The sequence below is a fragment of the Cupriavidus sp. FW305-27 genome, assembly GCF_058787995.1.
This window is the reverse complement of record NZ_JBYTAG010000039.1, coordinates 1-57671: the sequence shown is the minus strand read 5'-3', so window position 1 is coordinate 57671 and position 57671 is coordinate 1. Positions and strand designations below refer to the sequence as shown.

The window sequence follows — 57671 nt, the reverse complement described above, 5'->3', positions numbered from 1 at the left end:
CCATGACCGGTAATTCCGGTCTGACGTTCACCAAAAGTCCAAGAACAGTCCCGGCCACGCCCCGCCGCGCCGGACAGGAGACAAGCACCGGCACTGCGCCTTTCGCGCAGTCCGCCAGGCTGTCTTCCCGTCCCCCGCAACGCAGTGGCAGCCGGAACGCCCGGGTCGGATCGCGGCTGCCAGCAGGCTGGCATGGCGCATCCCCGGTAACACCAGGAGACCGCTATGCGCCGTACCTATTCCCGCCTGGCCCATGCCGTGATGGCATCGGCCGCCGTTGCCGCCACCTTCGCCGCCGCGCCGGCCTTTGCGCTCGATAGCGTCAAGGTCATGATCGGCGCCAACCCCGGCGGCGGCTTTGACCAGACCGGCCGCTCGCTGGGCGCCGCGATGATTGCCGCGGGCCAGGCCAAGACCGCTTCATACGACAACAAGGGCGGCGCCGGCGGCACCATCGCGCTGACCCAGTTCGTCAATACCGACAAGGGCAACCCCAATGCGCTGATGGTGGTGGGCGCGGTGATGGTGGGCGCGATCGAGACCAACAAGCCGCCGGTCACGCTGAAGAACGCCACCCCGATCGCGCGCCTGTTCGCCGACACCATGGTCATCACCGTGCCGGCCAGCTCGCCGATCAAGTCGGTCAAGGACCTGACCACGCAGCTCAAGGCCAACCCGGGCAGCGTCAGCTGGGGCGGCGGCTCCAAGGGTTCGATCGACCACATCCTGGCCGGCCTGATCGCCAAGGAATCGGGCGTCGATCCCAAGAAGATCAACTACGTGCCGTTCCAGGGCGGCGGCGAAGCCTCGGCCTCGATCATGGGCGGCCACGTGACGGTGGGCATCGCCGGCGTGTCGGAATTCCTGCCCTTCATCAAGAGCGGCAAGATGCGCGCGCTGGCGGTGACCTCCAAGGACCGCACCGCCGATATCCCGACGCTCAAGGAGCAAGGCGTGAACGTCGAGATCTATAACTGGCGCGGCGTGTACGGCGCGCCCGGCATCAGCGCCGAGCAGCGCAAGGCCATGATCGACGCCGTGGTCAAGGCCACCGAGAGCCAGGCCTGGAAGGACACGCTGCAGAAGAATGACTGGACCCCGTTCCTGCTGACTGGCGACGAGTTCGGCAAGTTCGTCGACAGCGAATCGGCCCGCCTGGGCGGCTCGCTGCGTGAACTGGGCGTGGCCAAGTAAGAACTGCCGGCAGCACCCAAACCGGCAGTACCGCATCAACCTGCTTTACCTGTCGTGCCTGCCAATCCCGCCGGTGAACCCGGCGGCAGGAAAACGGCGCAGGGCCCGGTGTCCACCTGCGATACCAGACAAATAATCATATGTCGCCGGGCCCTGCCGCCGCGCGGGCAGCACCTGCCAGCGTCGCGGACGCCAGCACCCATGCTGGCGACAAAGGCCAAGGAGTCTCCATGAAACCCTCGCACCTCGCCATCGGCATTGCCGTGCTGGCGCTCTCCCTGTTTTTCTTCCTCGGGCTGTCCGGCATTTCCGGCGACGAGGGCTACGCCGGCCTGTCGCCGCGCTTCGTGCCCACGCTGGTGGCCGTCGGCCTGGCCGTGTGCGGCGCGCTGCTGACCTGGCAGGGCGTGCGCGGCGGTTTCCGCAATATGCCGGAAGAAGATGCCGAGCTGCCCAACGCGCCGCACAACTTCGGCGGCTTCCTGTGGGTGGCCGCGGGCCTGGTGCTGAACATGGCGCTGATCGGCACGCTTGGCTTCGTGATCGCTTCCACGCTGCTGATGGTGTGCGTGGCGCGTGGCTACGGCAGCCGCCGCATCGTGCGCGACGCGCTGATGGGCCTGTGCATCACGGTGCCGATGTGGGCGCTGTTTGAGTTCCTGCTCGGCATCAACCTGCCGCTGCTGCCCATCGCCGGCTTCTGAGCCCGCCCGCCCGTCCAGCAAGGAGTCTTCGAATGGATACCCTGAACCAGCTGATGCACGGCTTTGCCGTGGCCATCACGCCGATCAACCTGATGTGGGCCCTGGTGGGCTGCTTCCTTGGCACCGCCATCGGCGTGCTGCCGGGCATCGGCCCCGCGCTGACGGTGGCGATGCTGCTGCCGCTGACCGCCAAGGTGGAACCGACCGCCGCGCTGATCATGTTCGCCGGCATCTACTACGGCGCGATGTACGGCGGCTCGACCACCTCGATCCTGATGAACACGCCGGGCGAGTCTTCCACCATGGTCACAGCCATGGAAGGCAACCTGATGGCCAAGAACGGGCGCGCCGGCCCGGCGCTGGCCACCGCGGCGATCGGCTCGTTCGTGGCGGGCACCATCGCCACGGTGATGCTGTCGATGTTCGCGCCGGTGGCGGCGGACGTTGCGCTGCAGTTCGGCCCGGGCGAGTACTTCATGATCATGCTGCTGGCCTTCACCACGGTCTCGGCCGTGCTGGGCTCGTCGCTGCTGCGCGGCATGACCGCACTGTTCCTGGGCCTGGGCATCGGCCTGATCGGCATGGATTCGCTGTCGGGCCAGACCCGCTATTCGATGAACGTGCAGGAGCTGTACGACGGCATCGACATCGTGGTGGTGGCGGTGGGCCTGTTCGCGGTGGGCGAGGCGCTGTTCAACGCGTTCTTCCCGCAGCCGGCGGGCACCTTCAACAAGCTCAGCTCGGTCCACATGAACAAGTCGGACTGGAAGCGCTCGATCCCGGCGTGGATCCGCGGCACCTTCATCGGCTTCCCGTTCGGGCTGATCCCCGCCGGCGGCGCCGAGATCCCGACCTTCCTGTCGTATGCCACCGAGAAGAAGCTGTCCGACCACAAGGAAGACTTCGGCAAGGTCGGCGCGATCGAAGGCGTGGCCGGCCCCGAAGCGGCCAACAACGCCGCAGTGACCGCGACGCTGGCCCCGCTGCTGACGCTGGGCATCCCCACCTCCAACACCACCGCGATCCTGCTGGCCGCGTTCCAGAACTACAACCTGCAGCCGGGCCCGATGCTGTTCCAGACCTCGGGCGACCTGGTGTGGGGCCTGCTGGCGTCGCTGTATATCGGCAACGTCATGCTGCTGGTGCTGAACCTGCCGGCGATCGGGCTGTGGGTGCGCATGCTGCGCGTGCCCACGCCGCTGCTGTACGGCGGCATCCTGATCTTCGCCGGGCTGGGCGCCTACGGCATCCGCCAGTCGTGGTTCGACCTGCTGCTGCTGTTCGTGGTCGGCCTGCTCGGCATGGTGATGCGCCGCTTCGACTTCCCCACCGCGCCGGTGATCGTGGGCATGATCCTGGGGCCGATGGCCGAGAAGCAGCTGCGCAATGCGCTGTCGATCGGCCAGGGCGACTGGACCCTGTTCCTGCGCCAGCCGATCTCGGCCACCATCCTGGCGCTGACCGTGGCGGTGGTGGTGATCCCGCGCCTGTTGCGCTGGCACGCGACCCGCACCTCGGCGCACGCGCAGGCCGACAACGCGGCCTGATGCGCGCGATCTTGCGGTAAGCTTTGCGAGGCCCGCACGCCAATGGTGTGCGGGCCTCTTGTCTTTCGTCTCTCGTTTTCCAAAACAACAAGGCGCCGGCGCTTCCGTGCCAGGCCGCTGAACCATGCGTCTCTTCTCCAACCCCTGGCTGTCCGCGCTGCCCACGCTGGCGCTCGGGCTGGCCGCCGCCCTGCTCTGCACCGCGCTGCATACCCCGCTGCCGTGGATGATCGGCCCGCTGCTGGCCGTGGCCGCCGCGCGCATGGCCGGGGCCGACCTGCGGGCGCCGTCGCAGGCCCGCAACGCGGGCCAGTGGGTGATTGGCGCGTCGCTCGGGCTCTACTTCACGCCGGACGTGGTGGCGCGGTTGGTGGAATACCTGCCCTACATCATTGCCGGCTCGCTGTTCGCGCTGGTGCTGGGCGCGGGCGGTGCCATCCTGCTGCGGCGGACCACCGGCGTGGCCTTCAAGACCGCGTTCTTCTCCACCGCCATCGGCGGTGCCTCGGAGATGGCCAACCTGGCCGAGCGCAACGGCGCGCGCATCGACCAGGTGGCGGCCGCGCATTCACTGCGGGTGCTGATGGTGGTGGTGACCGTGCCGGCCATCTTCCAGTACGGCGGCATCCACGGGCTCGACCCCTATATCCCCGGCCCGCGCGTGGTCAGCGCCCCGGGGCTGCTGGCGCTGGTCGCGATCACGCTGGGCGTGGCGCTGCTGGTGAAGCGGCTGAACATGCCCAACCCGTTCGTGATCGGCACGCTGCTGGCCGCGGCGGTGCTGACCGCGTCCGGGATCGAGCTGTCGGCCATCCCCACCTGGATGAGCCGTGCCGGCCAGCTGCTGATCGGGGTCTCGCTGGGGGTGCGCTTCTCGCGCGAGTTCCTGCATACCGCGCCGCGCTTCCTGTCGGGCGTGGCGCTCTACACCGTGCTGGCGCTGGTGGTATCGGCGCTGGTGGGCTGGGGGCTGTCGGCGCAGTCGGGCGCGCACCCGGCCACGGTGATCCTGGGCACCACGCCGGGCGGCATCGCCGAGATGTGCATCACGGCCAAGGTGCTGGAGGTGGGGGTGCCGCTGGTGACCGCGTTCCACGTGATCCGGATGGCCTTCGTGGTGCTGGCCACCGGCCCCCTGTATCATTGCCTCAAACATCGCGTCGCGCCGGAGGAGACAGAGTAGCGGTCCGTTACAGGACGGCTACGGTGCGGCCAGCCAGAACCAGGAGCGCCATGTCCGAAGCCGCACCGCAATTCAGCCTCAACGATATCGACGCCACGCTGGAGCGCGTGCTGGCGCCATGGGTGCGCCAGCTCGGCCTGCGTGCCGAAGCCGTCGATGCCCAGGGCGTCACGCTGCGCCTGCCGTTCAGCGAATCGTTCCGCCATGCGGGCGGCGTGGTCTGCGGCCAGGTGCTGATGTCCGCCGCCGATACCGCCATGATCGTCGCCGTGGCCAGCGCGCTGGGCGCCTTCCGCCCGATGACCACGGTCGCGCTCACCACCAATTTCATGCGCCCGGTGATCGACGGCGACGTGCTGGTGCGCGCCAACGTGCTGCGGCTGGGCAAGACCGTGGTGTTCGGCGAGATCGAGCTGACCGGCACCGACGGCAAGCTGGCGGTGCAGGCCACCACCACCTACGCCCTGCTCTGATCCCCTCGCAACGCCAGCGCCCATGACTTCCGGCCACGCCCATCCCTTCGACCAGGTCGTCTTTGCCGGCGGTGGCAACCGCTGCTGGTGGCAGGCGGGCTGGTGGGACGCGGTCGCGCCGGAACTGCAGTTGCGCCCGCGCGTGATCGCCGCGATCTCGGCCGGCGCGGCGACGGCGTGCATGGTCTATGCGCACGACTCGCATCAGACCATGGACTACTACCGCGAGGTCCTGTCCAACAACCGCCGCAATGCCTACTGGGGCAACCTGCTGCGCAATGAGCGCGTGTTCCCGCATTACGGCATCTACCGCACCGCGCTGCTGACGATCTTCGCCGACGGGCGCCTCTCGCACCTGCAGCAGGCGCCGGAGATCCGTATCGGCGTGGCCCATATCCCGCGCTGGAGCGGCCCGCGCCTGGCGGTGGCAGCGGGGCTGCTGGCGTACAACATCGACAAGCATGTGCTCAAGACGCTGCACCCGCGGCTGGGGCGCAAGCTGGGCTTCCGGCCGGAGTTCGTGCGCGCGCAGGACTGCGATTCGCCCGAGCAGCTGGCCGACCTGCTGCTGCAGTCGGCCTCCACGCCGCCGTTTACGCCGGTGCTGCGCCGCGGCGGCCGCCCGGTGCTGGACGGCGGGCTGGTCGACAACGTGCCCGTGGACGCGCTCGATGCCACCCCGGGCAATGTGCTGGTGCTGGTGACAAGGCTGTATCCGCGCCCGCGCCGTTTCGTGCTTGAGCAAGGCGGCCAGCGCCGCCTGTACCTGCAGCCCTCGCAGCGCGTGCCGATCTCGAGCTGGGACTACACCCGGCCCGATGCCATGACTCACGCCTACGAACTGGGCCGCCGCGACGGGGAAACTTTCCTGCGCGAGTGGCCGTCGATCCTGAATACCGAACTGCGGCCCGCTGCCTAGTTTCTTGTTTGCTGGCGCTGGCCTGATTGTTGTCGATGCGGCCCGTGTGCCGCGACAGGAGGCATGGATGACTAAGCGCCAGACAACCCCCGCCGGGGCCAGGGAACCGCGGCGCGCCCGCGAGGTCAGCGCGGCGCCGCCGGTGGAGCAGGTGCCGCGCGTGCGCGACGGCCGCACGCGGCGCAATGACAAGGTGCGCAAGGCAGACCTGGTGGTGATCGGCGGCGGCTCGGGCGGCGTGGCCTGCGCGCGGCGTGCCGCCGCGCACGGCGCACGCGTGATCCTGGTCGAGCGCGATGCCATCGGCGGCACCTGCGTCAACCGCGGCTGCGTGCCCAAGAAGATGCTGTCCTACGGCGCCGGCTGGTCGGCCATCCTGTCGGGCTGCCTGTCGCATACCGGTGGGCGTGAGGACTGGCGCGACGCCATCGTGCGCGTCAATGCCGAGGTTGCGCGGCTGAACGCGGGCTACACCCAGCGCCTGCACGAATCCGGCGTGGAAATCCTGCGCGGCGATGCGCTGGTTACCGGCAAGGACGAAGTGCGCGTCGGCGACGAGACCATTCACGCGCGCCGCATCCTGATCGCCACCGGCGCGCGCCCGCGCGCGCTCGAAGTCCCGGGCGGCGAACTGGCCGCCAGTTCAGACGATGTCTTCACCTGGCAGACCGTGCCGGGTTCGATTGCGGTCATCGGCGGCGGCTACATCGGCGTGGAGCAGGCCTCGATCCTGTCGCGCTACGGCGTCAAGGTAGACCTGATCGTTGCCGGCGACCGGCTGCTGCCCCACTTCGACCACGACATCTCCCGGTCGCTGGCCGAGGCACTGACCGCGCGCGGCGTGCGCCTGCACCTGAACGCCAGGGTGCACCTGCTGAGCCAGGCCAACGGCGCGGTTGAAGTGTGCTACCGCCCCACCGACCGCCCCGGCCAGACCGAGGCTGTGCGCGCGCAGGCCGCGCTGGCGGCGATCGGGCGCATTTCCAACGTGCAGGGCTTCGGGCTGGAGGCGGTTGGCGTGGACTTTGGCGACAAGGGCGGCATCCGCGTGGACCGCCAGTTCCGCAGCAACGTGCGCGGCATCTACGCGCTCGGCGACGCCATCGACGGCCTGCACCTGACCCCGGTGGCCACCGCGCAGGGCCGCTGGCTGGCCGACCGCCTGTACGGCCGGCGCGGCGAACGCGCCGATTTCGACTTCGTGCCGACCGCGGTGTTCTGCGAGCCCGCCATCGGCGCCGTGGGCCTGACCGAGGCCCAGGCGATCGCAGCCGCCGGCAGGCCCGAGCGCATCCGCACCGTGGTCAAGCGCTTTGTCTCGCTGGAAAACCGCTTTGCCGGCAACTCCCACCAGTCGATGTTCAAGCTGGTGCTGAACGCGCGCAGCGGGCGCGTGCTCGGTGCGCACCTGATGGACGACGCCGCGCCCGAGATCGTGCAGACGCTGGCGGTGGCATTGCGGCTGGGCGTGCGCGAATCGCACCTGCAGACCACGGTGCAGTTGCATCCGACGGTGGCGGAGGAGTTATATGGTTAGGGGTTATTCGCCGATGGGCAGCTTCAGCACCGCGCGCACGCCGGTGCCCTGCAAGCCGTCGCCAAGCTCCACCGTGCCGCCAAACCGCGCCGCCATCTCGCGCGAGATGGCCAGCCCCAGCCCGGAGCCCGGCTCCGCATTGCCAACGCGCCGGTAGAAGCGCGCGAAGACCTTTTCGCGCTCTTCGGCCGGAATGCCCGGCCCATCGTCTTCCACCACCAGGCACGCGGTCTGGTCGGCGCGCGTGGCCGACAGCGTGATGCGGCTGCCGCGTGGCGAGTACTGGATCGCGTTGTGGACCAGGTTGGCCAGCGCCTCGCGCAGCAGCGCGGGGTCGGCGCGCACCGGCAGCTTCAGCCCCGGCACCGGCTCCCAGCCGAAGTCCTGCTGCTTGCCGCGCGCCAGCGGCAGGTAGTCCAGCGCCACCTGCTCGGCCACGGTGACGGCGTCGATGATGTCGATGCCATCGGCTTCCTGGGCGGCTTCGCCGTGGTGCTGGCGTACCCGCGCCAGCGCCAGCAGCTGGTTGGTCAGGCGCGCGGCCTGTTCCAGCTGGGTGACGATGCCGCCCACGGCTTCGCCGGCGGCCTGGCGCGCGGTCTCGGGGTCAGGGGCGCGCAGCTGGCGCTGGGCGTATTCGGCCTGGGTCTTCAGGATGGCCAGCGGCGTGCGCAGCTGGTGCGCGGCGTCGGCGATGAACTGGGCCTGCGACTGCGCCATTGCCGCGGAGCGCGACACGTGCAGGTTGACCGCGTCGACCAGCGGGCGCACCTCGGCGGGCACGCGCTCGAACGTTAGCGGTGTCAGGTCATCCGGCGAGCGCGCTTCCACGTCGTCGCGCACGCGCGCCAGCGGGCGCAGCACGTAGGTGACGCCGCCCACCAGGATGCCGGCGCTTAGCAGGATCAGCAGCAGGTCGCGCGCCAGCGCGCTGCGCCAGACCGTGCCGATCAGCGTGGTGCGCGGCTCGGCGGTCTCGGCCACCTGGATGATCACGCGCATGCGCGCGTCCGGGCGGTATACCGGCCGCGCCATCGCGGCGATGCGCACGGACTCGCCCAGGTATTCGGCGTCGTAGAAGCGCGGCTGGTTGTTGACGAGGGTGCCGGCAGGAAGCGGCAGGTCGTCGTAGCCGGTGACGGTCTCGACCTGGCCGGCGCGCTCGGTCGACACGCGGTAGAACACATGGGTCTGCGCCGCCGTCTCGAACATCTCCATGGCGGCATCGGGCAGGGTCAGCTGGACGTTGTCGCCAGCCATGCCGATGGCACTGTCGATGGCGCGGATCGAGCCATAGAGCGAGCGGTCATAAGCCGTGTTGGCGGCGTCGCGCAGGGTGCCGTAGGTGAGCCAGGTGTCGATCGCCATCATCGCCGCCAGCGCCGGCACCAGCAGCAACAGCAGTTGCCGGCGCAGGCTGCCGCGGCGCCAGGACGGGACGCGATGGCGCCGCGCCATCTTCAGCGTCCGGCCTCGGGCTCCAGCAGGTAGCCGAAGCCGCGCAGGGTGACGATGGTGACGCCGTGCCCGGCCAGCTTCTTGCGCAGCCGGTAGACCAGCACCTCGATCGCGTCGGGCGAGACATCGGCGTCGAGCGAGAACACCTTGTCGAGCAGCTGCGCCTTGGTCAGCGGCTGGCCGCTGCGTGCCAGCAGCGCGCCCAGCAGGGTCGATTCGCGCGGGGTCAGCGCCAGCGGGGCGCCGTCCAGCGTGAAGCTGCGGGTCTCGCCGTCGAACACCAGCGTGCCGCACTGCAGGCGCGGATGCGCGCGCCCGCGGCTGCGGCGGATCAGCGCCAGCAGCCGCGCTTCCAGCTCGGCAATGGCAAAGGGCTTGGGCAGGTAGTCGTCGGCGCCCAGGTTCAGGCCGCGCACGCGTTCGTCCAGCGTGTCCTGCGCGGTCAGGATCAGCACCGGGGTGCGGTCGTCGCGCGCGCGCATGGACTTGAGCACGGCCAGCCCGTCCTTGCCGGGCAGGCGCAGGTCGAGCAGCACCGCGTCGTATTCCTCGGCCTGCAGGCGGGCCTCGGCCTGCAGCCCGTCGGCGACATGCTCGATCACAAAGCCGCCCTGCTCCAGCGCGCGGGCGACCCAGCGTGCCAGTTCGATTTCATCCTCCACCAGCAGGATGCGCATGCCGGTCTCCTCCTCTGCCGGTTTGGTCCATGTTTCGGTTGCGGCGGCGGAAACCGTCCGGAGAACAGGGGGCTGCACCGATGGAGCGCGCCCGCCGCGGGCGCCTATAATAACCCCGCCCCGCTGGTCCCGGCGCGTGTTGTCCGTGCGCCCGCTCCCTTCCACAGGCAGTTCTTCCGTTTCCGACCACCGTGCCCACGCGTCCACCCCCGCCGTCCCTGCCGTGCGCTTGCGAGCCGCCTGCCTCGGGGCAGCGCCGCCGCCTGCTGGGCGCATCGCTGCTGGCCGGCGCCACCTTGCCGGCCGCGTGGCCCCTTCATGCCCAGTCTAGGCCCCCGGCGCCGCCGCCGGGGTATCCGTCCGGGTATGACGCCACCATCGCCGGCGCCATGCGCGAAGGCATGGTCACGGTCTATGCATCGACCGACCTGAAAGTGGCGCAGCCGCTGATCGCCGCGTTCGAGGCGCGCTACCCGGGCATCCGCGTGCACTACCAGGATCTCAACACGATCGAGCTGAACCAGCGCTTCCTGGCCGAGACCGCGGCGCTGGGCGGCAAGCGGCCCGCGCCCGATGCGGCCTTCGCCGACGTGCTGTGGAGCACGGCGATGGACCTGCAGATCAAGCTGGTCAACGACGGCCATGCGCAGCGCTACGCCTCGCCCGAGCGCGCCGGCCTGCCCGGCTGGGCGGTGTGGCGCGACGAGGCCTGGGGCACCACCTTCGAGCCCGCGGTGATCGTCTACAACCGCCACCACCTGGCCGGCATGCGCCCGCCGCGCAGCCGCAGCGGGCTGGCGCGGCTGCTGCAGGAGCACGCGCCGCGCTGGCATGGCAAGGTGGTGACGTATGACGTGGAGCGCTCGGGCGTGGGCTACCTGCTGGCGCAGCAGGACGCGCGCATGGGCAGTGAGTTCTGGTATCTGGCGCAGGCGCTGGGGCGCGCCGGGGTGCAGCTGTCGGCGTCCACCGCCGAGATGATCGAGCGCATCGCCAGCGGCGAGCTGGTGATGGGCTACAACCTGCTGGGTTCGTACGCGCTGTCGCTGATGGAGCGTGGCGCGGCCATCGACGTGATCGCCCCGCGCGACTACACGCTGGTGATGTCGCGAGTAGCCTTTATTGCCCGGCGCGCGCCGCGGCCCAATGCGGCGCGGCTGTGGCTGGACTACCTGCTCTCGCGCGAGGGCCAGGCGCTGCTGGCCAAGTCCACCTCGCAGCTCTACACCATCCGCACCGATACCGACAGCGTGCACACCGCGGCGGCATTGTCGGAGCGGCTGGGCTACGCGCTCAAGCCGATCAGCGTCGGCCCGGGCCTGCTGGCCGCGCAGGACGCGATGCGCAAGCGCGCATTCCTGGCGCGCTGGCGCGAGGCCATGCGCGGATAAGCGCGGATAAGCGCGCCGCTCAGGGGACCAGGTCGCCGGTATCGAGCCCGCCCGGCTGGGCGTTCGGGCAGGCCTGCTGGCACAGCGTGGACAGTTCCCGGTCCAGCGCCGCCATCGGGCGCGGCACGTAGCCGTGGCGCAGCGCCGGCGAGAACTTCAGGGTATCGATGAAGGCGTCGGACATGCGCTCGGCGTTGGCGTCGAGGTCGAAGTCCTGGGGCGAGAACAGCCAGTGCGCCAGCACCCCGCCGATGGCGGCATGGAAGGCATTGACGGCCAGGTCCAGGTCCAGGTCGGCGGGCAGCTGGCCGCGCTCCAGGGCCAGGCGCAGGTGCTCGCGCATCTTGACCAGGCCTTCCTGGTGCGACTGGCGCTGGCGCTCGAAGATGGCGCCGTTGTCCTGCACCATCTCGCACTTGTGGAAGATGATCTCGAACACCCGGCGCCAGCGCGGGTTGACCACGGTCTGGCGCATCACATAGGCGCAGATGTCGCGGATGCCGCCCAGCGGGTCTTCCTGGCGCGCGAGCCGCTCGGGGTCGCACAGCGCTTCCACGGGCAGGTTGACGCGGTCGCACATGGCGGCGAACACATCGCTCTTGTTCTTGAAGTGCCAGTAGATCGCGCCGCGCGTGACACCCGCCGCCTCGGCGATGTCCGCCAGCGACGGGCGTGCCACGCCGCGGGCGTGGAACACGGCTTCGGCCGCGTCGAGAATCCGGTGGCGCGTTTCAAGCGCCTCTTCCTTGGTACGTCTGACCATTTTTGTCTCTGGTGCCGGCGGCATGACGCAATGGATCCGTCATGGCCAGCCTTGTTGGTTCTCCCTGGGTGCGGCCCCGCTGTGGCAGCCGCACGGCCGGCGCACGCGCCGGCGGGTCGTTGTCGTCACATGCCAATGTGCTTGCAGCCTGCGAGCCGATACGACGGCGCGCATCCTAACCCGAGCCGGCGATTTGCGCCGTGATTCCGAACGGGTGGGGAGCAATTTGGACCGGCCGGTTGGGTTTGACCGGGGGCGGGATCCGTATTGCCGCGGCCCTGCGGCGCAGGTTGTGCGCCGAAAGTCCCTTCTGCAACATCAACTTAACATACATGCTTGAATGTATATATAATACGCGCTTGTCCGGCATTCGGCCAGCCGCCTTCTGTGACATACCCAGCACAGTTGGCAATCCCTGCCGCAGGCCAGCCGGTCATGAATCCAGTCGTTACATAAAAGCCGCCGTTCGTCGCATTTGACACTGCGACGCCGCGATTTGTGGCTAGCATCACGCTTTTGTCCGCCGCAAACCGTGCGGCGGGCTGTGTCGTATCCGTTTGTCGGATGACAGGTCGGGACGATGCGGCAGATCTCAAATTGCCATCATGGGGTTATCGATGAGGAAGTCCCAACGTATCCGTTGCGTTGCTGCCTATGCACTAGCGGCACTGTCTGCCGTGGCGCTTGTTGCCTGCGGCGACAAGAAGGCCGAAGGCGGCGCCCCGCCGCCGCCGGAAGTGGGTGTGGTGACCGTGACGCCGTCGCCGGTCGCCGTCGTCAATGAACTGCCGGGCCGCCTGGAAGGCATACGCACGGCCGAAGTGCGTGCTCGCGTCGAAGGCATCGTGCTGTCGCGCAACTACACCGAAGGCGGCGAAGTGAAGGCCGGCCAGGTGATGTTCCGCATCGACCCGGCACCCTACCAGGCCACGCTGGCTTCGGCCCAGGCCGCGCTGCAGCGCGCCGAGGCCAACGCCGTGTCGGCGCGCCTGAAGGCCGATCGCTACAAGCCCCTGGTGGCCGTCAACGCGGTCAGCAAGCAGGAGTACGACGACGCCGTGGCCTCCGCCGGCCAGGCCAACGCCGACGTGGCCTCGGCCAAGGCGGCGGTGCGCACCGCCCAGATCAACCTGGGCTACACCACCGTGACCGCGCCGATCAGCGGCCGCGCCGGCCGTGCGCTGGTGACCGAGGGCGCGCTGGTGGGCAAGGGCGAGGCGACCAAGCTGGCGCTGGTGGAGCAGGTCGACCCGATGTGGGTCACCTTCACCCAGCCGGCTTCGGAAGTCACGCGCCTGCGCCGCGCCATCGAGTCCGGCGTGGTCAAGGGCGTCAACGGCGGCGCCAACGTGCGCCTGTTCGTGGAAGACGGCCGCGAGTACGAGCACACCGGCAAGCTGCTGTTCTCGGACATGACGGTCGACCCGACCACCGGCGCGATCACGCTGCGCGCGCAGTTCCCGAACCCGAAGCGCGAGCTGCTCTCGGGCACCTTCGTGCGCGTGAAGATCGAGCAGGGCGTGGACGAGAACGCACTGACCGTGCCGCAGCGGGCGCTGATCCGCGGCGCGCAGGGTGCCAGCGTGATGGTGGTGGGCACGGACGGCAATGTCGCGGCGGTGCCGGTCAAGGCGCCGCAGGCCATTGGCGACCGCTGGGTCGTGACCGAAGGCCTGAAGGGCGGCGAGAAGGTGATCGTCGAAGGCCTGCAGAAGGTCAAGGTCGGTGCGCCGGCCAGGGCGGTACCGTTCAAGCCGGCCGGGGCCTCGGCACCGGCCGCGGCGACGGCCTCCGCCCCGGCGGCGCCGGCCTCGGCCCCCAAGGCCGAGGGCCCGCAGCAAGCCAAGTCTGACGCCAAGCAAGGCTGAACCCTGCCGTACCACCAATACGGCAAATACGGCTAGACCGCTAGACCAAGAGGGAGCCAGTTTATGGCCAAGTTTTTTATCGACCGGCCGGTGTTCGCGTGGGTGCTCGCGCTGATCATCGTGCTGGGCGGCATATTGTCGATCCTGCAGTTGCCGATCGCGCAATATCCGAACATCGCCCCGCCGACGATCTCGGTCACCGCCACCTACCCGGGTGCGTCGGCCAAGACGCTGGAGGATTCCGTCACCTCGGTGATCGAGCAGGAGCTCAACGGCGCCCCTAACCTGCTCTACTACAACTCCACCAGCGAGTCGTCCGGCCTGGCGAGCATCACCATCGCCTTCGCGCCGGGTTCGAACGTCGACCTGAACTCGGTCGAAGTGCAGAACCGCCTCAAGCGCGTGGAAGCGCGCCTGCCGGCTGAAGTGCGCCAGCAGGGCGTGCGCGTGGACAAGGCCGGGAACAACTACATGATGTTCCTGACCGTGTCGTCCAAGTCCGGCACGGCCGACGCGATCCAGCTCGGCAACTATGTCTCGGCGCAGGTGATCGACTCGATCCGCCGGGTGCCGGGCGTGGGCCAGGCCGACCTGTTCGGCACCGAGTACGCCATGCGGATCTGGCTGGACCCGGCCAAGCTGACCGGCTACAACCTGACCCCGACCGACGTCACCGCCGCGGTGGGCGAGCAGAACATCCAGGTCGCCGTGGGCGAGCTGGGCGGCACGCCCTCGCCCAAGGGCACCGAGCTCAACGCCACCGTCACCACCGAAAGCCGCCTGACCACGCCTGAGCAGTTCGGCAACATCCTGCTGCGCACCAACCCGGACGGGTCTTCGGTGCGCATCAAGGACGTGGGCCGGGTGGAGCTGGGCGGTGCCGACTACTCGACGCTGGCCCGCACCAACGGCAAGCCGTCGGCGGCCATCGCCATCAAGCTGGCCCCGACCGGCAACGCGCTGGCCACGGCCACCGCGGTGCGCGCCAAGATGGAAGAGCTGTCCAAGAACTTCCCGGCGGACTACCAGTACTCGGTGCCTTACGACACCTCGGCCTTCGTCAAGATCTCGATCGAGGAAGTGATCAAGACCCTGCTCGAAGCCGTGGTGCTGGTGTTCCTGGTGATGTACCTGTTCCTGCAGAACTTCCGCGCCACGCTGATCCCGACGCTGGTGGTGCCGATCGCGCTGCTGGGCACCTTCGGCGCGCTGCTGGCGTTCGGCTTCTCGATCAACGTGCTGACCATGTTCGGCATGGTGCTGGCCATCGGTATCCTGGTGGACGATGCCATCGTGGTGGTCGAGAACGTCGAGCGGATTATGAGCGAGGAAGGACTCTCGCCACGTGAGGCCACGCGCAAGGCCATGGGCCAGATCACCGGCGCGATCGTCGGCATCACGCTGGTGCTGACCGCGGTGTTCATCCCGATGGCATTCTTCTCGGGCTCGGTGGGCAACATCTACCGCCAGTTCTCGCTGTCGCTGATCTCGTCGATGGCATTCTCGGCGCTGCTGGCGCTGACGCTGACCCCGGCACTGTGCGCGACGCTGCTCAAGCCCGTGGAAGCCGGCCATCACCATGAGAAGACGGGCTTCTTCGGCTGGTTCAACCGCACCTTCGCGCGTTCGGCCACCAGCTACCAGGGCGTGGTCGCGCGCATCCTCAAGCGCTCCGGCCGCTACCTGATCATCTACGCGGTCATCATCGTCGGCGTGGTGGTGCTGTTCAAGCGCCTGCCGTCGTCGTTCCTGCCCGATGAGGACCAGGGCTACATGATCACCGTGGTGCAGCTGCCCAATGGCGCCACCCAGGACCGTACCATCGGCGTGCTCAAGCAGATCGAGGACTACTACCTGCAGAAGGAAAGCAAGGTGGTTGACCAGATGATCACGGTGGCGGGCTTCTCCTTCTTCGGCCGCGGCCAGAACGGCGGTATCGCGTTCGTGCGCCTGAAGGACTGGAAGGAGCGCACCGGCGACGGCGAGACCGCGCAGGCCCTGGTCGGCCGTGCCTTCGGCGCGCTCTCGTTCATCAAGGACGCGATCATCTTCCCGCTCAACCCGCCGGCGATTTCCGAGCTGGGCAACTCCTCGGGCTTTGACTTCCGCCTGCAGGACCGCACCGGCCAGGGTCACGCCAAGCTGATGGAAGCGCGCAACATGATGCTCGGTATGGCCGCGCAGAGCCCGGTGCTGATGGGCGTACGCCCGGAAGGCCAGGAAGATGCGCCGCAGCTGCAGATCGACATCGACCGCGAGAAGGCCAAGGCGCTCGGCGTCACGGTGGCGAGCATCAACTCGACGCTGTCGATTGCGTTCGGCTCCAACTACGTCAACGACTTCATCTATGAAGGCCGGGTGCGCAAGGTGATCGTGCAGGCAGAAGGCTCAGACCGCCGCCTGCCGGACGACCTGACCAAGCTGCGCGTGCGCAACAACAACGGCGACATGGTGGCGTTTGCCGCGTTCGCGACCTCCAAGTGGGTAATGGGCTCGCCGCGCCTGGAGCGCTACAACGGCATGCCGGCGGTGAAGCTGGCGGGCCAGGCCGCGCCGGGCCGCAGTACCGGTGAAGCCATGCGCGTGATGGAAGAGAACTTCGCCAAGCTGCCGCCGGGCTTCGGCTTCGAGTGGTCCGGCCAGTCTTATGAAGAACGCCTGGCCGGCTCGCAGGAACCGATCCTGTACACGCTGTCGCTGATCATCGTGTTCCTGTGCCTGGCCGCGCTGTATGAAAGCTGGTCGATCCCGTTCTCGGTGCTGCTGGTGGTGCCGCTGGGCGTGCTCGGCGCGCTGCTCGGCGTGACGCTGCGCGGCATGCCCAACGACGTGTACTTCAAGGTGGGCCTGATCGCCACGATCGGCTTGTCGGCGAAGAACGCCATCCTGATCGTGGAATTCGCCAAGGACCTGCAGGCGCAGGGCAAGGGCCTGATCGAAGCCACGCTGGAAGCGGTGCACCTGCGTTTCCGCCCGATCCTGATGACGTCGATGGCGTTCATCCTGGGCGTGCTGCCGCTGGCGATCGCCACCGGTGCGGGTTCGGCCAGCCAGCGCGCCATCGGTACCGGCGTGATTGGCGGGATGATCACCGCCACGGTGCTGGCGATCTTCCTGGTGCCGGTCTTCTTCGTGGTGGTGCGCAAGCGCTTCAAGGGCAGCAAACGCCAGCGCATGCTGGACCAGAAGTGGCACGAGCCGAAAGAGGAAATCTGAACATGACCAAGACTCTGACCACACTGCTGCTGGTGGCCGGCGTTCTGACGGGGTGCACGCTCGCGCCCCACTATGACCGCCCTGCCCCGCCGGTGGCAGACAGCTTCCCGGTGGCGCCCGAGGGCTACGCCACCGCCGAGGCGAAGAGCGGCGAGACCCGCCGCGCTGTCGACATCGGCTGGCGCGAGTTCTTCCGCGACCCGCGCCTGCAGTCGCTGATCGCGACCTCGCTGGACAACAACCGCGACCTGCGCACCGCCGCGCTGCGCATCGAAGAAGCGCGCGCGCTGTACCAGGTGCAGCGCGCCGACCTGCTGCCCACGGTGAACGCGAACGCTGCTTACACCCGTGCCAGCACCAACGCCGCCGGGACCTCGACCGTGCTCGGCCAGCCCGGGGTGACGCAGGTCTACCAGGCCAACCTGGGCATCTCGTCCTACGAGCTCGACTTCTTCGGCCGCGTGCGCAGCCTGTCGAACGCGGCGCTGGCGCAGTACTTCTCCACCGAAGAGGCGCATCGTTCGGCGTATATCTCGCTGGTGTCGGAAGTGGCCAAGGCCTATCTGTCCGAGCGTTCCTTCGCCGAGCAGTACGAAATTGCGCGGGACACGCTCAAGGCGCGCGAGAGCACCTATGGGCTCGCCAAGCAGCGCTTCGACGTCGGCGCCACATCCGCGCTGGACCTGCGCGACAACGAGTCGCTGGTGGCCCAGGCGCGTGTCGCCGCCGCGCAGCTAGCACGCCAGCGCGCGCAGGCGCAGAACGCGCTTGAAGTGCTGGTGGGCAAGCCCATCGGCAGCATCGGGAACCTGCCTGAGCCGATGCGGCTGTCGGACGAACGCATCATCAGCGATATCCCCGCGGGCTTGCCGTCGGACCTGCTGGAGCAACGCCCGGACATCCGCCAGGCCGAACAGCAGTTGCTGTCGGCCAACGCGAATATCGGCGCGGCACGCGCGGCGTTCTTCCCGCGCATCACGCTGACCACCAGCGTTGGCACCATCAGCCCGACGTTCTCGAACCTGTTCGATGCCGGCACCAAGGCGTGGTCGTTCGCGCCGCAACTGACGCTGCCGATCTTCGACTATGGCCGCAACAAGTCCAACCTGGACCTGGCCAACGTGCGCAAGAACATCCAGATCGCCAACTACGAGAAGACCATCCAGACGGCCTTCGCGGAAGTGGCGGATGCGCTGGTAGCACGCGGCACGCTGGAAGACCAGGTCTCCGGCCAGGAAGAGGTGCGCAACGCCGAAGCCGCGCGCTACGAGCTGGCGCGCCTGCGGTTCCGCAGCGGCGTGGCCAGCTACCTGGACGAACTCGATGCGCAGCGCCAGCTGTTCACCGCCGAGCAGGCGCTGATCCAGGCGCGGCAGCTGCGGCTGAACAACGCGATCGACCTGTACCGGTCGCTGGGCGGTGGCTTGCAGGAGAACAGTCCGGTGGCGCAGCAGGCGACGCCTGCGCAACCGGGGACGGTGACGCAGTAAAGGTTGCCGCTTGCCGTTGCAGCAATAAAAAACGACGCGCTCAGGCGCGTCGTTTTTTTCTTTCAGCGTCAGAACTTGTACGAAGCCGCCAGGAAGAACACCAGCGGATTCGGCTCCAGCTTGGTCTTAGAGGTCGACAGCACGGTCCCGTCGGCCGCCTTGATCGTCATCGTCGACGTCGTCTTCAGCGGGATATAAGTCACCGCCGCCGTCAGCCCCCAATGCTCGTCGAAGTTGTAGGTGCCGCCGATATTGAACACGGGCGCCCATGACGACGACGCATCCGCACTCACCGAAGTCGGACCTGGGATGCCCGCCCCCGCCGCCAGGATCGCGCCGAGGTTGTTGTTGACCGAGCTCGCAAACGCCGGATTGACCTCGATGTTGGTAAAAAAGTTGTACGACACCCCCAACCCCAGGAACGGGCGGAAGCGCGTGCCCGGATCCAGGAAGTGGTACTGCACCATCGCCGCCGGGCTCCACTGGCGTGCCTTGGTGACGATGGGGTTCAGCGACGGATCGCCCAGGCTCTGGCGCCCGAGCGCTCCGGCCGGGCCGGGCGGGATCAGTTCGCCGTGGCCGTAGAGCTTGAACTCCGGCGGGATGCCGCCCACCGCGGTGATCGCGATATGGTCGGAGACGAAGTGGCTGAAGGTCAGCCCCAGCGTATTGGCGTTGGATGACGAGATGCTGCTGCCCGGTGCGGTGAAGCTGGACGGCAGCCCGAGCGGGTAGTTGATCGGCACGTCGAGCAAGGTGGTAGTCAGCGGAGCGCTCTGGCCGTGGGTCTGGATATGGAACCAGCCCGCGGATACCACGTTGTCGCCCTTCTTCTGGGCGTGGGCAGGCAGGGCGAAGCTGGCCAGCGCGGCCAGCATCAGTGTGAGCGTGAGGCGTATGGTTTTCATCTTGTGTCCCCGGCAGTGGATGTCTCTGTATGGTCGGATCGTGGCGCAGTGGCCCGGGCTGCAATGGCCCGGGCCTGGCAGCGTGCTTACTGCACGAATGCGCCGACGGTGAAGTACGGGCCGCTGTCGCGCTGTTCCAGGAAGCCGAACACGCCGCCGGTGAACATCAGCTTGCCGGTCGGCGCCGAGCCTGCAGGCGCATCGCGCCGCGACGTGCGGACCACGCCCGGCACCTGCTGCGAGAAATCCAGCCGGTACGGGATGGCGAGCGAGGCATCATGCGGCCGGAACGGATCCATCATGGTGGCCGCGGCGCCGACCAGTGCCGTCACGCGGTAGTTGAAGTTGCTGTCCACGCCGACGTATTCGCCGTTGACCGTGCCTTCAGTAAGCGCTACCGCCGGCGCCATCATGCCGATGCCGATCTCGTCGTCGGCACCAAGCGGGCCGTTGGCGAGCGTGTCATTGGCATAGCCCACGCGGATCATGACCGGCACCAGCTGGCCGCGCAGCTTGCCCACGATCAGGTAGGCCTTGCCCAGCGTGCCGCCCAGCGTGGGCGGCTGGCTCTCGGCCTTGTAGTTGGTCGACAGCAGCGCGCCGCTCGCCTGCGGCACGAAGTTGTTGCCCTTGCGCTCGCACGTGTTGGTGGCGTTGTCGCAGACGGTGAAGGAACCATCGGCAGCCAGCGCCATGCGGTAGTCCTGCGCTACCAGCTGGAACTGCTTGGACGGCACCTCGTGGAAGCCCGTGCCGTTGTACTGGCCGGCAATCTTCGACAGGTCGGTCTCGGTCTGCGCGAAGCCGATGAACTGGAAATACGGGAAGGTGGTGTCCGGCACCGCGCCGGCGCCCAGCACGCCGTTGAACTGGATGCGCGCGCCCGGGATGGTGCCGCCCACCACGCCTTCGCCGACGAAGAGCTTGGCCGGACGGTTCGGATCGAGGCTGGCGCCGCTCAGCTCGAACGCGCACTGGTTGAGCTTCTCGGTCGGCAACCCCGTCTCCGCCTTCAGCGTGCCGCGCATCACGTTCTGCCCGTTGGTGGGATCGCTGCGCGTGGGCTGCACGGTGCCGGTCTGGCGCGGCACCGACGAGTCCACGAAGGTCACCTGCCAGGTCTTTTTGGTGGTGTCGATCTGCACCTTCACCAGCTCGCCGGAGCCGGTGCCGCCGGTAAAGGTGGTGGAGTAGTCGAGCGCTGCCGGGCACAGCCGCGTCTGCACCGCGGCCGGCGTGGACGGCGCGTCGTCGCCGCCGCCGCCACCGCAGGCGGCGAGCATGGCGGTGGCGGCCACGGCCAGCGCACGCGCCGGCACCGTGGATGGGCGCGAGGCCCGCGGCAGGATCAGTCGAAGGGGTTGCATGGCGTGGTCTCCTCGGTTTTGTGTGTTCTTGGTGGACTCAGGGTGCTGCCAGCACGCCGACGCGGAAGGTCGGGCTGGCGCTGCCGGTGCCGGACAGGTGGCTGAACACGCGCCCGCTGGCAATCAGCGCACCGGTGGTGCCGCTGTTGTCGGTGGTGGCGATCATTCCCGGCGCGTTCTGCGTGAAGTCGAGCTGGAAGGCACCGGTCTGGTTCATCGTCATCGGGTCCAGCAGCTCCACGCGCGCGCCCTTGACCAGCGAGGCGGTGTAGACAAAGTCGCTGCCCGAGCCGATATAGCCGCCGTCAAGCTGGCCGCTGGCCAGTGCCTTCGCCGGCGCCATCAGTGCCAGCCCCGATTCGTCGTCGACATTGACCGTCAGTGGCAGCAGCGAGATCTGCGCGTAGCCGGTGCGCACCAGCAGCGGCACCAGCGCGCCGTTGAGCTTGCCCACCACCATCAGCCCCTTGGCGCGGCTGGCGTTGTTGCTGGTGATGGCTGCACTCTGGAACGACGGGTAACGGCGGCTGCCATCGGCATTGCTGCTTTCGAAGGCACCGTCGGCGCTGCGCAGCTTCCAGCTGTTGCCGGTGCTGAGGCAGCTGCCGGCCGCGGCCGTGCAGCTGCCGTCGGCGTTCAGCGTCTCGGTGGTCTGCGCGGTCGCGGGCGTGAAGTGGCTCGACGAAGTCAGCGAGCCGCCGGACGGCACCTGGTGGTAGCCCAGCAGGTTGTAGCTGCCGGCCACCCTGGTGAAGTCGGTCTCGGTCTGTGCGAATGCCAGCACCGGGTAGAACGGGAACGTGGTGGCCGGGATCGCACCCAGCCCGAGCACGCCCGGATAGGAGATGGTGGCACCGGGGATGCCGCCGCCGGCAACGCCATTGCCCAGGAAGATCACCGGCGGCCTGGCGCTGTCGATATTGGCCTGCGAGGTGCCGTCGGATGCGGTGGCCGTCTGCAGCGCGACTGCGCAGCGGTTCTGCTCGGCGGTCGGCAGCGAGGTCAGGTTGGCGAAGGTGCCGGTGAAAGTCACGCCCGCGCGCGTCGGGCTGACGCTGCCGGGTTGCTTGGGCACCGGCGACTCGATGATCTCAAGCTGGTAGGTGCGGGCCGCGGTGTCGAAGCGCAGCTTCACCAGTTCGCCCGCGCCGGAGCCGCCGGTGAAGGTGGTGCTGTAGTCCAGTGCCGCCGGGCACAACGACCCCGGCGGGCCGCCGATGGTGACCGGCCCCTGCGCGGGGCACGTGCCCGTGTCAGCGCATTGCGGTGCCTGCGTGCCGGCGCGCGGCGCCTCTTCATCGCCGCCGCCGCCACTGCAGCCGGCCAGCGCCGCGGCAAGGCTCACCCCTGTCAAAACCAAAGTGCTGCGTCGAAGCATCGACATGGTCATTGCCTGTCTCCTGATTTCTTCTTGGCGACCCCTGGTTCTGGATCTGGTGTCCGGCTCTGCGGCCGGATCCCTCCCGGGTGCGGCGACTCTCGCCGCTCACGTGTTTTTGCGTCAATAGAGCGGCCGTTCCAAACAGGCGCGCCTGGCGTGCATGCCGCACGTGGCGGTGGATTGCGGGTGTTGCACGGACTGCGCGGCAAAGCGGCGCAGCCACCGATTCAAACGCACGGTGCGCGCCGCTTTGCCGCATCTCAGAAGCGATAGTCAGGATTGGCCGGATCGAACGCCGAGGCCTCGAAGGTCTTGCGCACCAGCTTGTCGAACACGATCTTCTCGACCATGTTGCCGTCGGCATCCCAGGCGGTTTCCACGCGGATATACGGATGCTTCAGGTCCAGCATCAGCTGCACCTTCTTGGCGTAGTACTGCGGCGCGCCGGCCGGCAGGTCCCAGGTCAGCGCCACCATGCGCACGCCCTGCTCCTGCACGATCTCGGCCTTGCCGTACTTCTCGGACAGGCCGGCGGCACGCAGGGACCTGGCGTCGCGCTCCAGCATCGACAGCACGAACTGGAAGCCCAGGTCGCGCACGGTGTGGTTGGACTGCGAACGCGCCAGCGTGCCGTCCAGCGCAATCCACATCGAGGTAAAGCCCAGCACGCCGCCCAGGTGGCCGTACATCTCGTCCTTGCGGCGGGTCTCGTCGTAGATGATTTCCTGTCCCGACTGCGCGCCGCCGGGCAGCCACTTGGCATAGAGCTGGCGCGGCTGGTGGCGGTAGCGGATTTGCATCCTGGCGGGCTGGTCCTGCCACTGGTTGTTGAGCCGTTCCTGGCGCGACATCCAGTACTCGTACTCGGGATAGCGGTTCATCTCGGCACGGGCCCATTTCAGCAGCGCGTCCGGCTGCAGCGCGTGGAACACGGCCAGCACCTGCTCATCGGACAGCCGCGCGAGTTCGCCGCTGGCGACCTGGCGCGAGAACAGTGCGGCTTGCTGTGCGGATGTCTGGCCGTCATAGCCCGTGCCCGCGGCGGCGGTGGTTGTGGCCGTCTGGGCCATGGCCACCGGGGGCATGGCCAGTGGCGCAGCCAGCAGTCCGATGACGGCACCGGCGACGGCGGCAAGGTAAAGCGGTTGGATCGACATGGCAGCTTCCTCCTCAAGATGTCCGCCAGGAGGCGGAGCGCGGGCAGCGCAGGGCGAACGGGGCCACCGCCGCGCCCTTGGAAAATCCGATAAGGCGCACGGGGTCCGCGGGGCCTGTGCGTGGCCTCGCTGGATGGATCGACGGTTCAGTTTTTGCGTGAGGGCGGTGGCGCCGGCCCGGAGGTAACCGGGTGCGGCGCGCGCCGCTATGTCCTGGTGCGCATTCGCATCCAGTCATCCAGCGGGTTGCTGGGGAAGCTCACGGTTTGCTCGCGCGCGCGGACCGGCATGCTGGTCACGGCTGAGCGTTTGGTGCCCTCATTGCGCACGGTGCGTGCGCTGATGCAGGCCTTGCCGAGGGCGGCGGCGGTCTGGCTGGCCGCATCGCCCATGGTTGCCGCCATCGCGGCGCAACTGGCACTCAGTTCATCGGCAGACTGCGCCGCGGCCAGCCTGCTGGCGCGCTCCCTGGCCTGCTGCTGCTCGCCAAGCTCGAACACCGACTGCAGGGCCGAGAAGTCGTCCGCACTGGGTTGCGCCACGTTCAGCACGGCTTCCACCATGGCGGTGAGCTGGGCCAGCACGTGCGCATCGCTCATCTGCCGGCCCTGCGTGAACACCGGCAGCAGGCTGGTGAGCTCTTCGCCGGCCAGCACGCCGGCCAGTGCCTTGAGCGCAAACTGCAGGCGCCAGCCGAGCTCATGCCGCGGCAGCGCCGGAATGGCGCGCGAGAAGGCGTCGAAGAAGCGCCCGTACACCGGGGCGTAGTGCTCCAGCAGGTATTGCTGGATAAAGGGCGAGGTATCCGAATACACGCGCCCGAGCAGCCGCAGGAACGACGGCCCGCCCACCGACGGGTCGCGTGCCATTTGCAGCGCGGGCACGAACAGCGCGCCCATCACGTGCTCGCAGCGGATGCTGTTGCCGGGCCAGCGCGCTTCGCACGCATCAAGCAGCGCCAGGCGCCGCGCGTTGAGCGGATCCAGCCGCCGGCTCAGCACGGCGTGCATCATGATGTCTTTGCTGCGGAAGTGGTAGTTCACGGCGGCCAGGTTGACGATGGCGCGCGACGTGACCTGCCTGAGCGAGGTGGCTTCATAGCCGACCTCGGTAAACAACTTTTCCGTGGCGTCGAGAATCCGGGCCTTGGTGTCTCCTGCCGAGCTTTTGCCGGTCTTCATGGGGGCGTCTCTCTTCGTTGCTGCCTTAAACCCCTTAGCAATTTGCTACGCTGTTCCGCTCCCTGCTCTGACGGCATACGGATGCTTGAAACAGCTGTACGAAGCCTATCCACCGCTTCGAGCGTTTCACAAGACCTGAATTGGAGTGGACATTCTAATTGCGCCACTGGTGTGGGGAATCGCACAACAATGTCGCCGGCAACCTGCATGAAGCAGGCATGCCGGATGCCTGCAATGCAGGACATTGCAGGCTTGCGCGGCCAATACCTCATGACGTGAGGCTCCGTGCCAGCGCGTGCGCATTCTGCGCCGTCAGCGCGAACACCGACAATTGGGGATTGGCCCCCACGCTGGTCGGGAACACCGAGCCGTCGAACACCGACAGGTTGGCCAGCTGGTGGTGGTTGCCATGGCTGTCCACCACGCCGCCGCGCGCATCGTCGCTCATGCCGCAGCCGCCCATCAGGTGCGCGGTGAACAGTGCGGTGCGGAACGGCTTGAGCGGCAGCTGCGCGATGGCGTCGCGCGCCTCGGGCCAGCTGCGGTACTCGGCGGCGTCCAGGTGGGCGGGCCGCACCCGCTCCGCGCCGGCGGCAAACTGCGCCTGCGCCATGCTCAGCCACGCGCGCCGCACGCCGTCCCAGGCGTAGTCGCTCATCTCATAGTCCAGCAGCGGGCTGCCGTCGGGCGCCAGCCGCACGCGCCCGCCCGCGCTCGCTGGCACGAAGCCGTCGCGCAGCAGTGCCAGCATGGCGTTGGTATGGGGCAGTTGCGCCATGTCGCGGCGCAGCGCCTCGCCCACGCCGTTGACCACGCCCGCGCTGATGCCGGGGAACAGCGGCGGCACCTCCAGCTTGTAGCCCATCGGCCCGGTCGCACCGTCCTTCCACTGGAAGTGGTCGGAAGCGATCGACTGCGGTGCGCCATAATAAGGATCAATGCGCTCCGGCATTTTTGCGATGCTGATATTCACCGGATGGATAAACGTGCGTAGTCCCAGCCGCTCATGAGGGTCCGGCACGCGCGAGCGCAGCAGCAGCGCCGGCGTGTTGATGGCGCCGCCGGCGGCGATGAAGTGCCTGGCCCGCACGATCACGCCGACGCCGGTGGGCGTGTAGCCATCGGCGCCCAGCGCCTCGCCGGTGACCGACTGCACGCGCTTGCCGTCATGGTCCAGCGTGCGCACACGCACGCGGTGCACCAGCGTCGCACCGCTGGCCAGTGCCGCGGGGATGGTCGATACCAGCATCGACTGCTTGGCATTGACCGGGCAGCCCAGCCCGCAATAGCCGGAGTTCCAGCAGCCCTTCACATTGCGCGGGATCACGTGCCATTCCCAGCCCAGCGTCTCGCAGCCGCGCTTGAGCACGTCGTTGTTGGGATTGGGCGCCATCGCCCATGGCGCGATGCCCAGGCGCTCTTCCACTTTCCTGAACCACGGCGCCATGTCGGCCTCGCTGTGGCCGGTGACGGCGTGATGCGTGGCCCAGTGCGCCAGCGTCTGCGGCGGCGTGCGGAAGCTCGACGACCAGTTGACCGTGGTGCTGCCGCCGACGGAGCGGCCCTGCAGGATGGCGATGGCGCCGTCGGCCGTGGTGCGGGCCGCGGCCTCCTGGTACAGCTCGCGATAGGCGCGGTTCTCGTCCATGTCGCGGAAGCTGTCCGAGGTGCGCAGCGCCCCCTCTTCCAGCAGCACCACGCGCAGGCCCGCGCGGCTGAGCGCCTCGGCGCTGATGCCGCCGCCCGCGCCGCTGCCGACGATGACGACGTCGGCATCGAGCGTGCGCGTGGTGGTGAAGGTGGCAGCGTCCAGTACCTTCCAGCCGGCGGCGATGCCGGCGTCGTAGAGATTGTCGATGGCCATGTCGGGGATCAGGCGTGCAGCGCCTTGTAGACGGCCGCGTTCGGGCCGGGATAGCCGCTGCCCGCCCATGCGGCCGGCAACACGTAGTAGCTCACGCTGATGAGCTTGACCAGCACCACCGCGCCGGCATTGAGCGTGGCCAGGCGGCTGGCGCGCCAGCGCGCCAGGAAGGCCTGCACCTGCGTGGGCGTGGCCGCGCTCCAGTCCTGGCGGATGCCGGTCAGCGCCCAGCGCAGCGGCATGCTGGCAAGCAGTCCGAACAGCTTGCGCAGCTCGGCTTGCGCGCCCGCGCCCATCGCGGCGCAGGTCGCGTCGATATTGCGCAGCGCGTCCTGCTCCAGGGCCGCGCGCCGCGGCGGCGGCGCTTCGGCCAGCTCGGTGACGATGGCCGGCAGCAGCGCGCGCAACATCGCCACGTCTTCCGGTCGCAGCCAGGTCATGCCGGCCTGCGGCGCGGGATGGGCCGATGAGCAGCCGGCCAGCGACGGCACCAGCGCGGTACAGGCCAGCGCGGCCGAGAAGCCGAGGCCGACTTTCAGGAAGCCGCGCCGCGTCAGCGCGTGCAGCGCCTCGGCATCGGCATCCGCACGGCGGTGTGGATGATTGGGGGCCATGTTGTCTCCTTGCGTCGGTCTCTTGTATTCAGGCGGGGGCAGGCCCGCATTGACGCTACCCGGAGTATGGATAAAGATCGGTGCCCGGTCTTGATCCCGCACGACAGGTGAATTGATGCCACGCGCCAACCAGCCCGACGGCGGTGCCAGTGGTACGCAAGCGGGCACCGCATTGGGCACCGTCTCGCTCGCCTACCTCCGCGCCGTGCTCGACCACGGCGCGCGCCAGGGCATTGCCCCGGCCGAACAGCTGCGCGCCGTCGGCGTGCCGCCCGAGCTGCTGCATGCCACCGGTGCGCAGACCGCCACGCGCATTCCCGGTGCCGCCTACCTGGCCCTGCTCGACTGGCTGGAGCAGGTCACCGGCGATCCCGATGTCGGCCTGCGCGCCGGCGCCGCCTTCGCGCCGCGCCACTATGCCGAGATGGGCTACGTGGTGCTGACCACGCCCACCGTGCGCGACGCCATCCTGCAAGGCATCCGCTATGAGGTGCTGGCCAACGATATCGGCGGCACCCGCCTGATCGAAACGCCGCATGCCGCCTGCATGACCTGGGAAGCCCGGCATGGCCCGCTGTCGCGCCATGCGCATGAGCTGCACATGGCAACCTGGGTGGTGTTCGCGCGCTGGCTGATCGGTGAGCAGCACGTGGCCACCCAGGTGGAATTCCCGCATCCCGCGCCCGCTGATACCCGCCTGCATGCCGAGGTGTTCGGCTGCCCCGTGGTCTTCAACGCCGCGCGCCATGCCATGCATATCGAACGGGCCTTGCTGGACCTGCCGTCGCTGCAGGCCGACGCGGGCATGCAGGCGCAGATGACGCGCATCGCCGATACCCAGCTGCAGCAGATCGCGCCGGCCGGGGCCGACGCCTTGGCGCAGGCGCGTGCCTATATCAGCGGGCGGCTGCCGCAGGGCGAACTGCCGATTGCCGACGTGGCCGCGCACCTGAGCCTGCCCGTGCGCACCCTGCAGCGGCGGCTGCAGGCGCAGGGCATCAGTTATTCACAGCTTGTGGATAACGTGCGGCGCGCGCTGGCGGAGCAGTATCTTGCCGATCCCGGCATCAGCCTGGCGCAGTGCGCGATGCGGCTCGGCTATTCCGAGCAGAGTGCCTTCACCCACGCCTTCAAGCGCTGGACCGGTGAAACGCCGCACGGCTGGCGCCGCAAGGGACAGGCCGCCTAGCGCCTGAATGTTGCGGCCACGCTTTCGTGATCCGCGAAGCCTGAAAAAAATCTCCCGGTTTCAAACACACGACCGAATCCCACGGCGCAAGCGCCTGCGGGGTGGCATCGCCTTGTTTTATGTGCGCGAAACGCCGCTGGAAATCCCCAAAAATTAGAACCATCCTTCAACTCACGGCATTGACCACCTGCCCTGCGCTTCCTACGATGACATCCATCAATGTCACAATAAACACTGTGAACGGTGAGGAGCGCCCATGAATGCACCCGCGGAGCTGCCGCAGCAGGCATCCCCTGCCCTTGAGCACACAGACATTGCCATCATCGGCAGTGGCTTTGCCGGCCTCGGCATGGCGATACAGCTGCGCGAACGCGGCGAGCGCAACTTCCTGATCTTCGAGAAGGCCGGCTCCGTCGGCGGCACCTGGCGCGACAACCACTACCCGGGCTGCGCCTGCGATGTGCAGTCGCACCTGTATTCCTTTTCATTCGCGCCGAACCCCGACTGGTCGCGCATGTTCTCGACCCAGCCGGAGATCCGCGCCTACCTGGAAGGCTGCACCGACCGCTTCGGCCTGCGCCCGCACCTGCGGCTGCACCATGAACTGCGCCACGCCGCCTGGGACGAGGCCGCGCAGGTGTGGCGCCTGGAGATGGCAGACGGCAAGGTGGTGCGGGCGCGCGTGCTGGTCTCCGGCATGGGCGGGCTGAGCCGGCCTTCCTACCCCAATATCCCGGGGCTGGATTCGTTCGAGGGCGAGTGCTTCCACTCGCAGCACTGGAACCACGCCTATGCGCTCGCCGGCAAGCGCGTGGCCGTGATCGGCACCGGCGCCAGCGCGATCCAGTTCGTGCCGCAGATCGCGCCCCAGGTGGCGCAGCTGGACCTGTACCAGCGCACCCCGCCGTGGATCATGCCCAAGCCGGACCGCGAGGTCAGCGCGACCGAGCGCTGGCTGTTCCGCCGCCTGCCGTTCACGCAGACGCTGGTGCGCACCGGCATCTACTGGATGCTGGAATCGCGCGTGCTGGGCTTCGTGCTGCATCCGAAGATCATGAAGGTGGTGGAGCGCGTCGCGCGCCGCCATCTGGCCAGGCAGGTGCGCGACCCCGCCTTGCGCGCAACGCTGACGCCGGACTACACCATCGGCTGCAAGCGCGTGCTGATCTCCAACGACTACTACCCGGCGCTGACGCGCGACAACGTGGACGTGGTCACCACCGGCATCGCCCGCGTTGAGCGCGACGCGGTGGTGCTGCGCGACGGCACGCGCCGGCCCGCCGACTGCATCATCCTGGGCACCGGCTTCCATGCCACCGACCCGCTGCCGCGCGGCGTGATCTCCGGCCTTGACGGCGTGGACCTGGTCGATGCCTGGCGCGACGGCGCGCAGGCCTACCTGGGCACCACCGTGGCGGGCTTCCCCAACCTGTTCTTCGTGGTCGGCCCCAATACCGGCCTGGGCCACAGCTCGATGGTGTTCATGATCGAGTCGCAGGTGGCCTACATCGCGGACGCCCTGCAGCAGATGCGCCGCGAAGGCGTGCAGGCGGTGGACGTGCGCGAGCCGGTGCAGCGCCGCTTCAACGAACGGCTGCAGGCGCGGCTGGGCCATGCGATCTGGTCCGCCGGCGGCTGCGCCAGCTGGTACATCGACCCGCGCAGCGGCCGCAACACCACGCTGTGGCCGGGCTTCACCTGGCAGTTCCGCCGCGCCACGGCGAGCTTTCGCATGACCGACTACGACCTGTACCCGGTGCGGCGCGCATTGCCGGACGACACCGCAATGCAGCCCGGGTCGGCCGATATCGCCACGGTCGCTGGTGCCTGACGCACACGCATTCCCCCTGGTTCACACCCAAAAGAACGACATCACCGGAAGGAGACCGGACATGAAGGACTTCCGCAACAAGGTTGCCGCGATCACCGGCGCCGGCTCGGGCATCGGCCGCGCGCTGGCGGTGGCGCTGGCACGGCAGGGCTGCCACCTGGCACTGTCAGACCGCAACGAGGCCGGGCTGGCGCAGACCGTGGCCCAGGCCATGGCCGCCGCACCGCAGGCCCGCATCACCCAGCACACCGTGGATGTGGCCGACCGCGCCGCGGTCTACGCGTGGGCCGCCGCGGCCGCCGAGGCCCACGGCCGCATCAACCTGATCTTCAACAACGCCGGCGTGGCGCTGTCCAGCACCGTCGAGGGCATGAGCTACGACGACCTGGAATGGATCATGGGCATCAACTTCTGGGGCGTGGTCTACGGCACCAAGGCCTTCCTGCCGTACCTGAAGGCCAGCGGCGACGGCCACGTGGTCAATACGTCGAGCATCTTCGGCATCTTCGCCCAGCCCGGCATGGGCGCCTACAACGCCAGCAAGTACGCGGTGCGCGGCTTCACCGAATCGCTGCGGCAGGAGCTGGACCTGATGGACTGCGGCGTGTCGGCCACCACCGTGCACCCGGGCGGCATCAAGACTAATATCGCCCAGGCCAGCCGCGTGTCATCCAGCGTCAACGGCTTCCTGGTGCGCGACGCGCAGCACGGCAAGGATGAGTTCGAGAAATTCTTCATTACCTCGCCCGACAAGGCCGCGCGCGTGATCCTGGAAGGCGTGCGCCGCAACCGCCGGCGCGTGCTGATCGGACCCGACGCCTACGCCGCCGATGCCATGGCGCGGCTGCTGCCCGCCGCCTACCAGTCGCTGGTGGTGCGCGAGACGCGCCGCAAGCGCGATCTGGGCCCGGTTGCGTCACCGGCCTCGGTCGGCCAGGGAGAGCGCCCGTGAACCGGCTCGCGATCGAACAGGATGCTGCGCTGCTGGCGCCACCGGGGGCGCTGACGCGCTGGTTCGGGCAGGGCCGCGTAGGGCTGTTCAGCCTGTCGCGCGCCACGCTGGCGCAGCGCCATGCGCTGCCGGCCTCGCGCTGGGTGCGCGTGCTGGATGCGATGGTGCACTACACCGACGAAGGCCCCGCCGACGGCGAGACCCTGGTGCTGATCCACGGCTTCGGCGCTTCGCTGCATACGTGGCAGGGGATCGTGCCGGCGCTGGCGCAGCGCTATCGCGTGCTGCGGCTGGACCTCGCCCCGTTCGGGCTGACCGGGCCGCTGCGCGATGCGCGCGGCCGCATCGAAACCATGGACGTGCACCGCTACCGCGACTTCATCGATGCCTTCCTGGCCGCGGTGAACGTGCGCCGCGCCAGCATCATCGGCAACTCGCTGGGCGGGCTGATCGCGTGGGACCTGGCGGTGCGCCGGCCCGATGCGGTCGACAAGCTGGTGCTGATCGACGCCGCCGGCTTCCCGATGCGGCTGCCGATCTACATCGACCTGTTCCGCCATGCGCCGGTGCGCTGGTCGGCACCGTGGATGCTGCCGGAGTTCATCATCCGCGCCGCCACGCGCGACGTCTATGGCGATGCTTCACGCGTGCCGGAGTCCACCTTCCGCCGCTACGTCGATTTCTTCTACGCCGAAGGCAGCCGCGAGGCCGTCGGCAAGATGGTGCCCAGGCTCGACTTTGCCCAGCTTGACACCCACCTGCTCGGCAGCGTGCGCGCGCCCACGCTGGTGCTGTGGGGCGAGCGCGACCGCTGGATCCCGCCCGCGCACGCGCAGGCCTTCACCGAGCGCATCCCCGGCGCGCAGCTGCGCCGCTACGCGGGGCTTGGCCATGTGCCGATGGAAGAAGACCCGCAACGCGTGGCCGCAGACCTGCTGCCGTTCCTGGCCGCCCAATAAATCCCCGCCGGCGCAACACGCGCCGGCCGTCACCCAAGGAGACCGCCATGATGCCAGTCCGCCGCGACGTGCATCCCCACCTGCCGCCAGAACGCATCAGCGACTGGCACGAACGGGGCCGTCACGTCACCCATTTCATCAACGCGCTGTCGATCTTCTTCCCCGCCGGGGAGCGCTTCTTCATGGACAGCGTGCGCAACTACCGCGACCAGGTGAAAGACCCCGGACTGAGCCGCGCCATCGCCGGCTTTATCGGCCAGGAAGCGATGCACACGCGCGAGCACATCCTCTACAACCGGCTGATGGAAGACGCCGGCCTGCCCGCCGCGGCGCTGGACCGCTCGGTGTGGAAGCTGCTGGACCTGCTGCGCAAGATCCTGCCCAAGTCCTGGCAGCTGGCCCACACCATCGCGCTGGAGCACTACACCGCGATGCTGGCCGGCGGCCTGCTGCAGGATCAGCGCCACATGGGCGCGGCCTCTGAGACCGGCTACCGGCAGGTGTGGACCTGGCACGCACTGGAAGAAACCGAGCACAAGGCCGTGGCCTACGATGTCTGGAACACGGTGATGAAGCCCGGCCCCTACCGCTACTTCCTGCGCACCTTCACCATGCTGACCACCACGGTGACGTTCTGGGCCATGGTGTTCGTGTTCCACATCGCGCTGGTGATGGGCGACAAGGGCTGCCGCAACAAGCTGACCGGGTTTGGCGGCGTGCTGCGCTTTTTGTGGGCCTCGCCCGGCGTGCTGCCCAAGATGATCCCGGAATGGCTCAGCTACTTCCGCCCGGGCTTCCATCCGTGGGACGACGACAACCGCGCCGAGCTGGCGCGCATCGCCCCGCTGGTCGAAGAGATCGAAAACACCGCGCGCGCCGCCGGCGTCTCCACCCGTGCGCCCTCGCTGCGGGGGGCCGCATGACCATCTGGCAGTGCCGTATCTGTGGATTCGTTTATGAAGAAGCGCTCGGCATGCCCGAGCACGGGATCGCGCCCGGCACACCGTGGGGCGCGGTCCCGCTGGAGTGGAGCTGCCCGGACTGCGGCATGGCGAAAGCGGATTTCGACATGGTTGCGCTATAGGCGGGCGGTGATCAACGAGGGGTGATGGCTGTCAGCGCCCCGATCCATCAAACAAAAAGCCCGGCATCACTGCCGGGCTTTCTTGCTTACCGCAACCTGCAACAGCTTCAGCTCTTCGCCACCACTGCCGCCTTGCCCTTGCCGAGCATGCGGTTGATCTGCCATTGCTGGGCGATCGACAGGATGTTGTTCACCACCCAGTACAGCACCAGGCCCGCCGGGAAGAAGAAGAACATCACCGAGAACACCAGCGGCATGATCATCATGACCTTGGCCTGCACCGGGTCCGGCGGGGTCGGGTTCAGCTTGGTCTGCACGAACATCGACACGGCCATCACGATCGGCAGAATGTAGAACGGATCCGGCACCGACAGGTCATGGATCCAGCCCAGCCACGGCGCGCCGCGCATTTCCACCGACGACAGCAGCACCCAGTACAGCGCGATGAACACCGGGATCTGGATCACGATGGGCAGGCAGCCGCCGAGCGGGTTGACCTTCTCGGTCTTGTACAGCCCCATCATCTCCTGGTTCATCTTCTGCGGGTCGTTCTTGTAACGCTCGCGGATCGACGTCATGCGCGGCTGCAGGTCCTTCATCTTGCCCATGGACTTGTAGCTCGCCGCCGACAGCGGGAAGAACACCAGCTTGATCAGCACCGTCAGCGCGATGATCGACCAGCCCCAGTTGCCCAGGAAGCCGTGCAGCTTCTCCAGCAGCCAGAACAGCGGCTTGGCCAGGATGGTCAGCCAGCCATAGTCCTTCACCAGCTCCAGGCCCGGGGCGATCTTCTCGAGCATGTGCTCTTCCTGCGGGCCGGCGAACAGGCGTGCATCGGTGGTCACCGTGGCGCCCGGGGCCAGTTCACCCAGCGGCTGCTGCACGCCCACGCGGTACAGGTGCGGATCGATCTGCTGGACGTAGAAGCTGTGCTCCTTGCCGGTCTGCGGGATCCAGGCCGAGGCAAAGTAATGCTGCACCATCGCCACCCAGCCATTGTTGGCGGCGGCCGGCACGGTGGCCTTGCCCTTGGCGATGTCTTCGAAGTCGATCTTGTGGTACTTGTCGGCGTCGGTGTAGACGGCCGGGCCGGTGAAGGTGCTGTAGAACTGCGACTGCTCGACCTTGCTGCCGTCGCGCGCCAGTTCCAGGTACAGCGTCGGCGAGACCGGCGCGGCACCCGCGTTGGTCACCGCGAACTTGGTGTCGACCACATAGCTGCCCTTGCGGAACACATAGGTCTTGACCAGCTTCACGCCGTTCTTCTCAGCGGTCAGCGCCACTTCCAGCTGCTCGGCGCCGTCCAGCGTGCGCGGGCCCGGGGCGGCGGTGAACACCGTGGTGTGGTTGGGCAGGTCGCCGCCGATCAGGCCCGAGCGTGCCATGTAGGTGCGCACGTTGTCACGCTCGAACAGCACCACCGGCTTGCCGTCCTTCTCATGCTCCTTGAGCAGCTCCAGGCGCGACACGATGCCGCCGGCGGTGTCGATCTCGGCGCGCACCGTGTCGGTGGTCACCACGACCTTCTCGCCGGTGGGCTGGGCCGCGGCCTGCGGCGCGGCCGGGGCAGCGGTACCCGCTGCGCCTGGCGCCACGTTGGCCTTGGGCACGTCGCCCTGCGCGGCAGCGCCGCTGGCGGCGGGCGCCGAGGCGGCCTGTTGGGTCGTGCTCGGGAAGAACATCGACGCATGGCCTTGGGAGCGCTGCCAGTTGTCGTAGAGCAGCACGAGGGACATCGAGAAGATGACCCAGAGGATGGTGCGTTTGATATCCATGTCTGGCTGTGGTCGGAGAAATCAGGGTCTGGGCAGACGGATCGCAACAGGCGCATGGCCCGCGGCGGCATGGACGGAACGGCCCGCGTGGGTGTCCGGCCTGGCAGTGTCGTCAGCTTCCGTGCCCGGCACGGGATCATACCCGCCTTGGGCGAAAGGATGGCAGCGGCACAGCCGGCAGGCGGCCATCCAGCTGCCGCGCGCGGCGCCGTGATGGATGACGGCGTCGCGGGCGTAGTCGGAACAGGTCGGCAGGAAGCGGCAACGCGAGCCCAGGTAAGGACTCAGGGCGATCTTGTAGATACGCAGCAGGGCTAGCAGGATCGGCTTCATGGCGGGGTGGTCAGGCTGGAAGGCCCGGTGCCTGGCTGGGTGGCGCAGGCGGAGCGGGGTTTGCCGCCGGCGGTGGCGGCAGCGGCCTGGCGGCAATTTCCAGCAAGCTGGTGATTTCCGCCAGGCACGCCTGTCTGACCGCCGCGCGCGTCGCAAATTCCGCGCGCGGGAACCTGGCTTGCAGGCGCAGCAGTACGTCGCGCCCGGCCAGGTGCTCACGGCGCTGGCGGAACAGCTCGCGCGCCATGCGCTTCACCAGGTTGCGCTCAGCGGCGCGCGGCGCGAACTTCTTGCCCACCACCACGCCAAGGCGGCCTTCCGGCCGGTCATTGGCGCGCACATAGAGCACGAAATGCGGGCTGCGACGCCGGGGCCGCAAAGCAAAAACGGATGAAAACTCATCCGTCTTTGTCAGCCTTGCGGCTTTGGGGAAGGCATGGGCAGACACGCTGGGCAATGCTGGCGAGAGATACTGCTGACTAACTAGCTGAGCCCTGCGGCAAGCTGCCGGCCGTCCCTGAGGTGAGGCGTCAGGCCATGACGGCAACGCAGTGCGCGCCGTCATACCAGTCGCCCCGGCCTCAGATGGCCAGGCGCTTGCGGCCCTTGGCGCGGCGTGCGTTGATGACGGCACGGCCGCCGCGGGTCTTCATGCGGACACGGAAGCCGTGGGTACGCTTGCGGCGGGTAACGGAAGGTTGGTAGGTACGTTTCATGTTGCACTCTCTGGTTGATCTGGGCGCGCCTGACACCGGCCGGTGCCGGGGTGCCGTGGCCGCCGCGTATGGTTCGCATGGGGCTGCCGCTGGCAAGACACTGCAGCGGGATTGCCGACGATTCTGGTTCTGTCTTGCTGCCGGCCGTGTTTATGCATGTGCAGGTCGCTAACCTGTTAGCAAGGACGGCACGAACAGGCCAGACCCGGCGATGCGCATACGTGATCCCCTGCCGCATCGCAGAACCCGGCATTTAACCGATTTTCTGCGGCAATGTCAAGGCGCAAGACTATGTGCACCGGCACAATTGCCACACCCGTCTGTGGCCCGTGGTGCGCCATTGTCCACAAAGGCCAGTGGGTAACTGCAAGTGTCCCGAGGGCCACCTCTACCGCATCCATCCACAGGCGAAGTCCCTGTTTTGCCTGAGATTTCCCCCGTTTCCACACCCCGGAAAGCCGCATCGCACCAAGGGTTGTGCACACAAATCCACTGCATTTGCACAAGTTATCCACAGACTTATCCTTTGTGGATAACTCAGGGGCGGGGGTACAATCCGGGTCCAAACACAACACGGGCTGCGTGGCGCAGGCGCAACCCGGGCCCCCACCGCGGCAACGCATGACTGAACGCACGCCAGTGCGGCGAGCCTGAAGGCTCGCTTGCTGCTGCATTGGCATGCCGCGGAGGCCTCACCGAACGGAATTGATTCCTAATACGGTAAGGATGGCCCGGATCGCGCGGCGTAGATGCTGCTTGTGGCGTGCCGGGGGAACCGCTGATTTGCGGCCGGGTACGATTACCAAAAAACAAACAATGCAAGATTTCTGGCAGGCGGCAGCAGCGCAACTAGAGCGCGAGCTGACGCCGCAACAGTTCAAAACGTGGATCAAGCCGCTGGCGCCCGTTGCGTTCGATGAAGAAACGCACGCGCTGCGCATTGCCGCGCCCAACCGTTTCAAGCTGGACTGGGTCAAGAGCCAGTTTTCGGGGCGCATCACCGCACTGGCCTGCGAGTACTGGGAGGCGCAGGTCAGCGTCCAGTTCGTGCTGGATCCCGCCGCGTCGGGCCGTGCCGCTGCCTATATGCAGCCGGCCCAGCCCGGCATGGGCCCGGGCGGCATGGACGGCCACGCAGCACCGGGTACGGGCATGGGCGGCTATCCCGGCGCCCAGCCGATGGGCGGCCAGGCCATGGGCCAGCCGCCGTTCGCCATGCCCGGCCAGCAGCCCGGCTATGGCTATGGCGAGCCGGTCAGCCCGGCCGGCTACGGCATGGGGCAACCGCCCTATGGCAATCCGGGCAATCCGGCCGGCATGCCGTCCGCCGCACCGGTCCCGGCCGGTGCGCGCGGCCAGCCCCACCCTGGCCAGCACGGCCACCAGCCGCACGGCGCCGACATGGGTGAGATCGACGTGGTCCAGATGGACCCCGCCGAAGCCAGCGCCCGCTCCTACCGCGCGCCGCCGCAGCAACCCCAGCAGCAGCCGCACCAGCAGATGGGCGGCGCCACGCCGATGCCCGGCCACCAGCCCAGCGACACGGTGCATGAGCGCTCGCGCCTGAACCCGATCCTGACCTTTGACAACTTCGTCACTGGTAAAGCCAACCAGCTGGCCCGCGCCGCGGCCATCCAGGTGGCCAACAACCCGGGCAAGTCGTACAACCCGCTGTATCTCTATGGCGGCGTGGGCCTCGGCAAGACTCACCTGATCCACGCCATCGGCAACTTCATGTTGCTGGAGAACCCGCGCGCGCGCATCCGCTACATCCACGCCGAGCAGTACGTGTCCGACGTGGTCAAGGCGTACCAGCGCAAGGCGTTCGACGAGTTCAAGCGCTACTATCACTCGCTGGACCTGCTGCTGATCGACGATATCCAGTTCTTCTCCGGCAAGAACCGCACGCAGGAAGAGTTCTTCTATGCCTTTGAGGCCCTGATTGCCAACCGGGCGCAGGTGATCATCACCAGCGATACCTATCCGAAAGAGATTTCCGGCATCGACGACCGCCTGATCTCGCGCTTCGACTCGGGCCTGACCGTGGCCATCGAGCCGCCCGAGCTGGAAATGCGCGTGGCCATTCTGATGAAGAAGGCCGCCGCAGAAAACGTCAACGTGCCCGAAGAGGTTGCCTTCTTTGTCGCCAAGCACCTGCGCTCAAACGTGCGTGAGCTGGAAGGCGCGCTGCGCAAGATCCTGGCGTTCAGCAACTTCCACGGCAAGGACATCACCATCGAGGTGACGCGCGAAGCGCTCAAGGACCTGCTGACTGTGCAGAACCGCCAGATCTCCGTGGAGAACATCCAGAAGACCTGCGCGGATTTCTACAACATCAAGGTCGCTGACATGTATTCGAAAAAGCGCCCTGCCAATATTGCACGGCCACGCCAGATTGCGATGTACCTGGCCAAGGAGCTGACGCAGAAGAGCCTGCCCGAAATCGGCGAGCTCTTTGGCGGCCGCGACCACACCACCGTGCTGCATGCCGTGCGCAAGATCGCCGACGAACGCAGCAAGGACGCGCAGCTCAACCATGAACTGCACGTGCTGGAGCAAACGCTCAAGGGCTGATGCATGGCCGATGCCCGGGGACCCCCGGGAAGGCGTTTTGAAGGGTCGGCCCCTCGGGGCTGGCATACTGTAGGGTGCGCGCCACGGACATCCCGTGGCGCCTGGGGAATTAACGTCAGCGTCGCCGGGGCAAGTGTCCGGAAAATGGCCACTGATAAGGCTTTGCGGTGAGTCGGGACGGGATGGCAAGTACGGGCAGCGCCAGCGTGGCTTTTTGGGCACAGCTGGCCCCCCGGCCGGTCCCGCCCCGCTTCACCGCAGCGGCTTATCCTTGGTACAATGGCATATTAACTCTTTGATTCCTAAGTGAATTCGGAGTTGTTTGCGTTCTGCGGTCGCCGATTACAAACGACGAAGGATAAATTCAATGCAATTGGTCAAAACCTCGCGAGACAACCTGCTGCGTCCGCTGCAAATCGTGAGCGGCATCGTGGAGCGCCGCCACACCCTCCCGATCCTGGCCAATCTGCTGATTCGCAAGTCCGGGTCCAACGTTTCCTTCCTCTCGACCGACATCGAGATCCAGATCACCACGCACGCCGAATGCGGCGTTGGCAGCGACAGCGTTGCCACCACCGTGGCCGCGCGCAAGCTGCTGGACATCCTGCGCGCCATGCCTGACGGCGACGTGGCCCTGTCGCTCAACGACAAGCGCATGACCGTGCAATCCGGCAAGAGCCGCTTCGCACTGCAGACGCTGGCCGCAGAGGAATTCCCGACCGTTGCCGAAGCCAGCGAATTCAACGCCAGCGTCAGCCTGCCGCAGAAGACCTTCAAGCACCTGCTGGCGATGGTCCACTTCGCCATGGCGCAGCAGGACATCCGCTACTACCTGAACGGCATGCTGCTGGTGGTGGAAGGCAAGAAGGTCATGGCAGTCGCCACCGACGGCCACCGCCTGGCGTACTGCGGCGTTGAGCTGGAAACCGAAGCCGTCGGCGTGGGCGCGCGCCAGGAAGTCATCATCCCGCGCAAGACCATCCTGGAACTGCAGCGCCTGCTGGAAGACAACGACGATCCGGTGCAGGTGCAACTGGCCGCCAACCAGGTCAAGTTCACGTTCGCCAATATCGAACTGATCTCCAAGCTGGTGGAAGGCAAGTTCCCTGACTTCCAGCGCGTGATTCCCAAGGGCTACAAGAACGCCTTCGCCATCGACCGCGTGCGGCTGCAGCAGGCGCTGCAACGCACCGCGATCCTGACGACCGACAAATTCAAGGGCGTGCGCTGCATCCTCGACACGCACATGCTCAAGATCAGCTCCACCAACGCCGACCAGGAAGAGGCGCAGGAAGAGCTGGAACTCGATTACTCGGGCGACGCGCTCGATATCGGCTTCAACGTGACCTACCTGCTTGACGTGCTTGCCAACCTGAAGAGCGAGCAGGTGCAGGTCAGCCTCGGCGACTCGAATTCGAGTGCGCTGATTACCGTGCCGGAAGACGACAACTTCAAGTACGTCGTCATGCCGATGCGCATCTGATGATCCGGTAACAGGACCAGACCAGACAAGAACCGGAGCAGCAAACGGCACGCAACGACACCCGGCCCAGGCCGGGAAGTCCTGGGGATGACCATCCCGCAGCGGGGGCAGGATCGAAACGACGATCCGCCCCTTTTGCCGTTTTTAGTAACCCGCCATGCGGACCATTTCGCGCCCCGCCGCTATGCCGGCCCGGCCCGAATTCCGCCATTGCCGTGAGTAGAAAGACATGACCGAACAGCAGAACCCGCAGCAGGAAAACACCTACGGAGCCTCTTCGATCCAGATCCTGGAAGGCCTGGAGGCGGTACGCAAGCGTCCGGGCATGTATATCGGTGATACCTCCGACGGCACCGGCCTGCACCACCTTGTCTTCGAGGTGCTGGACAACTCCATCGACGAAGCGCTGGCCGGCTACTGCACCGAAATCCAGGTCACCATCCACAGCGACAACTCGATCTCCATCGTCGACAACGGCCGCGGCATCCCGCCCCTGGTCAAGTTCGACGACAAGCACGAACCCAAGCGCAGCGCGGCGGAAATCGCCATGACCGAGCTGCACGCCGGCGGCAAGTTCAACCAGAACAGCTACAAGGTGTCTGGCGGCCTGCACGGCGTGGGCGTATCCTGCGTGAACGCACTGTCCAAGTGGCTGCGCCTGACCGTGCGCCGCGACGGCCAGGTCCACCTGATCGAATTCGCCAAGGGCGACGTGCAGAACCGCATCGTCGAGACCGTGAACGGCCCCGACGGCCAGCCCGTTGAAGTCTCGCCGATGAAGATCATCGGCGCCACCGACAAGCGCGGCACTGAAGTGCACTTCCTGGCCGACGAAGAGATCTTCACCAACGTCGAGTTCCACTACGAGATCCTCTCCAAGCGCATCCGCGAGCTCTCGTTCCTGAACAACGGCGTGCACATCAAGCTGGTCGACCAGCGCACCGGCAAGGAAGAAGACTTTGCCTTCTCCGGCGGCGTGAAGGGTTTTGTCGAGTACATCAACCGCTCCAAGAGCGTGCTGCACCCCACCATCTTCTACGCCAACACCGAAAAAGACGGTATCGCCGTGGAAGTGGCCATGCAGTGGAACGACGGCTACAACGAGCAGGTGCTCTGCTTCACCAACAACATCCCGCAGCGGGATGGCGGCACCCACCTGACCGGCCTGCGCGCCGCGATGACCCGCGTCATCAACAAGTACATTGAAGAAAACGAAGTCGCCAAGAAAGCCAAGGTGGAAACCACCGGCGACGACATGCGCGAAGGCCTGTCCTGCGTGCTCTCCGTCAAGGTGCCCGAGCCCAAGTTCAGCTCGCAGACCAAGGACAAGCTGGTCTCTTCCGAAGTGCGCCTGCCCGTGGAAGAACTCGTCGGCAAGGCCCTGAACGACTTCCTGCTGGAAACCCCGGGCGACGCCAAGATCATCTGCGGCAAGATCGTAGACGCCGCCCGCGCCCGCGAAGCCGCCCGCAAGGCCCGCGAAATGACGCGCCGCAAGGGCCTGATGGACGGCATGGGCCTGCCCGGCAAGCTGGCCGACTGCCAGGAAAAAGACCCCGCCCTGTCAGAACTCTTCCTGGTGGAGGGCGACTCCGCAGGCGGCTCCGCCAAGCAAGGCCGCGACCGTAAGTTCCAGGCCATCCTGCCCCTGAAGGGCAAGATCCTGAACGTCGAGCGCGCCCGCTTCGACAAGATGCTGTCCAGCCAGGAAGTGCTGACCCTGATCACCGCACTGGGCACCGGCATCGGCAAGGACGACTACAACCTGGACAAGCTGCGCTACCACCGCATCATCATCATGACCGATGCTGACGTGGACGGCTCGCACATCCGCACCCTGCTGCTGACGTTCTTCTACCGCCAGATGCCCGACATCATCGAGCGCGGCTACGTCTATATCGCGCAGCCGCCGCTGTACAAGATCAAGCATGGGAAGGAAGAGCGGTATATCAAGGATGATATCGAGCTCAATGCTTATCTGTTGAAGTTGGCGATGGAGAAGGCTGTGCTGGTGCGGCCGGATGGGTCGGAGATCAATGGCGATGCGCTGACTGAGTTGGCGCGGCAGTATCAGTTGACTGAGGGGGTGATTTCTCGCCTGTCACGCGTGGTTGATACCGACGCCCTGCGGGCGATTGCTGATGGGGTGGCGCTGGATCTGGACAGCGCGGCTGCTGCTGAGGCGTCTGCTGTGGCGCTGAAGGCCAAGTTGGCTGAGATGCATGCCAAGACGTTGATTGGGGCTGCCGTGAATGATGACGGTACCGCTGACGTTTATGCGCAGTTTGATGAGAAGACGGATAAGCATCGGTTGATGATTGCGCGTCGTCATCATGGGAACGTGCGGTTGTCGCATTTGGATGCGGATTTTGTTCATGGTGCGGACTACGCTGCTCTGTCCAACGCGGCCAAGACTTTCCAGGGCCTGACCCCGGAAGGCACAAAGGTGCAGCGTGGCGAAGGCGAAAAGCTGCGTGATCAGACTGTCAACGACTTCCACGGGGCCATGCAATGGCTGCTGGCTGAGGCTGAGCGTGGGGTTTCTCGACAGCGGTATAAGGGACTTGGTGAGATGAACCCGGAGCAGCTGTTTGAGACGACGCTTGACGTGACGCAACGACGTCTGCTTAAGGTGCAGATTGAGGATGCTATTGCTGCCGACCAGATCTTTACCACGCTGATGGGGGACGAGGTGGAGCCGCGGCGGAACTTTATTGAGAGTAATGCGTTGGTGGCGCGGAATATTGATGTTTGATTGCTTGTGTCGGATGACGCGGAAAGTGAAAACTGTGCCAAGTTGCTGAGAATTAGTGGCACGATTAATGAAATAAAAGCCACCTGAGGGTGGCTTTTATGCTTTTCTCGGGGGGCAACCTCGCCATGACCTTCGCCACCGGATCCATTGCTATATCATGTACGCTATTCTGTACAAATTGGCAGCCTATGGGGAGTAAGCCATGTCCATCTCAGCAAGCGATGTTATCTCGCTGTCCCAAGCTAGGGCCAATCTGTCTGAACTGGCCGACCAGGTAAAGGCCGGCGCCGAGAAAATCGTCACGAAGAACGGCGAAAGCTACGTTGCTATCATCGACGCGCAGCGCCTGGATTACTACCATCAGCTAGAGCGGGAACGTATCCACTTACTGTTGACCGCAGATGCCAGCAAGGGCTTGGCTGACGTGGCTGCCGACAACGTCAAAGAGGCTCGTCGCACCCTCTCCGTCCTCAAGCAGCGCCGGATCACCAGAACAGCCAACTAATTGTCCGATTCGCCCCGTGACAACCCGCTACACCGTCAAAGTCACCGCCAATTTTGAGCGCGATCTCGATGAAATCGAAGCGTTCCTGCGAGAAGCCGAAGCCAGCCAGGTCTTTGGCGCACTGCTGGACGAATTGACGGACACCGTTATCCCCAATCTCGAGCGATTTTCCTTTATGGCTGGGTCCTTTCTCGAACGCCCCATCCGCTCTGTGGAGACGAGCAACGGTATCGCTTGCCTGACCGAACAATTGAACGCCATTGCCAAAGGTAGCGAACTGCGCGAGTACGTATTGACGCACTACCTGCTGCTGTATGCGCAAATCAAAGGTACGGTACATCTGCTTTCGATCCGCCATCACCGACAGCTTTCGTTCGATCTAGCAAGTCACTGGCCAACCTGAGCAGATAGACCAAGGGAATAGCTATGACTCCGGAAACCAAGGCCCGTCAGCATATCGATCAAAAGCTCGAACAAGCCGGCTGGACTATTCAGGACATGAAGCAGCTCAACTTGTCGGCGGATGTTGGCGTCGCCGTGCGCGAGTGCCCCACCGATACCGGTCCGGCCGACTACGTGCTGTTCATCAATCGCACCGCCTGCGGAGTGATCGAGGCGAAGAAGGATAACGCTGGTGAAAATCTCACCATGACGGAGACTCAGACTGAGCGCTACGCCACCGCCAACCTCAAATGGCGCAAGGGCAACACCCCGCTGCGCTTCCTTTTTGAAGCCACCGGCCAGATCATCCGCTTCACCGACAACGCCGATCCCGCTCCGCGCTCGCGCGAGCTCTTCCACTTCTTCAGGCCCGAGCAGCTTTCCGAGTGGCTTGCGCAGCCTGACACCCTGCGCCGCCGCCTCGTCGACAGCATGCCGGTGCTGTCCGAGGACAACCTGCGCGACTGCCAAATCGGCGCTGTCACTTGCTTGGAGAAGTCACTGGCACAGAACAAGCCCCGTGCACTGATCCACATGGCCACCGGCGCAGGCAAGACCTTCACCGCCATTACCGCCGTCTACCGTCTGCTAAAGTTCGGAGGTGCCAAACGCATCCTTTTCCTCGTCGATACGCGCAACCTCGGCAAGCAGGCGCACCAGGGCTTCATGGCCTATTCGCCGTCCGATGACGGCCGAAAATTCACCGAGCTGTACAACGTGCAGCGGCTGGCCTCCGCCAGCATCGACCCCCATGCGCAGGTGTGCATCAGCACTATTCAGCGCATGTACTCTGTCTTGTCTGGTGTGCCCATCGACGAGTCCGCCGAAGACGTCTCGCTCAACGAGGTCCAGCAAACCGCCAAGCAGGAGAAGGTCGTTCGTTACAACGCAGACATCCCGGTCGAGGAGTTCGACTTCATCATCATCGACGAGTGCCACCGCAGTATCTACAACCTGTGGAAGCAAGTGTTGGACTACTTCGATGCCTTCCTGATCGGCCTCACTGCCACGCCCGACAAGCGCACCTTCGGCTTCTTCAACGAAAACATCGTCGCAGAGTATAGCTATGAAAACTCTGTGGCCGACGGTGTCAACGTCGGCTATGACGTCTTCGAGATCGTCACCGAGATCACGCAGAAAGGCGCTGAACTCAAGGCCAAAGAATGGGTGGACCACCGCGATCGCCAGACGCGCAAAAAACGCTGGGGCGAAACGGAAGAAGACAACGTCTACACCGGCTCGGAGCTGGACCGCTCAGTGGTCAACACCAGCCAGATTCGCCAGGTCATTCAAGCCATGAAAACGGCGGTGGAGACGCAGATCTTCCCTGCGCGCAAGGAGACGCCCAAGACCCTGATCTTTGCCAAGACCGACAGCCACGCCGACGACATCATCAACATCGTGCGTGAGGTCTATGGCCAAGGCAACGCCTTCTGCAAGAAGGTCACCTACCGCGCCGAGGAAGATGCCGACAGCATCCTCAGCAGCTTCCGTAACGACTACAACCCCCGCATTGCCGTCACGGTGGACATGATCGCCACCGGCACCGACGTGAAGCCGCTGGAAGTGTTGCTCTTCATGCGCGACGTGCGCAGCAAGGGCTACTACGAGCAGATGAAGGGCCGCGGCGTGCGCAGCCTGGATGCCGACAGCCTCAAGCGCGTGAGCAACAGTGCCGAAGGGGCGAAGACGCGCTTCGTACTGATCGACGCCGTGGGCGTCGAAAAATCCTGCAAGACCGAAAGCCGCCCACTGGAAAGGAAGCCCAGCGTCGCGCTCAAGGACCTGCTGCAAGGAGTGGCGATGGGCAGCCGCGACGATGATACCGTGCTTTCGCTGGCCAACCGCCTCGTCCGCCTGAACAAGCAGCTCGATGACAAGGCGAAAGCGCGCATCGAGACGCTCAGTGGCGGCATCCCCGTCGGCGAGTTGGGCAAGGCGCTCATCACCGCGCTGGACCCGGACGCCATCGTGCAAACTGCCCTCGCCACCGCCAAGGCCAACGGCATCACCCGCAGCGAAGACACGCTGCTGCCGGAAGAAATCGAAGCCGCCCGCGCCAGCCGCGTCGCCGCCGCCTGCGCGCCGTTCGACAAGCCCGAGCTGCGCGATGAAATCGAAAGCGCCCGCCGCGATCGCGAGCAGCTCATCGACCATATCAATCTTGACCAGGTCACCTTCTCGGGCTTTTCCGAACAAGCCGAGGCTCAAGCCAAGGCAGTGATCCAGACCTTTGCTGACTACATCCGCCAGCACAAGGACGAGATCGCGGCTTTAGGCTTCTTCTACCAGCAGCCCTACCAACGCCGCGCGCTTACCTTCGAAATGATCGAAGAGCTGCACGACCACCTGAGCCGACCGCCGCTGATGCTCACCACCGAGCGACTGTGGAACGCCTATGCCCGCGTGCAAGGGAACAAGGTGAAAGGCGCGACGAGCCACCGTCAGCTCACCGATCTGGTCAGCCTGCTGCGCTTCGCGCTCGAGCTGGATGGCGAGGGCGCGGAACTCAAGCCCTTTGCCGACGAGGTGGACCGCCGCTTTCGAGCCTGGATTTTCCGCCACAACGCGCAGCGCGCCACGTCGTTCACGCCGGAGCAGACCGAGTGGTTGCGGCTGATGAAGGACCACATCGCGAACTCCTGCTCGATCTCGCGCGAAGATTTTGACTACGCCGAACTCGCCGACAAAGGTGGACTGCAGAAAGCTTGGGCCTTGTTTGATAAGGAGCTGGACACGTTGATGAGTGAAATGAATGAGGAGTTGGTGGCGTGAGTGAGTTATGGCAACTCCCTAAGTCTTGGGCTTGGGTAAAGATCGGTGAAATAGCAGATGTAGTGGGGGGCGGCACGCCACCTACCAACGACCCGACCAATTTTGATGGCGATATTCCTTGGATAACGCCTGCAGATTTATCCGGTTACAAAGAAAAGTACATACGCGCTGGGGCAAGGTACATCACTCAGAAAGGGTATGAAGAGTCCGGCGCAAAGTGGCTGCCAAAGGGCTCCGTGCTTTTCAGCTCACGGGCTCCAATTGGTTACGTGGCAATTGCTTCATCCGCAGTCACCACAAATCAAGGCTTTAAGAGTTTTGTTCCGCGCCCGGGCTTGGACTCGGACTTTATCTATCATTGGCTTAGCTCGGCCAAGCGGCTTGCCGAAAAGCTGGCGAGTGGGACAACGTTCCTGGAGATCTCTGCAGCTAAAGCAGCACTTATCCCATTCCCGCTCGCGCCGGCCACTGAACAGAACCGTATCGTCGCCAAACTTGAAGAACTGCTGTCCGACCTCGATGCTGGGGTGGCTGAGCTGAAGGCCGCGCAGAAGAAGTTGCAGCGATACCGCCAATCCTTGCTCAAGGCAGCAGTCGAAGGCGCACTCACCGCTCCTTGGCGCGAAGCGCAACGTAAGCTCGGCGCGCCCATCGAAACCGGCGTCCAACTGCTGCAACGCAGCCTAACTGAGCGCCGCGCCCGCTGGGAGGCCAAGCAACTCGTCAAGTTCAAGGAACAAGGCAAAGCCCCCCCCAAAGACTGGCAGAAGAAGTATGCCGAGCCAGTGCAGGCAGATACCACCGACTTGCCGGCGCTTCCGGAGGGGTGGGGGTGGGCGAGCATTGAGCAGGTGGCATCCGACGACCGTTATAGTCTTGCGATAGGGCCGTTTGGTAGCAACTTAAGAGTTCCGGACTACCGTGAATCCGGTGTCCCCCTAGTCTTTGTTCGGAATATCCGATCGGGAAACTATGGCGGCGAGCACACTAAATATGTCACGCCAGAGAAGGCCGCCGAGCTAAATGCTCACAGCGTTGCTGCGGGAGATGTATTGGTCACAAAAATGGGGGAGCCACCCGGCGATGCAGATGTGTATCCAAACAACCAGCCTCCAGCAATCATCACGGCCGATTGTATAAAAATTCGATGCTGGCCTGGCCTGATGAGCCCTGCGTTCTTGAAGGCAATTATCAACTCGCATATAGGTAAGCGTCAGATCGAGCCCATGACACAGGGTGTGGCACAGAAAAAAGTGAGCCTTGGCCGGTTCAGCAGTCTTGCAGTCCCTGTTCCCCCGTCAAATGAGCAGTCGTTAATAGTGCAAATTGTCGACGATGCGCTTCGCGATGCTTCCGTTCAACTGGCAGCCATCGAGCTTGGCCTCAAACAATCCACTGCCCAACGCCAAAACATCCTTCGCTCTGCCTTCGCCGGCCAGCTTGTGCCGCAAGACCCGAATGACGAGCCGGCCAGTGTGCTGCTGGAACGCATCCGCGCCGAGATGGCAGAACGCGCCAAACAGCCCAGGCCCCGAAAGACCAAACAACAAGAGGAGATCGCCGCGGTGGCGAGCCAACTGATTGACGTGCTCGCCGAAGCGGGCGACTGGGTGCCAGCGCAAGAAGCATTTCGACGCTGTGGCGTGGCCGATGGTGCGCTGACTGAACAGATCGAAGCGCTCTACGCCGAGCTGCGCGCGCTGGACAAGGCTGGCCGCTTGGCCGTCAAGCCCGTGACCGATGCGCAAGGCCGCAAACTGTACGACAAGCTGAAGCTGCTGGCAGGTTGAGCATGCGCCTGGACAAGCTCACCATCGGCAGCGCGAAGGACAGCCCGACGCACCAGTTCAAGAACCTGAAGAACGTCACCATCGACTTCGATCAAGACCATTGGGTCACGGTAGTCATCGGCTGGAACGGCACCGGCAAGTCCAATGTGCTGGAGGCGCTGGCCATCATCTTTCGCGACCTGATCACCTACAAGGGTATGTCGGCGGAGAAACGAAAGGAGATCCCTCGATTCGCTTTCAAGCTTTCGTACCGCATGGGGACGGGAGAGAACTTGCGCCACATTGACATCGACGCCGACCCAGATCGTGGGAAGGAAGCTTTCCGCATCCGCGTCGCCGATGCCAAGCAAATCGAGCAAAACGACCCGCTCCACAGAGTTGTGAACTTTGGCGACGACGTGGACGAAACATCGCTGGGTGAGCCGATTAAGCTCACAGCCTTCCTAAACGGCGAGACCGAATACCTGCCGCGCTATGTGTTCAGCTACTACTCGGGCGAGAGCCCGCGCATGCAAGAGGTATTCGAGCCTTACCTAAAGGATTACTACCAGAACCTTGTGACATCGAAGGTCGACCCAGCGCCAAAGCGACTCTTCTATGCATTGCCGGTTCACAGTCAGTTCGTACTTCTGGCGTTTTTGATTCAAACGGACCAAAAGGTAAAGGACTTCCTGGAACAAGAGCTGGGCATTGACCCGGATAGCGGGATCGAGTCTGTTCTCTTTGTCCTGCGGGAGCCCCCTTGGAACTCGAAAGATGGCGACCCCAGATTCTGGTACGCAAGAGGTCTGGTTCAGCGATTCCTAGATCGTCTCATGACGGCGTCGCTGGCGCCGATCACGATAAAGAGAAGATTGAAGAAGTCAATCTGGAACAACAATCAATCGGCGCATGAGTACAAGTATTTGTACGTCAAGGATGTGGAGTCGCTCAGGACCTTTGTAGGCAGCCAACCTGCAAACGAATTTTTCCGCGACTTGGAAAGTACCTACGTCTCCGAGCTGATCGAAGAGATCCGCATCCGCGTGCGTCTGAAGAAAAACGATGGCAGCGTGACCTTCCGAGAACTCAGCGAAGGCGAACAGCAACTGCTCACCGTGTTGGGGCTGCTGCGCTTCACTGCCGAGGAAGAAAGCTTGTTCTTGTTAGACGAGCCTGACACGCACTTAAACCCACGATGGTGTGTGAAGTACTTGAACTACCTCAAGACATTTGTTGGACAGAGCAGTGATGACCAGGACAACAGCCACATCGTTCTGACGACTCACAACCCTCTGTCCATTGCGGAACTGGTAAAGGAGCAGGTGCAGATCTTGTATCGGCAAGCAGGTACCCACACAGTGCGTGGCGAGAACCCGGCTGTCGACCCCAAGGGCATGGGCTTCGCCGGCATTGTGACCAGCGAGATGTTCGGCTTGGGTTCCAGCCTGGACAAGGCCACGAACGAAGACTTGATTGCCTTGCATCAACTCTCTACGCAGCGGCAGCCTCTCAGCGAGGTTGATCGCGACAGATTGGTCGAAATCCGGCAGCGCCTCGAAGGTTTGGACTTCAACTTCGCCTCGCGAGATAGGCTGGAGCAAGAGTATTTACGCGCCAGATTTGATCTGGCCGCGGATGGTGCAATTGATGGCGCCATCGTCACCCCCGAGAACAAGCAGAAAGCTCTCGACGCTTTGGTGCAAAGCCTGCTCCACGGCTTGCAGGAGGACCAAGATTGAGATTCGTTCAGGTTCCGCTGCCTCCCCATCTACCGAAACGGTGGCTCACGATCTCTGCAGCCAGGATCGCGGGCATTGGCGCATGCCCTACACATGACCTTCGGTCAACCTATATCAAGAAGCACACCAGCTGGGGACAGCTGAAGAGATGGCTTTCCCAGGTCAGTCATTACAAGTGCTGGTACTGTGAAGCAAAAAGTGATCGAGCGCCATTTGACGTCGATCACTTTCGGCCGAAGCTGGGAATCACGGTCGACGGCGTTGAGCTCGCAGGACACGATGGATATTACTGGCTGGCTTATGAGTGGTGGAACTTTCGCCTTTCTTGCCAGAGGTGCAATCGACCCGAGAAGGATGAAGCCGACGTCTTGCACGGCAAGGCGAACGAGTTTCCGATTCGGGATGAAGGACATCGGTGCACACTGCCGGCGGTGCTTCTGACCGCTGAGGAGCCAAGGCTCTTGGACCCGTGCGATCAAGCCGACTGTGAGTTGTTGGCACACGGTATTGATGGAGAGGTCAAACCTCGTGCCCTAACTGGCACTTGGGACAACCAACGCGCGCGGTACACGATTGACCGGCTTGGATTCAATAACTGGAACACGCCGGAGACAAAGAAGAACTCCTGGCGTCTGCTGGATGATCTGATTCGCCTTGCTGGCCATCAGCCCGCAGTCGTCGCGCATTTGCAAGAGCACTTATCTATGGACCACGAATACTCAAAGTTCTTCCGAGCTGCCATCGGCACACATCGAGACAAGGCTTGGGTCGAGGCACTTCTATGAACACATCAACCCTCATCCAGAAAGTTTGGAACTTCTGCCACACGCTGCGCGACGACGGCGTGGGTTATGGCGACTACCTGGAGCAGCTCACCTACCTGCTGTTCCTGAAGATGGCGCACGAATATGCGGGGGAGCCCTACAACCGCAACACGCGCATCCCGAAGGGCCACGATTGGGCCAGCCTGCGCAGCAAGACCGGCGAGCCGCTTGAAGCGCACTACCTGGCCACGCTGCACAAGCTGGGACAGGGCACGGGCATGCTGGGCGCCATCTTCTTCAAGGCCCAAAACAAGATCCAGGACCCGGCCAAACTTTCGCGCCTGGTGCAGATGATCGACGAGCAAAGCTGGGTGGGTATGGACGCCGACACCAAGGGCGATCTCTATGAGGGCCTGCTGCAGAAGAATGCGGAAGACACCAAGAGCGGTGCTGGCCAGTACTTCACGCCGCGTCCCATCATCCAGGCGATGGTGGAGTGCCTGCGCCCCGCGCCCGGCAAGACCATTGCCGACCCGGCGTGCGGCACGGGCGGCTTCTTCCTGGGCGCTTACAACTGGCTGACCCGTCCCGATGCCAAGCTGAACAAGCGGCAGAAGGAGTTCCTGCGCGATGCCACCTTCCACGGCAACGAGATCGTGGCCAACACGCGCCGCTTGTGCCTGATGAACCTGTTCCTGCACAACATCGGCGAATTGGAAGGGGAGCCTTCGGTTGATCGTTCAGACGCACTGATCGCCGAGCCCAAGGTGAAGGTGGACTATGTGCTCGCCAACCCGCCCTTTGGCAAGAAGAGCAGCATGACCATCACCAACGAGGAAGGCGAGGAAGACCGTGATGCACTCACCTATGAACGCCAGGACTTCTGGGAAACCACGTCGAACAAGCAGCTCAACTTTCTGCAGCACATCGTGAGCATGCTCAAGGTGGACGGCAAGGCGGCCGTGGTGCTGCCCGACAACGTGCTATTCGAAGGCGGCGCCGGCGAAAAGATCCGCCGAAAGTTGCTGGAGACTTGCGATGTGCACACCATTCTGCGCCTGCCCACCGGCATTTTCTACGCGCAGGGCGTTAAGGCGAACGTGGTGTTCTTCGACAACGCGCCCAAGGATGGCCGTGTGCACACCAAAGGTGTGTGGTTCTACGACATGCGTACCAACAAGCACTTCACGCTTAAGACTCGCACGCTCAAGCTGGATGATCTGCAGGACTTCATCGCCTGCTACCACCCTGAGAACCGCCACGAGCGGAAAGAGACCGAGCGTTTCAAGTTCTACCGATATGACGACTTAATCGCCCGAGACAAGGCGAGCCTGGATATCTTCTGGCTCAGGGACAACAGCCTGGACAACCTGGATGACCTGCCGCCACCAGACGTGCTGCAACAGGAGATCATTGAGCATCTGGCGGCCGCGCTGGCATCTTTCCGGGATGTGGCAGTTGGACTGCAGACAACTGAATCTGTTGAGCCCTGACCTGATGTGCTCTGGAACTTTAAAAACGTTACCTTTTTTGCCGCGAACACAGTGATAAGAAGCCATGCAAAGGTCATGTCCCATTCAGTGCCCGGCACGCATCATAACGACAGTTACATACCAGGGTGACTGCGTATTTGGACCTTGCATAGGATGCTGGCATCGCTCGATTGCCACGAGCTGGTAAGACACGTGCCCGCTGACTCCAATGCGAAAGGACGTCGGGGGCGCAAATGCTTACTATCAATACCGCACGACCGACCGATTTAGGTTATCGACGACAGCGTTTTTTTTCGATAGAGTCCGCATCCGCATCACCCGATACAGGATCAGTGCCATGAGGCAGATCGCCGCATGGGCGCGGATGAGGTCCGGCAAGCGGTGGTAGAGCGGACCAATCTCGATCTCAGATTTGAGCACATGGAACCCGCGTTCAATATCCGCTAATGATTTGTAGCGCTCGAAGACTTCATCTGCTGAGAGATCCCCGGCATTGGTGATCAACAGCAGCTTGCCATCCATCATGCGGGCATGCCGCAAGGCGCGCTCATTGATGTCATAGCAGAAGCGCTCACTGTTCATTCGGGCCAGATGGGCCTCGCAGACTGCGTGGTAGAACCGTCCACCGTCAGAACGCTTCAGTGAGCTCGTCGGTTCCTCCTCGTGAAAATCCAGCGAGCTTGTTCTTCTGGTTTACGAAATAGTCATGAACGAAGGAGATTACTTCGAGGCGATCCTCGTAGATGATGTGAAGCTGATTGCTATAGTGCTCTGATCTTGGGAACACTCGCCAATGGACCGGTTCGCCGGGAAACACATCGACCTCGTCATCGCTTCGAATTACGATTATTCGATCGCTTAGCTCGATAATTGCGCCGAATGGTGCTGTTCCTGTTGATACCACTTGTTTCGCGTCAAATGAGACGCCTATTGTACCGCGACGATCGAATGTTTCATCATCGAGTAAATTGATCTGTGTTCTTGTGGATCTTTTGAGTGGTGCGTGCTGATAATCGGCCACCTCAATCCTGTGGTCAGTAACTCGATACAGTTTTTCCCGGGCTCCCCAGGAGAAACCGTCGGTCCTGGAGCTTCGATTATTTGTGCTGTTAAAATAATCGCCAACATCTACTACACGATCAAAAATTCGAATGGTTTTTGACGAATTCCTTTCTTTCTCTTCCTTAAATTTGGCGAGAAATGCTCCTTTTGTCGTCCAGCCCATAACGCTTTGGAACGCCCAGTCGCACGCATTGCACGGTTGGTTAGAAAGCTTCGTCTCGTCGCTCAGGACGTCATCTGCCTCTTTTCGATTAAACGAAAACTCGAAGAGTCCGTCGTCTCCTGCGGCAGCAGCAATCGCAGTATATTTATCGGATGCCTTAACCTGGAAAATTCGTGCATCATGATGTTTGGTGCAGATATTTCTAAATCCCTTGGAGGACACGCTACCACGAGACGTCGAGTAGAGTCCTTCGTCGCCGCACGCAAAAAATTGGTTGTAGTAGATTTCTGTGTCGATCGGCAGAAAATTAAAAGGGCTGTGCTCTTTTTGCCAAAATCCCGCCCAGATCCGCGAGTCCGATGAGAGGGTAATTGACGAGAGTCTCGATAGTTGGGCCTTTATGGGGCTGGCTATCTGGGGGTCCAGCAGAATCTTTCGAACCTTGGGGTTATAAAAGAGATCGCTATCAGAAAATGCCACCCGTACAGCCGTCTGAATGTCATTGTTAATATCGGCAATTGCATTGACGGCTTGGCGCCAATCAATCTTGTTGATTGCTCCACTGTCCTCGAGGAGCAATAATTCTCCCGAGTATATTTGTGAGTCCCAGAATTCACCGAGAATCGTCAGCTTTACAGGACGCATTTTTTTCCTCGGTGGAGCTTCGATTTCTGGGCAACCGTGATATAGCCGATTTCGCACCATGCAGCCAAGACGTCATGGCTTGGCTTATCGAAGGGGGACAACCAGGGCGCTACTGGGTAGCCGTGCCAGTTATCTTGCTGGTCACTGACAAATTTAGCTACAAACAAGTCCTCGCAATTGGGAAGAGGCGAAATCCCTAACTTTCCCGCCCGGTTTGCTACCGCATGAACTCCCCAATAGAAGCGACCACACGTCCAAGTTTGCAGGCGGGATTGCTGGTAGCACGCCTGCTCGTCGAGAATGCCAATTTGCCACTGCGACTTTTGCATGGCGAACAGCTGATTCCTGTGCTGGGAATTAGGTGTGTAGGGCAAGGCGCTACCTTCTTTGTCTATGCCTTGGTCGGAAGCATGGTCCGCAAGGCTCCGCGACGTTAGCACATGTGAGAGGTAGAACCAATCCTTCCGCCGAGGGGAATGGCGGCAGGGGCATGCCGGATTCCCATTGGCAAAGAGCCAGCGCAGCAACACGGCCGCTGAATATTGAGCTGGTAGACTGCCGAAACAATTAAGATCAAAGGCCGCGCGGACTGGTTTCCGTCTTGCCCGGCCATTCAGCCTTTTGACGGGATACACGTATGAATACGGAAAAGATGTGGATGATTCGCGGCGAAGGCGGGCGTTTGTACGACGAGTTCAACGAGCGTGGCGTGGCGGCCATCGGGTGGCCGCTACTGGCCGCGGTGGCAAAGCCGGGCATGTCCCGCCAAGCTCTGATAGATCATTACAAAGCGCTGGAGCCGCATGCGAAAGCTGGTACGGCCATTTCGGGCGCGTCGCAGGTCTGGCGGTTCATCAATGAGATTCAGGTCGGCGACTGGGTGGTGACCTACTCCCCGCCCAATCGCACCTACATGGTGGGCAAGGTCACCGGCTCGTATCGGTACCAACCCGAGCAGGCGGAGTCTGGCATGGCGATGGCGCGGGCAGTCAAATGGGAGCCGAAGCAGATCGACCGCGACGACCTGGCCGTGGCCGCCAAGAATAGTTTGGGCTCCACCCTAACGGTCTTTCTGGTACCGGAATTCGCGAAGAAGGAGCTACTGGCCGTCCTTGCGGGCAAACCGTCGCCAGATCCGGTAGTGGAAGCCGCTGCCGAAGTGGAAGCTGCCGAAGAAATCGCGGCAGACCCGCTGGCAGGCATCGAACAGCAAGCCATTGAACGCATCAAAGATCTCGTGAGTCGTCTGGACTGGGATGAGATGCAGGAACTGGTGGCCGGAATCCTCCGCGCGATGAACTACAAGACGCAGGTCTCCCCGGCTGGCCCCGATCGCGGCAAAGACATCATTGCATCGCCAGACGGCTTCGGCTTCGAGAACCCGCGCATCGTAGTGGAAGTGAAACATCGATCCGGCCAGATGGGCAGCCAGTCCATCCGCAGCTTCCTCGGCGGCCGCCATAAGGACGACCGCGGTCTGTACGTTAGCACCGGTGGTTTTTCGCGGGATGCCCACTATGAGGCAGACCGTGCGACGGTGCCGCTAACGCTATGGACGCTCGATAATCTCGTTCGGGCACTGGTTGAGCACTACGACAACACTGATGCTGAGACGAAGCGATTGGTGCCGCTAAAGCGGCTGTACGTGCCTGCATAATTTAAGCGAGTAACAGCATACTGACTCGACAATATGCAAGCCAATGAAGGAGGTACTGTGTCAGCTTTAGCTGAGCTGGAAGCCTTAGAGCCCAACGGCGAGAAGGGCCAAGCGGATTCTGGTAAAGCAACGACGGTTCACGCCTTGATGGGCGAGCTAAGCGGTGTGGTTTGCGCCGTTACAAGCAATGAAGGTGAGTCGACGCCGCGCCATCAGCGAGTTCTACTTGTCGTAAGCCTTGTGGGAATGGCGCTGGCGTGGGTAACCGCACTATTTGCTGAGCGAGGCGGGCCATTTTGGATGGCGTATGTCTGCTTGGGTTCGCTAGTGGTGGGCGCAGCTGCCTCTATCGCATATGGCGTCTCCACTTCAAGGAGTTTCTTTAAGGAGTGGAAGACGTTGGAAGCCGATATGTTGGATGGCGCGGGAAAAAGGATGCATCTCTGGTACGAGACGATATCCAAACTACGTGAAACATACACACCAGACCAGATCAACTTTGCTCAGGACTATGTATGCGCTGTTAGTGCGCAAGTCCGATCGAGCTTGGCCTATATTATCGGGGCCTTGGATAAGGTAGGGCTGATCCCACTCATCGGCTCAGTTGCCGTTACGCTTGTAAAGTTCTTTGATAACGGGCAAGTGCCCTTCATTTGGATGACAGCCGCAGCTGTGGCCGGCATTTTTTACGTTATCGCGCTGCGCTTCGTCGGAATCACGTTCACCCTTGATCGACTAGCTGTGATCTTGAAGCACGCGGCGAAGCGCCAGGGAGCTTCCGCGCAAGCCGCGACCGAGTCGTGACCCGTGCCGAGGACTAGCTGTTGATCTCCGACGTCAGGAGCTTCTTTAGACCCTGGATATCGAGCCAGTCTTTCCCCCGATGTAGCATCCGATGGCAATTGGCGCATACAAGCGCTAAGTCATTGATGTGCGTCTTGCTGTTCTCCGGCAGAGTCGAAAGCGGCTTTGTATGATGGCACTCGATGAATCCGGCGCCATGCTTGCCGTACTTATCGGCGAAGTCGAACTCGCAGACTTCACACTCCAGCTTTCCAGTTTTCGCCCACACCTGCCCGCGCTTCTTCCTGACAAGCGTGCGATCACGCTCACGGACCAGATGGGTCCGGGTTAGCAGGCGGCCCTCTGCGGCTTCTGTATCCTCGTCATCGTATGTGGGCTCACTGGCGAAAGTCTCATTTGAAAGCCCCTTAAGCAACGCCTCAGCCGTTATGCGGCAGCGATCCGGGTCATTCGCGAACTGGTGCCAAACCTCCTCATCACCCTTCGCGCCCCGGCTTAGTCCCTTCTTCCCTTCGCTGGTGTATTGAGGATCGAGTCGCCTGAAGTTCATCAGCTTCATGTAGACGCCGCTGGTATTGCGAAACGAGTCTGAAGGCTCATAGCCGGAAAATAGGGACTTCGCCATTTGTCGCAATCGGTCGCTTAAGCCGACGATCTCCTTTGCTTCCTCAGATGGAAGATTGGAGCGGCGACGAAGATACAGATCGAGGGCGAGTATCAGCTCATCCCGGTGCCAATGGGGATTGTTATCCTTCTTTTTGAGGCTGGACATTTGGGGGGCGAATATTCTAGTTTGCGCCAATCATATCGCACCCACGGCCCGTCCGCTTGTCTGCTATAGGTGACGCAGAACACCGCGAGCGCAAGTCGCCTCTTATCGCATATTCCCTGCTCAAAAAAAACCGGCTACTCGCTTGTAAAGTGCACATGAGTTCCATCTTGGATGGCCGGAGCTTGTCTTAGCCATGACCACCCGACGCAAGCTTTGAGAGTTTGCGCATTGTTCAATGAGGGGTGTCCGTGGAGACTGGCGGTGTCGCCAACACAATGGTCGACCAGGTTTGACAGCCTGACCGACACACCGGACGAGCAGCGAAGCGCTATCCTCTCGTCTTTCGCCAACGCACGCCCATAGGGGCGGGCTGCGGCGGGGGAGCCTTCGGGCTCGCCGGTTGGTGTGTGCCGGTCTGTCAACCCTGCCTCGTGCTCGCCCACCCGATTGACAGCGGACGGCGAGCCTCCATCTCTTACACACGGAGGTCGCAATGACTAGCACCACCCCGGCTCCCCAAGAGCCCACCCTAGCCC

Annotated in this window: 46 protein-coding genes and 1 pseudogene; 29 read left to right on the top strand and 18 right to left on the bottom strand. The window is 64.5% G+C overall.

The window, feature by feature from the left end:
- Positions 1-225 precede the first annotated feature (225 nt).
- The 7 genes from AC3WRI_RS19445 (at position 226) to AC3WRI_RS19415 (ending at position 7557) form a co-directional block, all read left to right on the top strand.
- Entirely contained in the window at positions 226-1194 is a 969-nt protein-coding gene (locus tag AC3WRI_RS19445; RefSeq protein WP_010811344.1) for a Bug family tripartite tricarboxylate transporter substrate binding protein, read from the top strand.
- Positions 1195-1424: 230 nt separating this feature from the next.
- Positions 1425-1898: a tripartite tricarboxylate transporter TctB family protein gene (locus AC3WRI_RS19440; RefSeq protein WP_010811345.1), complete on the top strand. Its 474-nt coding sequence runs from the start codon at positions 1425-1427 to the stop codon at positions 1896-1898.
- Between the two features lie 32 nt (positions 1899-1930).
- The gene (locus tag AC3WRI_RS19435) at positions 1931-3445 is read left to right on the top strand and encodes a tripartite tricarboxylate transporter permease (protein WP_010811346.1); all 1515 of its coding nucleotides are present in this window, start codon (positions 1931-1933) and stop codon (positions 3443-3445) included.
- A 124-nt stretch (positions 3446-3569) separates the two neighbouring features.
- On the top strand, positions 3570-4628 hold the full coding sequence (locus tag AC3WRI_RS19430) for an AbrB family transcriptional regulator (protein WP_010811347.1): 1059 nt from the start codon (positions 3570-3572) through the stop codon (positions 4626-4628).
- Between the two features lie 50 nt (positions 4629-4678).
- On the top strand, positions 4679-5101 hold the full coding sequence (locus AC3WRI_RS19425) for a PaaI family thioesterase (protein ID WP_492293834.1): 423 nt from the start codon (positions 4679-4681) through the stop codon (positions 5099-5101).
- Between the two features lie 22 nt (positions 5102-5123).
- Positions 5124-6020, top strand: a complete 897-nt coding sequence (locus AC3WRI_RS19420) for a patatin-like phospholipase family protein (protein WP_011616276.1) — start codon at positions 5124-5126, stop codon at positions 6018-6020.
- Between the two features lie 67 nt (positions 6021-6087).
- Positions 6088-7557 (top strand): dihydrolipoyl dehydrogenase family protein, encoded by a 1470-nt coding sequence (locus AC3WRI_RS19415; protein WP_041687579.1) that lies wholly within the window; start codon positions 6088-6090, stop codon positions 7555-7557.
- Positions 7558-7560: 3 nt separating this feature from the next.
- Here the strand turns inward: AC3WRI_RS19415 and AC3WRI_RS19410 are convergent, their stop codons facing one another.
- Together AC3WRI_RS19410 and AC3WRI_RS19405 are read right to left on the bottom strand one after the other, a co-directional pair.
- Positions 7561-9015 (bottom strand): sensor histidine kinase, encoded by a 1455-nt coding sequence (locus tag AC3WRI_RS19410; RefSeq protein WP_011616278.1) that lies wholly within the window; start codon positions 9013-9015, stop codon positions 7561-7563.
- Between the two features lie 2 nt (positions 9016-9017).
- On the bottom strand, positions 9018-9692 hold the full coding sequence (locus AC3WRI_RS19405) for a response regulator (RefSeq protein ID WP_010811352.1): 675 nt from the start codon (positions 9690-9692) through the stop codon (positions 9018-9020).
- Between the two features lie 296 nt (positions 9693-9988).
- Between AC3WRI_RS19405 and AC3WRI_RS19400 the strand changes: the two genes are divergently transcribed.
- Positions 9989-11083 carry an ABC transporter substrate-binding protein gene (locus AC3WRI_RS19400; RefSeq protein ID WP_011616279.1) on the top strand — a complete coding sequence of 365 codons (1095 nt, stop codon included), beginning with the start codon at positions 9989-9991 and terminating at the stop codon, positions 11081-11083.
- A 19-nt stretch (positions 11084-11102) separates the two neighbouring features.
- On the opposite strand, the gene AC3WRI_RS19395 is transcribed toward AC3WRI_RS19400, so the two are convergent.
- Positions 11103-11846 (bottom strand): TetR family transcriptional regulator, encoded by a 744-nt coding sequence (locus AC3WRI_RS19395; RefSeq protein WP_010811354.1) that lies wholly within the window; start codon positions 11844-11846, stop codon positions 11103-11105.
- Positions 11847-12463: 617 nt separating this feature from the next.
- Here AC3WRI_RS19395 and AC3WRI_RS19390 point away from each other — a divergent pair.
- From AC3WRI_RS19390 to AC3WRI_RS19380, 3 genes are all read left to right on the top strand, one after another.
- The gene (locus AC3WRI_RS19390; protein WP_011616281.1) at positions 12464-13714 is read left to right on the top strand and encodes an efflux RND transporter periplasmic adaptor subunit; all 1251 of its coding nucleotides are present in this window, start codon (positions 12464-12466) and stop codon (positions 13712-13714) included.
- A gap of 63 nt (positions 13715-13777) precedes the next feature.
- A complete protein-coding gene (locus AC3WRI_RS19385) occupies positions 13778-16930 on the top strand; it encodes an efflux RND transporter permease subunit (RefSeq protein ID WP_011616282.1) in 3153 nt (1050 codons plus the stop codon).
- A gap of 2 nt (positions 16931-16932) precedes the next feature.
- Positions 16933-18420: an efflux transporter outer membrane subunit gene (locus AC3WRI_RS19380; RefSeq protein WP_010811357.1), complete on the top strand. Its 1488-nt coding sequence runs from the start codon at positions 16933-16935 to the stop codon at positions 18418-18420.
- A gap of 68 nt (positions 18421-18488) precedes the next feature.
- Here the strand turns inward: AC3WRI_RS19380 and AC3WRI_RS19375 are convergent, their stop codons facing one another.
- From AC3WRI_RS19375 to AC3WRI_RS19345, 7 genes are all read right to left on the bottom strand, one after another.
- The gene (locus AC3WRI_RS19375; RefSeq protein ID WP_010811358.1) at positions 18489-19328 is read right to left on the bottom strand and encodes an OmpW/AlkL family protein; all 840 of its coding nucleotides are present in this window, start codon (positions 19326-19328) and stop codon (positions 18489-18491) included.
- A gap of 86 nt (positions 19329-19414) precedes the next feature.
- A complete protein-coding gene (locus AC3WRI_RS19370) occupies positions 19415-20695 on the bottom strand; it encodes a DUF2957 domain-containing protein (protein WP_439671093.1) in 1281 nt (426 codons plus the stop codon).
- A 37-nt stretch (positions 20696-20732) separates the two neighbouring features.
- Positions 20733-22085 carry a DUF2957 domain-containing protein gene (locus AC3WRI_RS19365; RefSeq protein ID WP_492293832.1) on the bottom strand — a complete coding sequence of 451 codons (1353 nt, stop codon included), beginning with the start codon at positions 22083-22085 and terminating at the stop codon, positions 20733-20735.
- Positions 22086-22336: 251 nt separating this feature from the next.
- The gene (locus AC3WRI_RS19360; RefSeq protein WP_492293830.1) at positions 22337-23233 is read right to left on the bottom strand and encodes a DUF1571 domain-containing protein; all 897 of its coding nucleotides are present in this window, start codon (positions 23231-23233) and stop codon (positions 22337-22339) included.
- 206 nt (positions 23234-23439) lie between these two features.
- Positions 23440-24414, bottom strand: coding sequence for a TetR/AcrR family transcriptional regulator (locus tag AC3WRI_RS19355; protein ID WP_492293829.1), 975 nt, complete (start codon positions 24412-24414; stop codon positions 23440-23442).
- 268 nt (positions 24415-24682) lie between these two features.
- Positions 24683-26278: a GMC family oxidoreductase gene (locus tag AC3WRI_RS19350; protein ID WP_492293827.1), complete on the bottom strand. Its 1596-nt coding sequence runs from the start codon at positions 26276-26278 to the stop codon at positions 24683-24685.
- An 8-nt stretch (positions 26279-26286) separates the two neighbouring features.
- Positions 26287-26892, bottom strand: coding sequence for a hypothetical protein (locus AC3WRI_RS19345; RefSeq protein WP_011616288.1), 606 nt, complete (start codon positions 26890-26892; stop codon positions 26287-26289).
- Between the two features lie 115 nt (positions 26893-27007).
- Between AC3WRI_RS19345 and AC3WRI_RS19340 the strand changes: the two genes are divergently transcribed.
- From AC3WRI_RS19340 to AC3WRI_RS19315, 6 genes are all read left to right on the top strand, one after another.
- Positions 27008-28081 carry an AraC family transcriptional regulator gene (locus AC3WRI_RS19340; RefSeq protein ID WP_011616289.1) on the top strand — a complete coding sequence of 358 codons (1074 nt, stop codon included), beginning with the start codon at positions 27008-27010 and terminating at the stop codon, positions 28079-28081.
- A 256-nt stretch (positions 28082-28337) separates the two neighbouring features.
- The gene (locus tag AC3WRI_RS19335) at positions 28338-29912 is read left to right on the top strand and encodes a flavin-containing monooxygenase (RefSeq protein WP_492293825.1); all 1575 of its coding nucleotides are present in this window, start codon (positions 28338-28340) and stop codon (positions 29910-29912) included.
- Between the two features lie 61 nt (positions 29913-29973).
- Entirely contained in the window at positions 29974-30864 is an 891-nt protein-coding gene (locus tag AC3WRI_RS19330; protein WP_492293823.1) for an SDR family NAD(P)-dependent oxidoreductase, read from the top strand.
- Positions 30861-31823, top strand: a complete 963-nt coding sequence (locus AC3WRI_RS19325) for an alpha/beta fold hydrolase (protein WP_211980480.1) — start codon at positions 30861-30863, stop codon at positions 31821-31823. Before AC3WRI_RS19330 ends, AC3WRI_RS19325 begins: the two co-directional genes overlap by 4 nt.
- A 47-nt stretch (positions 31824-31870) precedes the next feature.
- Positions 31871-32746 carry a metal-dependent hydrolase gene (locus AC3WRI_RS19320; protein WP_011616293.1) on the top strand — a complete coding sequence of 292 codons (876 nt, stop codon included), beginning with the start codon at positions 31871-31873 and terminating at the stop codon, positions 32744-32746.
- Entirely contained in the window at positions 32743-32907 is a 165-nt protein-coding gene (locus tag AC3WRI_RS19315) for a rubredoxin (protein WP_035817912.1), read from the top strand. The genes AC3WRI_RS19320 and AC3WRI_RS19315 overlap by 4 nt, the downstream gene beginning before the upstream one ends.
- Before the next feature lie 107 nt (positions 32908-33014).
- On the opposite strand, the gene yidC is transcribed toward AC3WRI_RS19315, so the two are convergent.
- The 4 genes from yidC to rpmH all read right to left on the bottom strand — a co-directional run bounded on the left by yidC (position 33015) and on the right by rpmH (position 35731).
- Positions 33015-34682: a membrane protein insertase YidC gene (gene yidC / locus AC3WRI_RS19310; protein WP_011616294.1), complete on the bottom strand. Its 1668-nt coding sequence runs from the start codon at positions 34680-34682 to the stop codon at positions 33015-33017.
- A 21-nt stretch (positions 34683-34703) separates the two neighbouring features.
- Positions 34704-35015: a membrane protein insertion efficiency factor YidD gene (gene yidD, locus AC3WRI_RS19305; RefSeq protein ID WP_010811372.1), complete on the bottom strand. Its 312-nt coding sequence runs from the start codon at positions 35013-35015 to the stop codon at positions 34704-34706.
- A 10-nt stretch (positions 35016-35025) separates the two neighbouring features.
- Entirely contained in the window at positions 35026-35463 is a 438-nt protein-coding gene (gene rnpA / locus AC3WRI_RS19300) for a ribonuclease P protein component (protein WP_136227835.1), read from the bottom strand.
- A gap of 133 nt (positions 35464-35596) precedes the next feature.
- Positions 35597-35731, bottom strand: a complete 135-nt coding sequence (rpmH, locus tag AC3WRI_RS19295; RefSeq protein ID WP_008650850.1) for a 50S ribosomal protein L34 — start codon at positions 35729-35731, stop codon at positions 35597-35599.
- An 816-nt stretch (positions 35732-36547) separates the two neighbouring features.
- Here rpmH and dnaA point away from each other — a divergent pair.
- The 10 genes from dnaA to AC3WRI_RS19245 all read left to right on the top strand — a co-directional run bounded on the left by dnaA (position 36548) and on the right by AC3WRI_RS19245 (position 52032).
- Positions 36548-38305, top strand: a complete 1758-nt coding sequence (gene dnaA, locus AC3WRI_RS19290) for a chromosomal replication initiator protein DnaA (protein ID WP_492293821.1) — start codon at positions 36548-36550, stop codon at positions 38303-38305.
- A gap of 367 nt (positions 38306-38672) precedes the next feature.
- Positions 38673-39788, top strand: a complete 1116-nt coding sequence (dnaN, locus tag AC3WRI_RS19285; RefSeq protein WP_010811375.1) for a DNA polymerase III subunit beta — start codon at positions 38673-38675, stop codon at positions 39786-39788.
- Between the two features lie 229 nt (positions 39789-40017).
- Positions 40018-42543 (top strand): DNA topoisomerase (ATP-hydrolyzing) subunit B, encoded by a 2526-nt coding sequence (gyrB, locus tag AC3WRI_RS19280; RefSeq protein WP_492293819.1) that lies wholly within the window; start codon positions 40018-40020, stop codon positions 42541-42543.
- Between the two features lie 202 nt (positions 42544-42745).
- The gene (locus AC3WRI_RS19275; RefSeq protein ID WP_492293817.1) at positions 42746-43048 is read left to right on the top strand and encodes a type II toxin-antitoxin system Phd/YefM family antitoxin; all 303 of its coding nucleotides are present in this window, start codon (positions 42746-42748) and stop codon (positions 43046-43048) included.
- Between the two features lie 16 nt (positions 43049-43064).
- Positions 43065-43451, top strand: a complete 387-nt coding sequence (locus AC3WRI_RS19270; protein ID WP_492293815.1) for a type II toxin-antitoxin system RelE/ParE family toxin — start codon at positions 43065-43067, stop codon at positions 43449-43451.
- Between the two features lie 23 nt (positions 43452-43474).
- Entirely contained in the window at positions 43475-46264 is a 2790-nt protein-coding gene (locus AC3WRI_RS19265; RefSeq protein WP_492293814.1) for a type I restriction endonuclease subunit R, read from the top strand.
- Complete coding sequence (locus tag AC3WRI_RS19260; protein ID WP_492293812.1) at positions 46261-48054, top strand: restriction endonuclease subunit S; 1794 nt, start codon at positions 46261-46263, stop codon at positions 48052-48054. Before AC3WRI_RS19265 ends, AC3WRI_RS19260 begins: the two co-directional genes overlap by 4 nt.
- Positions 48055-48056: 2 nt before the next feature.
- Positions 48057-49775 (top strand): AAA family ATPase, encoded by a 1719-nt coding sequence (locus AC3WRI_RS19255; protein ID WP_492293810.1) that lies wholly within the window; start codon positions 48057-48059, stop codon positions 49773-49775.
- Positions 49772-50560, top strand: coding sequence for an HNH endonuclease family protein (locus AC3WRI_RS19250; RefSeq protein WP_492293808.1), 789 nt, complete (start codon positions 49772-49774; stop codon positions 50558-50560). The genes AC3WRI_RS19255 and AC3WRI_RS19250 overlap by 4 nt, the downstream gene beginning before the upstream one ends.
- The gene (locus AC3WRI_RS19245; RefSeq protein WP_492293806.1) at positions 50539-52032 is read left to right on the top strand and encodes a class I SAM-dependent DNA methyltransferase; all 1494 of its coding nucleotides are present in this window, start codon (positions 50539-50541) and stop codon (positions 52030-52032) included. Before AC3WRI_RS19250 ends, AC3WRI_RS19245 begins: the two co-directional genes overlap by 22 nt.
- A 303-nt stretch (positions 52033-52335) precedes the next feature.
- On the opposite strand, the pseudogene AC3WRI_RS19240 reads toward AC3WRI_RS19245, so the two are convergent.
- The 3 genes and pseudogenes from AC3WRI_RS19240 to AC3WRI_RS19230 form a co-directional block, all read right to left on the bottom strand.
- Positions 52336-52671: pseudogene (locus AC3WRI_RS19240) on the bottom strand (IS1634 family transposase); the annotation flags it as partial.
- A complete protein-coding gene (locus AC3WRI_RS19235) occupies positions 52661-53902 on the bottom strand; it encodes a hypothetical protein (protein WP_492293805.1) in 1242 nt (413 codons plus the stop codon). The pseudogene AC3WRI_RS19240 and the gene AC3WRI_RS19235, both read right to left, overlap by 11 nt.
- Entirely contained in the window at positions 53890-54231 is a 342-nt protein-coding gene (locus AC3WRI_RS19230; protein WP_492293803.1) for a hypothetical protein, read from the bottom strand. The genes AC3WRI_RS19235 and AC3WRI_RS19230 overlap by 13 nt, the downstream gene beginning before the upstream one ends.
- A gap of 308 nt (positions 54232-54539) precedes the next feature.
- Here AC3WRI_RS19230 and AC3WRI_RS19225 point away from each other — a divergent pair, with 308 nt between their 5' ends.
- Positions 54540-55559 (top strand): restriction endonuclease, encoded by a 1020-nt coding sequence (locus AC3WRI_RS19225; RefSeq protein WP_492293802.1) that lies wholly within the window; start codon positions 54540-54542, stop codon positions 55557-55559.
- 33 nt (positions 55560-55592) lie between these two features.
- Positions 55593-56363 (top strand): hypothetical protein, encoded by a 771-nt coding sequence (locus tag AC3WRI_RS19220; protein ID WP_492293800.1) that lies wholly within the window; start codon positions 55593-55595, stop codon positions 56361-56363.
- A gap of 13 nt (positions 56364-56376) precedes the next feature.
- Here AC3WRI_RS19220 and AC3WRI_RS19215 read toward each other — a convergent pair whose 3' ends face one another.
- The gene (locus AC3WRI_RS19215) at positions 56377-57135 is read right to left on the bottom strand and encodes an HNH endonuclease (RefSeq protein WP_492293799.1); all 759 of its coding nucleotides are present in this window, start codon (positions 57133-57135) and stop codon (positions 56377-56379) included.
- Positions 57136-57671 lie beyond the last annotated feature (536 nt).

Excerpts from the sequence above, each read along its gene's own strand:
- AC3WRI_RS19315 (WP_035817912.1), top strand. The coding sequence starts at position 32,743 with ATGACCATCTGGCAGTGCCGTATCTGTGGATTCGTTTATGAAGAAGCG.
- dnaN (WP_010811375.1), top strand. The coding sequence starts at position 38,673 with ATGCAATTGGTCAAAACCTCGCGAGACAACCTGCTGCGTCCGCTGCAA.
- AC3WRI_RS19395 (WP_010811354.1), bottom strand. The coding sequence starts at position 11,846 with ATGGTCAGACGTACCAAGGAAGAGGCGCTTGAAACGCGCCACCGGATT.
- AC3WRI_RS19360 (WP_492293830.1), bottom strand. The coding sequence starts at position 23,233 with ATGTCGATCCAACCGCTTTACCTTGCCGCCGTCGCCGGTGCCGTCATC.
- AC3WRI_RS19340 (WP_011616289.1), top strand. The coding sequence starts at position 27,008 with ATGCCACGCGCCAACCAGCCCGACGGCGGTGCCAGTGGTACGCAAGCG.
- AC3WRI_RS19380 (WP_010811357.1), top strand. The coding sequence starts at position 16,933 with ATGACCAAGACTCTGACCACACTGCTGCTGGTGGCCGGCGTTCTGACG.
- AC3WRI_RS19435 (WP_010811346.1), top strand. The coding sequence starts at position 1,931 with ATGGATACCCTGAACCAGCTGATGCACGGCTTTGCCGTGGCCATCACG.
- AC3WRI_RS19235 (WP_492293805.1), bottom strand. The coding sequence starts at position 53,902 with ATGCGTCCTGTAAAGCTGACGATTCTCGGTGAATTCTGGGACTCACAA.
- rpmH (WP_008650850.1), bottom strand. The coding sequence starts at position 35,731 with ATGAAACGTACCTACCAACCTTCCGTTACCCGCCGCAAGCGTACCCAC.
- AC3WRI_RS19415 (WP_041687579.1), top strand. The coding sequence starts at position 6,088 with ATGACTAAGCGCCAGACAACCCCCGCCGGGGCCAGGGAACCGCGGCGC.
- AC3WRI_RS19255 (WP_492293810.1), top strand. The coding sequence starts at position 48,057 with ATGCGCCTGGACAAGCTCACCATCGGCAGCGCGAAGGACAGCCCGACG.
- AC3WRI_RS19335 (WP_492293825.1), top strand. The coding sequence starts at position 28,338 with ATGAATGCACCCGCGGAGCTGCCGCAGCAGGCATCCCCTGCCCTTGAG.
- AC3WRI_RS19420 (WP_011616276.1), top strand. The coding sequence starts at position 5,124 with ATGACTTCCGGCCACGCCCATCCCTTCGACCAGGTCGTCTTTGCCGGC.
- AC3WRI_RS19265 (WP_492293814.1), top strand. The coding sequence starts at position 43,475 with ATGACTCCGGAAACCAAGGCCCGTCAGCATATCGATCAAAAGCTCGAA.
- AC3WRI_RS19225 (WP_492293802.1), top strand. The coding sequence starts at position 54,540 with ATGAATACGGAAAAGATGTGGATGATTCGCGGCGAAGGCGGGCGTTTG.
- AC3WRI_RS19445 (WP_010811344.1), top strand. The coding sequence starts at position 226 with ATGCGCCGTACCTATTCCCGCCTGGCCCATGCCGTGATGGCATCGGCC.
- AC3WRI_RS19215 (WP_492293799.1), bottom strand. The coding sequence starts at position 57,135 with ATGTCCAGCCTCAAAAAGAAGGATAACAATCCCCATTGGCACCGGGAT.
- AC3WRI_RS19390 (WP_011616281.1), top strand. The coding sequence starts at position 12,464 with ATGAGGAAGTCCCAACGTATCCGTTGCGTTGCTGCCTATGCACTAGCG.
- AC3WRI_RS19425 (WP_492293834.1), top strand. The coding sequence starts at position 4,679 with ATGTCCGAAGCCGCACCGCAATTCAGCCTCAACGATATCGACGCCACG.
- yidD (WP_010811372.1), bottom strand. The coding sequence starts at position 35,015 with ATGAAGCCGATCCTGCTAGCCCTGCTGCGTATCTACAAGATCGCCCTG.
- AC3WRI_RS19330 (WP_492293823.1), top strand. The coding sequence starts at position 29,974 with ATGAAGGACTTCCGCAACAAGGTTGCCGCGATCACCGGCGCCGGCTCG.
- AC3WRI_RS19365 (WP_492293832.1), bottom strand. The coding sequence starts at position 22,085 with ATGACCATGTCGATGCTTCGACGCAGCACTTTGGTTTTGACAGGGGTG.
- AC3WRI_RS19350 (WP_492293827.1), bottom strand. The coding sequence starts at position 26,278 with ATGGCCATCGACAATCTCTACGACGCCGGCATCGCCGCCGGCTGGAAG.
- AC3WRI_RS19405 (WP_010811352.1), bottom strand. The coding sequence starts at position 9,692 with ATGCGCATCCTGCTGGTGGAGGATGAAATCGAACTGGCACGCTGGGTC.
- AC3WRI_RS19320 (WP_011616293.1), top strand. The coding sequence starts at position 31,871 with ATGATGCCAGTCCGCCGCGACGTGCATCCCCACCTGCCGCCAGAACGC.
- gyrB (WP_492293819.1), top strand. The coding sequence starts at position 40,018 with ATGACCGAACAGCAGAACCCGCAGCAGGAAAACACCTACGGAGCCTCT.
- AC3WRI_RS19440 (WP_010811345.1), top strand. The coding sequence starts at position 1,425 with ATGAAACCCTCGCACCTCGCCATCGGCATTGCCGTGCTGGCGCTCTCC.
- AC3WRI_RS19370 (WP_439671093.1), bottom strand. The coding sequence starts at position 20,695 with ATGCAACCCCTTCGACTGATCCTGCCGCGGGCCTCGCGCCCATCCACG.
- yidC (WP_011616294.1), bottom strand. The coding sequence starts at position 34,682 with ATGGATATCAAACGCACCATCCTCTGGGTCATCTTCTCGATGTCCCTC.
- dnaA (WP_492293821.1), top strand. The coding sequence starts at position 36,548 with ATGCAAGATTTCTGGCAGGCGGCAGCAGCGCAACTAGAGCGCGAGCTG.
- AC3WRI_RS19230 (WP_492293803.1), bottom strand. The coding sequence starts at position 54,231 with ATGCAAAAGTCGCAGTGGCAAATTGGCATTCTCGACGAGCAGGCGTGC.
- AC3WRI_RS19375 (WP_010811358.1), bottom strand. The coding sequence starts at position 19,328 with ATGAAAACCATACGCCTCACGCTCACACTGATGCTGGCCGCGCTGGCC.
- AC3WRI_RS19430 (WP_010811347.1), top strand. The coding sequence starts at position 3,570 with ATGCGTCTCTTCTCCAACCCCTGGCTGTCCGCGCTGCCCACGCTGGCG.
- AC3WRI_RS19355 (WP_492293829.1), bottom strand. The coding sequence starts at position 24,414 with ATGAAGACCGGCAAAAGCTCGGCAGGAGACACCAAGGCCCGGATTCTC.
- AC3WRI_RS19385 (WP_011616282.1), top strand. The coding sequence starts at position 13,778 with ATGGCCAAGTTTTTTATCGACCGGCCGGTGTTCGCGTGGGTGCTCGCG.
- AC3WRI_RS19275 (WP_492293817.1), top strand. The coding sequence starts at position 42,746 with ATGTCCATCTCAGCAAGCGATGTTATCTCGCTGTCCCAAGCTAGGGCC.
- AC3WRI_RS19345 (WP_011616288.1), bottom strand. The coding sequence starts at position 26,892 with ATGGCCCCCAATCATCCACACCGCCGTGCGGATGCCGATGCCGAGGCG.
- AC3WRI_RS19410 (WP_011616278.1), bottom strand. The coding sequence starts at position 9,015 with ATGGCGCGGCGCCATCGCGTCCCGTCCTGGCGCCGCGGCAGCCTGCGC.
- AC3WRI_RS19220 (WP_492293800.1), top strand. The coding sequence starts at position 55,593 with ATGCAAGCCAATGAAGGAGGTACTGTGTCAGCTTTAGCTGAGCTGGAA.